Source organism: Nocardioides proteolyticus, from assembly GCF_051280635.3.
Lineage (GTDB): Bacteria > Actinomycetota > Actinomycetes > Propionibacteriales > Nocardioidaceae > Nocardioides.
This window is the reverse complement of record NZ_JBNBPO030000009.1, coordinates 1-55,109: the sequence shown is the minus strand read 5'-3', so window position 1 is coordinate 55,109 and position 55,109 is coordinate 1. Positions and strand designations below refer to the sequence as shown.

The following is a 55,109-nucleotide window of genomic DNA, read 5'->3' as shown; positions in this document are numbered from 1 at the left end:
CGTAGCGGAAGTGCACCGCGAACAGGTTGCGGTACATGTAGTAGCCCTTCCACCCCGCGAGGTCGTGCTGCTGGTCGAAGTCCAGCTGACGCACCAGCACCGCGTCGCGCACCGCGCGGATGGAGTAGCCGGCCCGCCGGGCCCGTAGGGCGAAGTCGACGTCGTCGTAGAAGATGAAGTACGACGGGTCGGGCAGCCCGATCCGCTCGACGACCTCCCGGCGCACGAGGAAGCCCTCGAACGCGACGTTCTCCACCTCCACGGTCGCCGGCATCGCGGAGCGGCTGGCATAGGTGGAGTCGATGCTGGCCGTCTTGGGGCGGATCGCGAGCGGGTTGCGCAGGTCGAACCGGACCGCCGCCTTCTCGACCAGCCGGCCCGCGGTGTCCTCGCGGACCGCGATCAGGCACGGACCGCCGACCGCGAGCAGCCGGGTCAGGCAGTCCGGCGCCGGCACCACGTCGTCGTCCATCAGCCACATCACGTCGTGGCCCTGCTCGTAGGCGGTCCGGACCCCGAGGTGGAAGCCGCCCGCGCCGCCGCGGTTCTCGCTCGACACGATCGGCACCAGGCGCGGCAGCAGGCCGGCCTCGACCGCCTCGGCCAGCACGTCCGGCGTGTGGTCGCTGCTGGCGTTGTCGACGACGTACACGGCGTCCGGCACGCGGTCGAGCGCCGCCAGGCCGGCGAGCATCCGCTCGAGCAGCTCGGCGCGGTTGTAGGTGACGACAACCACCGCGACGCTCTCGGCGGTCACCCGAGGAACCTCCGGTGCCCGGTGAAGTCGCCGCGCAGACCGGCGGCGGCGGCGCGGGCGCTGAGACCGATCCGCCCCGGCTTCCGGCGGGTGAAGAGGTAGAACCATACGGTCTTGAGCCAGAACAGCAGGACGTGCGCCCAGCCGCGGTAGGCACGCAGGTTGAGGGTGTTGTTGCGGGCCATGCAGTAGTGCTTCAGGTCGCTGGGGGTGTGGTTGTACGTCGTCCGGCCGAACATCATCGGCGTGCCCAAGTCGTCGGCCGCCGGGTGCAGGAAGTGGGCGTCGACGACCGTGGCGATCCGGGCGCCCGCGCGCTCGGCACGCCAGAGATACTCCACGTCGTCGCCCCAGATGAAGAACTCCTCGCGCGGCAGCCCGATCCGCTCGACCAGGTCGCGGGTGACGAGCACGCCGTTGAACGGGATCACCACCCCCTCGATCAGCCCGTCGCGTGCCGCGGCCTCGACCTCCGCCATCGCGTGGACGACCCTGGTGCCGCCGGGGAGGCGGATCGGGAAGCACAGCCGGGACGGGTCGTGCTCGGCGAGCACGGCGGGACCGCAGAACTCGAGGCCGTCGCGCTCGACGCGGTCCAGCAGCAGCGGCAGGCAGTCGTCGGCCGGCAGGCCGTCGTCGTCCATCAGCCAGACCAGGTCGGCCCCGTCGCGGACGGCCCGGTCGAGGCCGTGGTGGAAGCCGCCGGCACCGCCGGTGTTGGTGGGGAGCGTCTCGTGGACGACCGGCGCGACGGGGTGCGGGGAGCCGGGCTCGGCGGCAGCGCCGGTCGAGAGACGGGCCAACCACGCCCCCGTGCCGTCGGTGGACGCGTTGTCGACGACCAGCACCCGGTGCAGCCCGGGTGTCGCGCGCAGCCGCGGGACCAGGCGCTGCAGGAGGGACAACCGGTTGTAGGTCACCACCACCGCCGTCACGCGCACGGCCGCCACCCTACTGACCGGCGGCATGGGCCAGACTTCGGTGGCGCCCCGGTGACCGGGCCGGGGCCGGGCACTCGAGACCAGACGGGCGGACGGACGTGGACGAGAAGGACTACCTGGCACACGACGGGCTGGCACTGGCGGGCCTGGTCGCCTCCGGCGAGACGACCCCCGGCGAGCTGCTGGCCGCCGCGCGGCAGCGGGCGGAGGCGGTGAACCCCCGGGTCAACGCGATCTGCACCTGGCTGGACGACCACGCCGACCGGCGGGTGGAGCAGGAGCTGACGGGACCGTTCGCCGGTGTCCCGTTCCTGCTCAAGGACCTGCACCAGCACCTCGCCGGCGAGCCGACCTCGGACGGCTCCCGGGCCCTCGCCGGGCACCGGGCGGAGCGGACGAGCAACGTGGTGCAGCGCTGGCTCGACGCCGGACTGGTGATCTTCGGCAAGACGAACACGCCCGAGTTCGGCTCCAAGGGCGTCACCGAGCCGGCGCTCTTCGGGCCCGCTCGCAATCCCTGGAACCTCGACCGGACGCCCGGCGGCTCCTCCGGCGGGGCGGCTGCGGCGGTGGCCGCCGGCATCGTGCCGGCCGCCGCGGCGAGCGACGGCGGCGGCTCGATCCGGATCCCCGCGGCCTGCACCGGGCTGGTCGGCCTGAAGCCCGGCCGCGGCCTGGTGCCCTTCGGCCCGCACGAGAGCGAGCCGCTCAACGGCCTGGCCACCCAGGGCGTCGTGTCGCGCACGGTGCGGGACACCGCGGCCATGCTGGACGCGCTCGTCGGCGGCGACGAGATGAGCCCCTACGCGCCCGCGTTGCCGGACGGGCCGCTGCTCGACTCCCTCGACGACGCCCCGCGCACGCTGCGGATCGGCTACACCACCAGCTGCGCGCTGCGCGAGCAGCCGCACCCGGAGGCGGTTCGCGCGGTGGAGCGGGCCGCGGAGCTGCTGACCGCCCTCGGCCACCACGTGGAGGAGGTCGACCCGCCCCACGACGACCGCCAGCTCGGGCGGGACTTCCTGACGATCTGGTTCGTCCACCAGGCGATCGAGGTCGAGCGGATCAAGCGCGAGGTCGGGGCCGACGACAGCCAGTTCGAGCTGGACACCCGGATGATGGCCGCGCTGGGCCGCAGCTTCTCCGCGGTGGACCTCCAGGCCGCCGACGAGCGCCGGCGCGACTACATCGCTGCGCTCGCCGGCTTCCACGCCGGCCACGACCTGCTGCTGACGCCGACGCTGGGCGAGCCGCCGATCGAGATCGGGTCGCTGGACATGCCCGCGCCGCTGCAGCTGGTGGCCTCCGGGCTGCTGCGCGCCCGGTCCGCCGGGCTGCTGCGTCGTACCGGCATCGTGGAGCAGATCGTGGAGCAGAACCTGGCCTGGGTGCCCTACACGCAGCTGGCCAACATCACCGGGCGGCCGGCGATCAGCCTCCCGCTGCACGTCACCGGCGACGGGCTGCCGATGGGCGTGCAGCTGGTCGGGCCGCTGCTGAGCGAGGGACTGCTGCTGCGCCTCGCCCGGCAGCTCGAGCTCGCCGCGCCGTGGGCCCACCACCTGCCGCCGGCCGCGGTGGGAGGGCCGGCCCAGCGGTAGCCCACCCCTGGGCGGCACGGAGATCAGGCACGAGGAGGCGACGTGGCGTACTGGCGGCGGACCGGCGACCGGACCTACCGGCCGACCGAGCACGTGGGCGGTGCCTGGGACACCTCGACCCAGCACATCGCCACGCTGCTCGGCGTGCTCGCCCACGCCGTCGAGCGCGACCGGGACGGCCGGCGCGACGACCGGCTGCCGCTGACCCGGCTCTCCTTCGACATCCTCGGCACCGTCCCGCTCGAGGAGGTGACCGTCGACGTGCGCGTCGAGCGCCCGGGGCGCACCATCGAGCTGGTCCGGGCCAGCGCCAGCCACGGCGGCCGTGACGTCGTCGTGCTGCGCGCCTGGCTGGTCGCTCCCCACGACACCGCGGACCTCGCCGGCACGGACCTCCCGCCGATCCCCGGTCCGGCCGAGCTGGAGCCCTGGGACATGTCGAGCCTCTGGCCGGGCGGCTTCGTCGCGTCCCTCGACGTACGACGCCGGGAGCTGGGGCCGGGACGCGCGGCCGGCTGGGTGCGCACCGGGCACGAGCTGGTCGAGGGCGAGGCCGTCAGCCGGTTCGCGGCGGCCGTCGCCCTGCTCGACCTCGCCAACGGGATGGCCGTCCGCGCCGACCCGACCCGGGTCGCCTTCCCCAACCTCGACCTGACGGCCCACTTCCTCCGCGAGCCCGCTCCGGGCTGGCTGGGCTTCGACATCACGGTGTCCTTCGGCGGCCACGGCCACGGCGTCACGAGCACCGTCGTCCACGACGAGCGGGGCCCCGTCGCCACCGTCAGCCAGGCCCTCACCGTGCGTCCGTAGGTTGGAGGCATGCGTATCGCCGTCGTCGGAGGCCACGGGCAGGTGGCCCGCCTGCTGCACCCGCTGCTGGTCCGGGCCGGTCACCGGCCGGTCGCGCTCGTGCGCCGGGAGGAGCACCGGGCGGCGCTGGAGGAGGCCGGTGCGGAGGTGCGACTGCTGGACATCGAGCAGTCCGACGCCGCGGCGTTCGCGGACGCGTTCGAGGGCTGCGACGCGGTGGTGTTCGCCGCCGGTGGCGGCCCCGACGGCAACGTCGAGCGCAAGCGCACCGTCGACCTGGAGGGCTCACTGAAGTCGATCGAGGGAGCCGAGCGGCGCGGCATCAGCAGGTTCGTGCAAGTCTCGGCGATCGACGTCGACACGCCGGTGCCTCCCGGCACCAGCGAGGTGTGGGCCGCCTACGTCGCCGCCAAGCGCGACGCCGACGCCGCGCTCCGGGCCAGCACCCTGACCTGGACGATCATCCGGCCCGGCCGCCTCACCGACGACCCACCGACGGGGCTGGTCACGCTCTCGCCCGACGCTCCGCGCGGCGACGTCACCCGCGCCGACGTGGCGGCGGTGGTCGCAGAGGTCGTCGGCCGCGACGACACCGCCGGTTACCAGTGGAACCTCGTCGCCGGCGACACGCCGGTCGCCGCGGCCGTCGACGCCGCCGTCACGCCGTGACGACGATCCGCCGCTGGCCGCAGCCGCACACCTGGTAGACGACCAGCCCTTCGCTGGTCGGGTGCACGGAGTCGGTCTGCCAGAGGTGCTGGTGGTCGGTCACCCCGTCAGCGTGCTGTAATGGCTTGATGCAACTCAACCCTTACGGGGAGTACGCCGTCGTCCTGGCGGCCGACCTCGCGAACCGGCGGCCGGAGAGCGCGGAGGAGCTCCTCGACCGGTGCGCGGGCGCAGGCGTGACGTTCGAGGCCGGCACCGGAGCACCCGACCTCACCGAGGTGCTGACCTACCTCGACGCGTGGTGCGAGGTCGTCGACGCGACCACCGACGCCGACCGGGCGGCGCTGCTCAACCGGCTGCTCGCGGAGGCCACCGCCCACCCGCGGCTGACCAACCACGTCGGCGACGGATGGCACCTGCACTACCGCGAGGAGGACATCGGCTACGCGCACAAGCTGCGTGCGCTGCTGAGCGCCGGCACCGCGCTGCACCTCGTCGGCCGGGGCATGCACCGGCTGGGCCGGTGCGCGGCGGCCGACTGCGCCAACGCCTACGCCGACGTCTCCCGCAACGGCCGGCAGCGGTACTGCTCCCCGGCGTGCGGCAACCGCGACGCCGTACGGCGCCACCGGGCGCGCGCGTCGTAGCCCGCTGCGGCTCCGTCATGGGGGTCAGCGAGCAGCGCTGACTTCGCCGCGGTCGGCGTTGAGCTCGGACTGGACGAGCGCGCAGCCCGGGAGACTGTCGCGAGCGTTGCGGCGGCCGCGGACCGCTGGCTCGACGAGATCGACGGCCCGCCGTTCGACGAGGGGCGCGCGTCAAGCTCGAACGCGTGATCTTGAACCGGCCCGATCATGCCGAACTGCGGGCGGATGACCGGAACCCATGCACCTGACGAAATCGTCCTCCGACCGGCGGGATCACGACAGAATCGTCAGGTACGAGCAGCCGACGTTGTCGCGCGGAACTTCCGCGATCCGCGCGGTCGCGCCGATGAGGGCGGTTCGCCTGGCCCCCACGACCTGACGGAATCGTTCTGCAACCAGCCGAATCACGACAAATTCGTCAGGTGCGAGCAGCCGACCATGCCGCCATCCGTGCGTAGCGTCAGACCATGCCGCCCTCGGAGCGTCCTTCGCCGCCGACGACGCGGCCGCGTCGGAATCCACGACGCGAAAAACCAGCAAGAGCCGCGCCGGCCGAGGCCGGAGCGGCTCTCGCCGTAAGAGGGCTGACCCTGGCACACCGGCCAGGTCGCAACCTGCGAGGAGTCTCCGCTCGTTCTGCGAAGGCCCCCGAGTGGAGCTGCGGGGAATCGAACCCCGGTCCTCGAGCGTCGAGCCAGGTCTTCTCCGGGTGCAGTCAGTGCCATCGTGTTGCTCGGCCCCGGCGCTCGCACTGACACGTCGCCGACAGGCCCAGCCGGGTTTGAGTCCCGCGTCACCCTCCCGGCGAGAGTGACGCAGCAAGTCTCCTAGTCGACGCCAGGATCAGGGACGGAGACGGATGCCCTGTCTGACGCTTCGATCACCGCTCAGGCGGCGAGAGCGAAGGAACTGCGCTTAGCGTTGGCAGTTATTGGTTTCCAGCGATCGTTTACGAGATGACGCTGGCTTCTCGACCCGCTTCCCCTGGCACAAACGTCCCAAGTCGAAACCGATCAGCCCCTCTTGAGTTGTCAACCGCGGCCCGGACGGTCGGTGTACGACGTCCGCGGCCTCGGCCAGTCTACGGGTCATAACCGACCGGAGGCCCCCGGGTATTCCCGGGAGCCTCCAGCCGGCAGTCGGCGTGACTAGCGAGCCGGTCAGAGACCGAACTGGTCGAGCCACTCCTCGACGCCGGCGATGTCGACGCGCTGGTAGCCGTCGAGGTAGCGGCAGTTGGAGGTGTAGCCGTAGGAGGTCACCCCGACGATCTGCTCGCCGAGGAACAGCGGGCCGCCGGAGTCACCGAAGCAGGTGCCGCCGGTGCCGAACGGGTCCTTCTCGTTGCCGTTGGTCTGGATCACCTGCGGGGTGATCTTCTGGCCGGGCATCTCGACGTAGCGGCGCAGCATCGGGTAGCTCTGCGGCGTGGGCTTGCGCGGCCCCTCCTCCGCCTGGCGGACCTCGGTGCCGTAGCCGACCGCGGTGAAGATGGTGCTCCGCGGGTGCTTGATCTGGTCGGCGGTGCCGACCGGGGCGATCTCGGCGGGTGCGATGTGGGTGATCGGGGCGTCGAGCACGATCACGCCGACGTCGTACCAGTTCTTGAGGTCGGTGAAGTTGCTGTACTTGTCGTGGGTGTAGGCGGTGCCGGAGTAGTAGCCCGCGGCGGCGAGCTCGGCGCTGGTGTAGCCCTGCGACGGGTCGGCCGCGACGGGCAGCGGCGACGGGCCCTGCTCGGCGATGAAGGTGTCGAAGGTGACCGCGGTCTTGCCGAGGGTGCCCTGCGTGCAGTGGGCGGCGGTGAGCAGGACGGTGGGGCTGACCAGGGTGGCCGAGCACCGGTAGCGGCCCGTGGCGTCGTAGAAGGCGATCAGGGCGACGTTGGGGTGGAGCTCCCCGTCCGGCGTGCCGCCTGTGCTGGCGGTCGAGGGTGCGGGGACGAGGCCGATGCCGAGTCCGGTCAGGACGGCGACAGCCAGGGCGAGTAGGCGAACGCGCATGTGTTTCCTCCGAGAGTGGTGAAGGGGAGGCCTCATCTCAGCACCTCCCGGCGCTGCGCGGAAGATCTAGACCAGTCCACCCGATTCGTCGCCGAGGCCGAGCAGCCGGTGGGCGTTGTGCCAGCACACGTCGCGCAGCCAGTCGTCGCCGAGGCCGAGATCGGCGACCCAGTCGAGTTGGTCGCGGTAGCCGAACGGCAGGGTCGGAAAGTCCGAGCCCCACAGCACCCGCCGGCCGAGGTGGGCCAGCCGCGGCACGAGTGCGTCGGGGAACCGGCCGCCGTGGCCGCCCTCGGCGAAGAACCGGGTGAACGCCATCGAGGTGTCCAGGTGCACGCCGTCGTACCGCTCGGCGAGCTCGAGGAACTCCGCGCACTCCGGCGAGCCCATGTGGGCGATCACCAGGCGCAGCCCGGGGAACCGGGCCAGCACCCGGGCGGTCGAGGCCGGACCCGTGTACGGCGTCCCGACCGGCCCGGACCCGGCGTGCACGACCACCGGGGTGCCGGCCTCTGCGAGAACCCCCCACACCGGGTCCAGCAGCGGGTCGTCGAGGTGGAAGGAGCCGACCTGGAGGTGCAGCTTGAGGACCCGTACGCCGTCGGCCACGAGCTCCGGCACGTAGCGGGCCGCCTCCGGCTCCGGGTAGAACGTGGCGGAGCGCAGCACCTCCGGCGCGCCGGCGGCGAAGTCGCGGGACCAGTCGTTGAGGAAGCCGGCGACCCCGGGCTTGTGCGCGTACGGGAGGGTCGGAAACGCGCGGATCCCCGCATCACGGAGGAACGCCAGCCGCTCGGCGGACGAGGCGCGGTAGCGGATCGGCCACTCCCGTCCGATCAGCGGTCCGGCGCTGTCGAACTCGCGCCACACGGCCCGCTCGATGGGCGGCGGGAGGAAGTGGACGTGCAGGTCCACCAGCCCCGGCAGGCCCAGCCGCTCCGCGAAGGCGCGGACGGCCGCGGCGTCCTCGGCCCACGGGTGCGGGTCAGTCACGCATGCCCTTCAGCCGCCGGCCGAGCTCGGTCTGCTTCTCGCGGTCGGCCTCGCGGGCCGCGATCGAGTGCCGCTTGTCCCACGTCTTCTTGCCCTTGGCGAGGCCGAGCTCGATCTTCGCCCGTCCCTTGACGAAGTACAGGGACAGCGGCACCACGGTGTGGCCCTTCTCGCTGACCTTCCGCTCGATCTTGTCGATCTCCTCGCGGTGCAGCAGCAGCTTGCGCTTGCGGCGGGCCGAGTGGTTGGTCCACGTGCCCTGGGCGTACTCCGGGATGTGCACGCCGTGCAGCCACGCCTCGCCGCCGTCGATGTCGACGAACCCGTCGACCAGGCTGGCGCGCCCCTGCCGCAGCGACTTGACCTCGGTGCCCTGGAGCACCAGGCCGGCCTCGAAGGTGTCCTCGATGTGGTAGTCGTGGCGGGCCTTCTTGTTGGACGCGACCAGCTTGCGCTCGACCTGCTCCTTCGCGTCCGACTTCTTGGCCATGGCCCCATTCTCGCAGCAGGGCGCAATCGGGTTCCTACAGGTACGGCGCGGGGTCGACCGGCTCCCCGTTGCGGAGCACCGTGAAGTGCAGGTGGCACCCGGTGGACCAGCCCGTCGCCCCGGAGCGGCCGATCACCTGGCCCCGCTTCACCGTGCCGCCGCGCACGCGGTAGCTGCTGAGGTGGTTGTAGACGAGGGTGATCGCGGCGCCGTTGACCCGGCCGATGGCGAGGTAGAGCCGGTTGCCGTAGACCTCGTCGTAGTAGGTGCTGATCACGGTGCCGGACTCCCCCGCCCACAGCGGCGCGCCGCACCCGGTGCCGAAGTCGATCCCGTTGTGGAGGCCGTAGTAGCCGTAGATGGGGTGCCTGCGGTAGCCGTAGGGGGAGGTGACCGGGCCGGGGCCGGGCTTGGCGAGCAGACCGCCGGTCGCCCCGTTGTAGCCGCCCTTCTGCTTGCGGGACAGCGCGAGGATCTTCGACTTGATCCGGGCCTCCCGCTTCTCCAGCCGTCGCAGCGCGGCGCGGTCGGCCGCCCGCGCCCGGACCACGGCGCGCCGGGTCTTGGCCGTCTGCAGCACGAGCGCCCGGACCGAGCTCCGGCTGATCCGGGCCTTGCGCACCAGGCCGGTCACCGTGTCGACGTTGTCGTCGGCGGCCCGCTTGGCGCCGGCCACCGCGTCGCGGGCGTCCTTGACCTCGGCCTTGTGCTCGGCGAGCGCCTCCTCGGCCGCCACCAGGTCGCCGAGGACCTGGTCGTGGCGGCCGACGATGGTGGTGTAGGCCGAGCTGTTGAACATGGCCTCCTCGATCGAGCCCGACGCCACGAACGACGAGACGAGCGCGAGCCGGGGGTCGCCGGAGGTGCCCTGCCGGATCACCGCGTCGCGCGTGTCGAGACGCTGCACGGCCACGTCGTCACGGGCCTGGGCGAGCCGCTTCTTGGCCAGCACGAGCCGGGCCTCGGCGCGGTCGAGCCGGCGCGCCAGCGCCCGCGCCGTACGACGCGCGTCGCGCAGCTCGCCGCGGACCTTCGCCAGGTCGGCCCTCGCGTCGCGGAGGCTGCCCTGGGCGCGGTCGAGCTTGCGGGAGATGGTCGCCACCCGCCTGCTCGCCTCGCCGATGTCGTCCCTGACGTCGGCGATCTGGCCGCGGACCTTGTCCTGCCGGTCCTCCAGGTCGTCGCGATCGTTGGCCTGCGCGAACGGGACGGCGAGGCCGGCGAGCGCCACCACGACGGCGAGACCGGTCACCAGCCACTGCGGGTGGGCCCACGCGGGCACCCGCTCGAGGGCACGACGGAACAGGGGGGCGCTGGGGAAGGAGCGCACGGATCTGACCTTCGGTGTTCGGGGAAGAGAACGCCTCGACCGTAACGGCCGCCGATCAGACTTTGATGTATTTGCGGGTCAGCAGGAGTGTCGGGATCAACGTCAGCGCCGGGCCGAGCAGCACGATGCCCGGCGGCATGTACCCGATCAGCGCCTCGGTGTAGTCCGACCAGTCGGTCCACGGCAGGAACTTGATGCTCTCCTCGAGACCGCGGTCGACCCCCCAGTACTGGAAGGCGGCCAGCGCGCCTGCGGCCAGCCCGACGCCCACGATCGCGGTCACCAGCGCCTCCAGGAGGAACGGCAGCGCGATGTAGAGCGTCGACGCGCCGACCAGCCGCATGATGCCGATCTCGCGGCGGCGGGCGACGGCGGCGAGGCGGATCGTGTTGGCGACCTGGAGCAGCGCGGCCAACAGCAGGAACGCCGAGCCGATCCACGATCCGATGCGCAGCACCTTCATCACGTTGAAGATCTGGCCGAGCACCTCGCGCTGGTCCTCGATGTGGGCAACGCCGTCGAGGCCCTCGAGGGCGCTGATGATCCCGTCGGCTCGCTCGGGGCTCTTCAGCGTCACCCAGAACGCCGCCGGCCAGTTCTCCCGCGTCACGACCGGGTTGTCGCCCTCGAAGGCCGCCTCGGTGCCGTTGCGCTGCGCCTGGGCGTAGGCGCGCTCGTAGCCCTCCTCCTTGGACTGGAACCGGTAGGACTCGACCTCGTCGTTGGCCTCGATCTCCTCCTCCACCCGCTGCTGCTGCTCTGCGGTGACCTCGCCGCCGGCGCAGTTGGGCGTGTCGGAGGGGTCGTCGTCGACGCACAGGTTGACCAAGATCTTGAGCTGGTTGCCGAGCTCGTCGTTGGCCAGCTCGGCCTCGCGCTGGATCAGGATCCCGGTGCCGGCCAGGGACAGCGAGACGAAGAGGGTGAGGATGACCGCCAGGTGCATCGAGAGGTTGCGCCGCAGGCCGGTGCGGAGCTCGCTGAAGACATAACGCAGCTGCATGGAAGGGAAGCTCTCCTGGGGCTCAGTGCTGGAAGCCGTAGCTGCCGGCCGCCTCGTCGCGGACGACCTTGCCGTGCTCCAGCTCGATCACGCGCTTGCGGAACTGGTCGACGATGCCGTGGTCGTGGGTGGCCATCACCACCGTCGTGCCGGTCTGGTTGATGTCGCCGAGCAGGTTCATGATCCCGACCGACGTCGCCGGGTCCAGGTTGCCGGTCGGCTCGTCGGCGATCAGGATCATCGGCCGGTTGACGAACGCGCGGGCGATCGCCACCCGCTGCTGCTCGCCGCCGGAGAGCTCGTCGGGCATCCGCTCGCGCTTGTCCTTCAGGCCCACCAGCTCGAGGGTCTCCGGGACGACGCGGTTGATCTCCTTGCGCGACTTGCCGATCACCTGCAGGGCGAAGGCGACGTTCTCGGCGACCGACTTGTTGGGCAGCAGCCGGAAGTCCTGGAAGACGGTGCCGACCTGGCGCCGCAGCCGGGGCACCTTCCAGCCGGCCATCCGGTTGATCTCCTTGCCGGCGACGTAGACGCGGCCGGTGGTGGGGCGCAGCTCCCGCAGGACCAGCCGCAGGGCGGTCGACTTGCCGGAGCCCGAGGTGCCGACCAGGTAGACGAACTCCCCCTTGTCGATGTCGAGGGTGACCTGGTCGAGCGCGGGCCTGCCGGGGCCCGGATAGCGCTTGGTGACCTTCTCGAAGCGAATCACCGGAAAGACGGTACGCGACCTCCGGGCGCGGCCGGCACAGGAGCCCGGCGCGGGAGCGTCGACGTGGGCCATCTCACCGGCCGCGGCCGGCCTCTGGCTCCCCCACTAGGGTGACGTCGTGCCGATGGTCCTGCGAGCGCTGCTCCTCTCGGCACTGCTCACCCTCGTGCCGGTCGGCGTCGGCGTGGTGGTCGCCGACGACACCACCCCCGACCGCGAGCCGCCCGCCTACGCGGGGACGCCGCTCACGGACTTCGACAGCCGGGCCGCCGTCGTGCAGCGGGCGCCCTTCTGCGACCGGATCCACCCCGAGGCGGTGCGCGAGGCGCTGGGCGGCGACGGCGAGCTCACCGCCTACGGCAACGGCGAGTCGGCCGAGGCGCTGCCCGGCGGCGGGGACGTCTCCCACGAGTACGGCTGCGTCTACTCCGGAGCCGACGGCGCGGACGCCCGCGCCTGGGTGTTCGCCCCGCCCGTCCCGGCCGAGAAGGCGGCCGCCCTCGCCGCGACCGCTCCGGGCAAGGGCTGCGAGATCCAGCCCGACGCGCCCGCGTACGGCGACCCGTCGGTCGCCCTGGTCTGCCGCACCCGCGACGGCGCCACCGCGTCCTACCGCGGGCTCTTCGGCGACGCCTGGCTCTCCTGCAGCCTGACCCTGCCCGCCGGCTCCGAGAACGCCGGCAACCGGCCCCTGCTCGAGCGCACCGGACGCTGGTGCGTCGCGGTCGCCCGCGCGGCGTCGCCCGGCATCACCTGAGCCGCCCGGCCCGCCGCTGCCGCTAAGGTGCCCGACCTCCCTGCCGATGGGCGGGGACGTGAAGCGACTCTCGGGTGTCGTCGCCGCCGGCGTTTCCGGACTGGCGATCGCGATCAGTGGCCTGGCCCTCCCCGCAGCGGCCGAGGAGACTCCGCCCACCGTGACGGAGGACCCGGCGGTGGCGGACGACCCGGCGCTGCACGTGGCCGAGGACGGCGTCGTCTACGCCGAGGACGTCTGGCACGGCGTCCCGGAGGAGACGGAGACGGCCGGCACCGACGGCACCGAGCTGGACAGGGCGGAGACGCTGGCGTCGTACACGCTGGCGGACACGTTCACCCTGCACAGCCGGCCCGGCGCCTCCCGGACGATCTACCTCGACTTCGACGGCGGCGTCCTGGGCTCGGACAACAGCTGGCTCAAGGACGGCGACACGAAGCTGGCCTACCCGGCGTGGTCGCTGGACTCCAACGCGTCGGCCTTCACCGACTCCGAGCGGACCGGCATCCAGGAGATCTGGGCCCGGATGGCCGAGGACTTCGCGCCCTTCGACGTCGACGTCACCACCGAGGAGCCCGCCGCCGGAGCGCTGTTCCGCAGCTCGAGCGGCGACACCACCTTCGGCTCGCGCGTGGCGTTCACGTCGGGCTCGACGGTGCAGCAGTACGTCTGCTCGTCCGGCTGCGGCGGCATCGCCTGGGTCGGCACCTTCGACGCGATCACCTCCGGCGAGACCCGCAGCCCGGCCTGGGTGTTCCCCTCGTCGCTGAGCAACCGCCCCAAGAACATGGCGGAGGCGGCGTCGCACGAGGTCGGCCACAACCTCGGCCTCTCTCACGACGGCACGACCACCCGGTCCTACTACTCCGGCACCCAGCTCTGGGGCCCGATCATGGGCAGTCCCTACTCCGCCAGCGTGACGCAGTGGTCCCGCGGCGAGTACACCGCTGCGAACAACCACGAGGACGACTTCGCGAGGGCGCAGGCCAACGGCGTCGCGCTGCGCGCCGACGAGGCCGGGAACACGCCGGCCACCGCGGCCCCCCTGTCGGCGCTGCCGACCGGCTCCGGCATCCTGACCAGCAGCCGCGACCAGGACTGGTTCGCGCTCGAGACGTGCAGCGGCACGGTGAGCGCCAAGGCCACGCCGGCAGCCGTCGGACCCAACGTCGACTTGCGCGTGGAGGTGCGGAACGCCTCCGGCGAGGTGCTCGCCGCCCACGCGCCGGCCACGAGTCGCACCGTCTCCGGCCTCACCGGCATGTCGGCCGCGGTCTCCGTGCCGCTCTCCGGCGGTCCCTACTACGTCGGCGTCTCCGGCACCGGCTCGGGCGCCGACGGCGCGGCCGGCTGGGCCGACGGCGGCTACGGCTCCTACGGCAGCACCGGCAGCTACCAGCTGAGCGTCACCGGCTGCGACGGCGGCAGCACCCCGCGCGTCTCGCCCCCGCCGACGACCGAGACGCCGGTCTCCGCACCGGGACGCCCGCGTCGCCCGCGGGTGTGGTCGGGCGGGCTCGGCGGTCGCCTGGAGATCGGCGTCCGCTGGTACCCGCCCAGCAGCACCGGCGGCGCGCCGGTCACCGGCTACCTGCTCGCGTCGTACCGGCTCGGCTACAACGGCCGGGTGATCGACAAGCGCCGGACCGGCGTGCGGTCCGCCGACGAGCGGCGGCTCACCTGGCGGCTGCCCCGCGGACGCTGGGTGGTCAAGGTCAAGGCCCGCAACAGTGCCGGCTGGAGCGCATTGAGCAGCCGGTCGTACGTCGTCCGTCCGCGCTGACCGAGCCGCTGACCGAGTCGCGGCCCCGGCCGCGGCCCCGGCTGATCAGTTCTCGCTGGACTTCTCCGCGCCCCGCCGCCACCGGATGCCGGCCTCGAGGAAGCCGTCGATCTCGCCGTCGAACACCGCCTGCGGGTTGCCGGTCTCGTAGCCGGTGCGCAGGTCCTTGACGATCTGGTAGGGGTTCAGCACGTAGTTGCGCATCTGGTCGCCCCAGCTGGCGGCGACGTCGCCCTTGAGGTCCTTCTTCAGCGCCGCCTCCTCCGCCTTCTTCTTGGCGAGCAGCTTGGCCTTGAGCACGATCATCGCGGCGGCCTTGTTCTGCAGCTGCGACTTCTCGTTCTGGCAGGAGACGACGATGCCCGTCGGGATGTGCGTGAGTCGCACGGCGGAGTCGGTCGTGTTGACCGACTGGCCGCCCGGGCCACCGGAGCGGAACACGTCGGTGCGGATGTCGTTCTCGTCGACCTCGATCTCGTCGGTCTGCTCGAGCTGGGGCACCACCTCGACCGCGGCGAAGGAGGTCTGCCGGCGGCCCTGGTTGTCGAACGGGCTGATCCGGACCAGGCGGTGGGTGCCGGCGTCGACCGACAGGGTCCCGTAGGCGTAGGGCGCGTGGATGGCGAACTCGGCCGACTTGATGCCCGCCTCCTCCGCGTAGGAGACGTCGTAGACCTCGACGGGGTACTTGTTGCGCTCGGCCCAGCGGGTGTACATCCGCATCAGCATCTCGGCGAAGTCGGCAGCGTCGACCCCGCCGGCGCCGGAGCGGATCGTGACGATGGCCTCGCGCTCGTCGTACTCGCCGGAGAGGAGGGTGCGGACCTCCAGGCCCTCCACCGCCTTGCGGATGCGGGCGAGCTCGGACTCCGACTCGGCGAGCGAGTCGGCGTCGCCCTCCTCGGTCGCCAGCTCGACCATCACACCGAGGTCCTCGATGCGCTGCTGCAGCTCGCGGAACCGCTCGACCTGCCCCTGCAGCGAGGAGAGCCGACCGGTCACCCGGGTGGCGTTGGCCTGGTCGTCCCACAGATCGGGAGCGGCCACCTGCTGCTCGAGCTCCCCGATCTCGCGTTCCATCCGCGGCAGGTCGAGGACCTGCTCGATGGTGTGCATCGTCGCAGTCAGCTGCTTGATCTCGGCGTCGTAGTCGGGTCCTGCCACAAGGAGCAAGGCTACGGCCCCGCGGCACGACCGCGCGAACCGCCGGGACGCAGGTTGACAGGAACCGGTTTCAGAAAACCGGTGCGCGGCCCGGCCGGAGGTGCTTGACTCCGACTGCTCCCTCCACCAGCAGGCTCCCGTGCCCGCACCTCTCGGGTGGTGACCCCCCAACCCACGGGACGGACCGTCGCATGCTCCCTGCGCCGCACACCCGCATCTCCCCTCGCCGCGACACGTCGCCGGCCCGGCGACGGTTCCGCCGCCGACTGGCCTGGGTCAGCGTGCTGGCCACCGTCGTCGCCGGGCTCACCGGCGCAGCTGCCGCGCCCGTCGCGGCGGCCCAGGCCTCCGGCGACGACGTCGCGACCTGGAGCACGGGCTGGTCGTGGACCTACCAGACGACGTTCCGCTACGTCGGCGACACGGCCAACGTCACGCTCAACGAGAGCGTGACCTACACGGTGGCCGGCGTGGAGACCTTCCAGGGCCAGAGCGCCTACCGGTTGAACATCAGCGGCACCATCACCGGCGGGAGCGGCACGGCCGACGTCGACGGGATCGGCACCGCCAACCTCAACAACTTCGCGGGATCGGTCTCCGGCACCAAGCTGGTGCGCCGCTCCGATCTGGCCCTGCTCCAGGAGTCGCAGCAGCAGTCGCTGACCGCCCGGGCGAGCCTCGGCTTCCTCTCGACCAACATCTCCGCCAACATCAACCTGCGGATGACGCCGAAGCGGGGGTGGCGGGCGCTGGCCTTCCCGCTCGACGCGGGCCAGAGCTGGACCAACGACGTCGACGTCGACTACGACGGCGGCTTCAGCTACGACGCCGGCTCCTTCGGCAACGGCGCCGACGACTTCGACGGCACCTTCTCCTTCGACGGCCCGTCCACCGTCAGCAACGCGACCATCGGCGTCCCGGCCGGCAGCGTCGCCACCCGGCGCGTCCACGCCCAGAGCCCGGACGGGCGGACGGTCAACACGCACTGGTGGGCGCCGAGCCACCGCAACGACGCCCAGGAACTGCTCCAGCTCCCGCTCGACGGCGCCACGCTGACCCTCGACCGCCGGCTCTCCGCCTCCTCGACCCCCGCACCCGGCACCGTGCTGACGAGCACGGTCACGCCCTCGCTGTCCTGTGCCGGCGGCCAGGTGACGGTGAGCGGCCGGCTCAGCACCGGCGCCGCCGGCGTGCCGGTGACGGTCGTCCTCGACAAGTCGCCGGTGACCGTCGGCCAGTCGGTCACCGCGAGCACCTCGACGGTCGGCGGCGGCAGCTTCAGCACCACGCTCGTCGCGCCGGCCGAGGAGGACGGCCTGGACAAGACCGGTGCGCGCGCCAGCTGGGGCGTCGTCGTGACCGCCGCCGGCGCCTCCTCGGCCAGCACCCTGGTGGTCACGCCTCGGAACTGCAGCGCCCTCACCTACGACGGCGCGACGAGCGCCCCGCAGGGCAGCACCGCCACGGTCCGGGCGACCCTCGCCGACCGGGCGGGCGGCAGCGTGTCGGGACGCACCGTGACCTTCACCCTCTCCGGCGGCGCGACGGTCACCGCGACCACGTCGGCCACCGGCGTCGCGTCGGCACAGATCGCGGTCGGCGGGCCGCCGCGCGAGGCGACCCTCACCGCGTCGTACGCCGGCAGCGCGGGGCTCGAGCCCGCCTCCACCTCCGTGCCGTTCACGGTCGGCACCGTGCCCAGCACCACCGCGGTGACCGTCGACCCGCCGGTGGTCACGGTGGGTGCGCCGGTGCGGTTCACGGCCACGGTCGGCGCCGACCACGCAGGGACGCCCAGCGGCACGGTGCAGTTCCGGGTCGACGGGTTCGACTTCGGCGCGCCGGTCGCGCTGGTCGACGGCGCGGCCACCAGTCCCGCGCTCTCGACGCTCCCGCTCGGCACCCACACCGTGACCGCCGCCTACAGCGGGTCGGCCGACCACTCCCCGAGCACGTCGCCCGCGGTGGGCTTCCGGGTGCGTGAGCCGCTGCTGGCGACCACGACCACGGCCTCGGCGAGCCCGGCCAGCGCGGTCGCCGGCCAGCCGGTCACCCTCTCGGCGAGCGTGACGGCGGCGTCCGGATCGCCGCAGGGCGACGTGGTCTTCACCGTCGACGGCGACGAGGTGGGCCGGGCAGCGCTCACCGACGCCGGAACGGCGTCGGTCGAGGTCGACGACCTCCCCGTCGGGAGCAACAGCGTCGTCGCGACCTACCTGGGCGACGACGTCCACGGCAGCAGCGCCGCCGCGCCCCGCACGGTCACCGTCGAGAAGGCCGCGGTGACGGTCGAGCTCGCCGGCCCCGCCACGTCGACCGTCAGCGGCGAGGCCGTCACCTACACGGCCACCGTCGCGGTCCGGGCGCCCGGAGGCGGCGTCCCGGAGGGCACCGTCCAGCTCCTCGTCGGCGGCGCCGAGGTGGGCGAGCCGGTCGCCCTCGCCGGCGGCACCGCGACCTTCCCGCCGCTCACCACGCTCGGGGCCGGCTCGCACACCGTGGAGGCCCGCTACGCCGGGTCGGCACGCCACCTCGCGGGGTCCGCCCAGGCCGAGCAGCAGGTGGAGCAGGCGACCACCACCACGACCGTGGTGGCCAGCCCGTCCCCCTCCGTCGAGGACCAGAACGTCGAGCTCGTCGCCTCCGTGGTCGCCGACCACCCCGGCTCCGGCTCCCCCACGGGCACCGTCACCTTCTACGCCGGCGACGAGGTGCTGGGCTCCGCACCGCTGTCCGGATCCGAGGCCGGCACCACCGCCAGGCTGGAGACCGCCGACCTGGCGCCGGGGTCCTACCAGCTGACCGCCCGTTACGCCGGCGACGCCGACTACCGGCCCAGCCGGTCGGCGGCGACCAGCCACACGGTCCTCGAGGGCCAGGCGGTGGTGGCGACCACGACCGAGCTGACCTCGAGCGCCAACCCGTCGTCGTACGGCGCGGCCGTGACGTTCCGCGCCCGGGTGTCGGCGACCGACGGCACGGCGTCGGGCACCGTCCAGTTCTCCGTCGATGGTCAGGACCTCGGCGACCCGGTGGCCGTGGACGCCGACGGCGTCGCGGTCAGCCCGGCCCTCGACTCCGCGGCGGCCGGCGACCACGCGGTGATCGCCAGCTTCGTCGGGGCCCCCGGGTTCTCGGGCAGCGGCGCCCTCCTCACCCAGACGGTCGACGCGGCGACGCCGGCCGTCGAGCTGACCTCGACGGCACCCGAGGCCGAGGCCGGTCAGCCGGTGCGGTTCACCGCGTCGGTGGCCTCGACCGGCAGCGGCACGCCGACCGGGTTCGTGCAGTTCGCGGTCGACGGGCGACCGCTCGGCGCCGCCGTGGCGCTGTCCGACGGCGCGGCGACCAGCCCGCCGGTCGACGACCTCGCGCCCGGCGAGCACACCGTGACCGCGCTCTACTCGGGCGACGCCAACTTCCGGACCAGGCTCGCCGAGCTCACCCAGCGAGTGGTGCTGCTGGAGACCGCCACCACGCTCACCGTCGACCCGGACCGCTCGGTGTACGGCGACCCGGTGACCCTGGCGGCGACCGTCACCCCCGCCCGCGACCACCGGGGCAGCCCGGGCGGGACCGTGCGGTTCGAGTACGGCGACACGGTGATCGCCCGCGCCACGCTCGCGCCGGGCGCCGACGGCACCGCGGTGGCCACGGCGACGGTGTCGTCCCTGCCAGCGGGCAGCCACGACGTCCGGGCCGTCTACGAGGGCAGCCCGGTCTTCCGCGGGAGCGCCTCCGCGGCGCACGCCGTGGTGGTCGCCAAGCGGCCGACCGTGATCACCGCCTCCCCGGCCGTGGTCTCGCTGGACTCCTCGCCCCTGCCGCTGGGGCAGCTGCAGGCGACCCTCACCGCCGGGGGTCGGCCGCTGGCCGGCGCGCCGGTCGAGTTCAAGATCGGCGCCCGCGTGGCGTGCGTGTCGGTCACCAACCAGTCCGGCCTCGCCAGCTGCAACGCCGGCGGGCAGCTGCTCTCCCTCCTGGTCGCCGGTGGCTACACCGCCACCTTCGCGGGCGACGCCAACCATCTCTCGTCGTCCGCGCGCGGCGCTCTCCTGAAGTGAGCCTGGCCATGCTGGAAGGAAACCCCGTCGTGCACCGACTGACTGCCGCCCTCGCGACCCTCGCCCTCGCCCTCGGGCTCACCGTGGTCCTCGCGTCCACCGCAGCCGCCGACATCACCGCGCCGGGCAACGGAGCCGTGCTCCGCGGCAACGCCACGCTCTCGGCGAGCGGTGCCAGCGACGGCACGTGGTGTGCCCGGGCGGACGAGCCGCGTACGACGCTGCAGCTGGTCAACAGCGGCGGAACCGTGGTGCTCGAGCGGGTGCACAACGGCACCGGCGCCAAGAGCTCGACCTTCGACACGCACGCCTTCCCGAACGGCGCCTACAAGGCGCGCGCCATCGAGCGCAACCGGTCGGGGTTCGTGCTCTGCAACAACAACACCCGCACCACCGAGCGCAACGTCACCATCGACAACCTCACCCAGCTGGCCTACTCCGGTGCGACCGAGGGAGCCCAGAACACCTCGGTGACCGCGCGCGCGACGCTGACCGACCCGAACCTCCCGGCCCGCGTGCTGCCGGGACGGACGGTGTCCTTCTCGCTGTCCGGCGGAGCCACGGTCACCGCGACCACCAACGCCAGCGGCGTCGCGACGGCCTCCCTCCCCGTCTCCGGGCCGCCGCGCAACGCGACGGTCACCGCCTCCTTCGCCCAGACGTCCTACTACAAGGGGTCCTCGGCCTCGAGCGCCTTCACCGTCGAGAAGAACTCCTCGACCACCACGCTCCAGCCGCCGCCGCCGATCGTGCACGGCCAGCCGGTGACGTTCACCGCCCAGGTCGCCCGGGTGGACGGCACCAGCACCCCCACCGGCACCGTGCAGTTCACGCTCGACGGCAAGGCCCTGGGCTCACCGGTCGCGGTCGTCGACGGGCTCGCCACCACGCCCAGCATCGACTCGCTCGCCACCGGCTCCCACGCGCTCGGCGCCCGCTACGCCGGCGACGGCAACCTGCTCCCGAGCGACGCGGCGGCGGTGACCTTCTCCGTCGCCAAGGCGTCGACCACGACGACGCTCACCAGCACCGGCTCCCCCACCGTGTCCGGTGAGCCGGTCACCTTCACCGCGACGGTGGACGTGGTCGCGCCGGGCGTCGGCCAGCCGGGCGGCGCCGTCCAGTTCGACGTCGACGGCGACCCGTACGGCACCGCCGTGCCCCTGACCGGCGACAGCGCCGAGCTGACGATCAAGGACCTGGCGCCGGGCAACCACCGGGTGCAGGCCACCTACAACGGCAACGCCGACTTCGCCGAGAGCAGCTCGGCCGAGCTGGCCCACGGCGTCGACCGCGCCGACACGGCGGTGACCGTGACGACGTCGAACGCCGAGGCGGTGGCCGGCGAGCCGCTCACCTTCACCGCCGACGTCGACGTCGTCGGGCCCGGCGCGGGCGAGCCGACCGGGACGGTCCAGTTCGCCGCCGGCGGCGAGCCGATCGGCGACCCGGTGCCGATCACCGGCGGCACCGCCGTCTCGGGCCCGGTCGGTCTCGACGCGGGCACCCACACGATCACGGCGACCTACGAGGGCGACGCCCGGTTCGCCGGCGGCTCGGCCACCCTCGAGCAGGAGGTCGCGTCCGGCCACACCACCACCACGGTGACCACCTCGCCGAACCCCTCCGTCGTCGGCCAGCCGGTCACCGTCCGCGTGGAGGTCGCGCCCGTCCGCCCGGCGCAGGGCACGCCGGGCGGTGCCGTGCAGATCACCATCGACGGCGAGCCGGGCCCCTTCGTCACGCTGGAGGACGGGGTCGCGGAGTTCTCATCGAGCACGCTGACCCGCGGGTCCCACGAGATCACGGCGCGCTACCTGAGCGCCGACCCCAACTTCGTCACCAGCACCTCCCCCGTGGCGACGCACACCGTCAACAAGGCGGCGACGCGCACCGAGCTGACCAGCTCCGCCCCCACCTCGGTGACCGGGCAGCCGGTCACCTTCACCGCCACGGTCAGCGTGCTCGCCCCCGGCGCCGGATCACCCACCGGCACCCTGGTCTTCCGCGACGGCGACACCGTCCTCGGGTCCGCCCCGGTCGGAGCCGGCACCGGCGGCGTCGGGTCGATCACCGTGGACTCGCTGTCGGTCGGCCAGCACGCGATCACCGTCAGCTACGACGGCGACGACGACTTCACCGGCAGCACCGACTCGGTGGCGCAACGGGTGCAGCGCGCCCAGACGGCCACGGTGCTGACCTCCTCGGCGAACCCGTCGGAGTCCGGCGCGCCGGTGCGGTTCACCGCCACGGTCAGTCCGGTCGCTCCCGGAGCCGGATCGCCAGGCGGCACCGTGCAGTTCACCGTCAACGGCGCCCCGCTGGGCGCGGCCGTCGCGCTGGCCGACGGCGAGGCCACCAGCCCCGACTTCGACTCGCTCACCCCCGGCGTCTACCGGATCGGCGCCGTCTACAGCGGCGACCCCGGGTTCGTCGGCAGCACCGGGCTGCTCGACCAGGGCAACGGGCAGGAGGTCACCCGGGCCGGGACGACGATGGAGCTCGCCTCCGACGCTCCGGTCGCCGACCAGGGCCAGACCGTGACGTTCACCGCGACCGTCCGGACCGTGGCGCCGGCGACGGGCCGGGCGACCGGCACCGTGCAGTTCTGGGCCGGCGACACGCTGCTGGGAGCCGCCGGGCTCGACCCGGCCGACGAGGCGCGGACCAGCGTGGCGTCGTACTCCACGGCGGGGCTGGCCCCGGGACAGCACGAGATCCGCGCGGTCTACGAGGGGAGCTTCAACTTCCAGGGGCAGTCCGCGACCATCACCCAGAACGTCGGCGCGGTGGCCACGGTCACCGGCATCGCCTCGGACGCCAACCCGGCGACCTACGGGCAGGGCGTCACGCTCACCGCCGTGGTCAGCGACGCGGCGCCGACCGCCGGACGGCCGACCGGTGAGGTGGTGTTCCGTGCCGGGGACCAGGTGCTGGGCAGCGCACCGCTGCGGACCGTCGACGGGCGCCAGCAGGCCGCGCTCCGGCTGGAGCGCCTCGACGCGGGCGAGCACGCCGTCACCGCGTCGTACGGCGGCGACGAGTCGCGATCGGCGAGCACCTCCCCCGTGCTGACGCAGGTCGTGGACCGGGCCCCCAGCCGCCTCAGCAACCTGGACGTCACCTACTACCAGCTCAACACCGTCCAGCTCGTGCAGGCCACCCTCACCGGCGTCGAAGGCGCCCCGCTGGAGGGCCAGCGACTGGTGTTCACCACGACGTCCACGCTGGCCGGCGGGCACCGGCTGCTGTGCGAGGCGGTCACCGACGCCGCCGGCTTCGCCAGCTGCCGGATCCCGCCCTTCCTGGCCGGGCCGGTGCGCAACGAGGGCTTCGACGTGACGTTCGCCGGGAGCGCCAACCACCTGCCGGTGACCGAGCACGGGACCACCGACGGGCCCTGACCACCGTTGCTGCGTGGCCGTGCGGGTACCGCTCCCGCATGACCACGCAGACCCAGCGCAAGCACCTGCCGGGTGCCGACGCCGACACGCCCAGCGACATCCCCAAGAAGGGCTGGTTCCAGATCGTCAAGCGGGCGTGGAAGGAGTCGAAGTCCGACCAGCTGCCCCTGATCGCAGCGGGCGTCGCCTTCTACTCCTTCCTCGCGCTGTTCCCCGCGCTGATCGCGTCGGTGATGATCTACGGCCTGGTCCGTGACCCGGCCGACGTACAGCGGCAGATCCAGGAGCTGTCCGACACGCTGCCCTCGGACGCCGCCAGCCTGCTGCAGACCCAGCTCGAGGCGATCACCTCGACCTCGTCCGGGTCCCTCGGCCTCGGCCTGGTGCTCAGCCTGGTGCTCGCCCTGTGGACCGCCTCCGGCGGCGTCGGCAACCTGCTGACGGCGATCAACATCGCCTACGACGAGGACGAGACGCGCAGCTTCGTGCGGCGCAAGCTGATGGCGATGGGGCTCACGCTCGCGGCGATCGTGTTCCTCGTCGTGGCCATCTCGCTGGTCGCCGCGGCGCCGGCGCTGCTCGACAGCCTCGTCAGCAGCGGGCCGCTGCGCTGGGGCCTGGAGGCGGCCCGCTGGCTCGGCCTGGTGCTGGCCATGTCGTTCGCGCTGGCGGTCCTCTACAAGGTCGCTCCCGACCGCGACAACCCGCAGTTCCGCTGGGTCTCGATCGGCGCGGTCGTGTCCACCGTGCTGTGGGTCGTCGCGAGCCTCGGCTTCTCGCTCTACGTCGACAACTTCGGCTCCTACAACGAGACCTACGGCGCGCTCGCCGGCGTGGTCGTGCTGCTGCTGTGGCTGTGGCTGACGATGTACGTCGTGCTGCTGGGCGCGGAGATCAACGCGGAGGCCGAGCAGCAGACCGCCGAGGACAGCACCGTCGGGCCGGAGGAGCCGCTCGGCGACCGGGGCGCGGTCAAGGCCGACACCCTCCCCCACGACAACCCGCCCCGCCCGAAGAACCCCTGACCCCCGCGGCGATCGGGCCGCAGCGGACACAAGGGAACGCCGCCCACCGGAGAACCGGTGGGCGGCGTCCTGTTTCCCGAGGTGGTCCTCAGGTGCCCGGCGCCTCCTGCTTGACGCTCTGGGCGGCGGACTGACCCTCGTCCTTGACGTTCTGGGCCGAGTCCTGGGCGGTGCCCTTGACCTCCTGGGCGGCCTGTGTGGCCGACTCCTTGAGGTTCTGGCCGACCTCCTGGCCCATCGACTTCGCCTCGTCCATCAGCGGCGAGTCCTTGGCCGCCTCGGTGATCCGCTGCGCGGCCTGCGCCTCCCGCTCGCTCGCGGGGATCAGCGCGGAGATGACCATGCCGGCACCGAAGGCGACCAGGCCGGCCGCGAGCGGCGAGCCCTGCGCCTGGCTCTTCACCGTGCCCATGGCCTGCTGGGCCGTGCCGGTGACCGCGTCGGCCGCGCCCTGCGCGGAGTCGGCGGCGCCCTGCATCGAGCCGGAGGCGCTCTGACCGGCGCTGTGGGCGGAGCCCATCACGGAGTCCTTGAACGACGACATGCGGCTGCGCATCGCCGTCTTGCGCCGCTCCATCACCCGCGCGGGGCTGACCTTGTCGTAGAGCGCGTCGACATCGCGGGAGAGGCTCTCCCGGGTGCCGGCGATCTCGGACGTCATCCGTTCTTCAGTTGCCTGGCCCATTCCGCATCCTCCTTGAGCGTCTTCTGCGTGGTCTCGAGCTGGGGGTTCATCGCCTTGAATTCCTTGCGGCCGGTCATCGCCATCACGCCGGCGGCGACGGCCCACAGGACCGCGACGATCAGCCCGGCGAGCGCGGTGTGCATCCAGCTGTCGAGCAGGAACATCAGCGCCAGCGACAGGAAGAGCAGGGCCAGGTGGCCCGCCACTCCGGCGCCGCCGAAGAGGCCGACGCCCTTGCCGGCCTTCGCCGCCTCCGCCTTCGCCTCGGTCTTCGCCAGCTCGACCTCCTGCTTGACCAGCGTGGTCAGGTCGTTGGCGATGTCGCCGACGAGGTCGCCGAGCGAGCGACCGTCGGCACTGGCGTCGGTGCCCGCCGGGCCCGACTCGAAGTGGGTCTCGTGCTGGACGTCCGCCCGGGTCGGGTGGGTCGTCTCGTGCTGCTGGTTGGTCACGGCGTGCTCCCCGGCGTCGTACGAGGCGTGCTGCCCTCGGGATAGACCGGGTCGGCCGGCGGGGTGCTCGTCCCGGCCAGCGGGTCGGCGGCGGCGGTGCCGCCGGCCTGCGTCGGGCCGGTGAGGCCCGGGCCGGCGCTGGGCAGCGTGCTCGTGGTCGGCGGGGTGCCGACCTGGGCGGAGGTGTAGCCGCCCGGCTGCCCCGTGGCGCCGGTGCCGGTCGCGCCGGTGCCGGAGGAGGAGTCGTGCGCCTCCTTGGCGCCGCGGGTCAGCCGACCCGCCACCACGCCGGCGGCGAGCGCACCGAGCAGGAACGTCCCCGGCCGGCGGCGCGCGAAGTCGCGGGCCTGGTCGAGCAGCTCCCCGGGCTCGCGGCCCTGGATCTGCGAGCTGAACGTCTTGGCGCGGTCGCTGACCTGGGTCACCACGTCCTTGGCGATGCCCGAGCCCGGGCCCTCGCCGCGGGCCATCTTCTCGAGGTCGTCGCCGAAGCCCTGGAGCATGCTGACCAGGCTCTCGAGCTGGCTCTTGGACTGCTCCTGGATCTGGCTGCGAGCGTCGTCGACGAGGTTCTTCGCCTGCTGCTGGGCCTCCGCGGCGACGTTCTGCGCCTCGTCGCGGGCGACCTCGCCGACGTGCTTGCCCTCGTCGCGGGCCACCCCTGCGGCGCGCTGTGCCTGGGCCTTCGGGTCCTCGTGACCCGTCGGCGGGTCCGGCCTGTAGTCGTATGTCGTCATCGATCTTCCTTCCACGTCGGGAGACCCACGCATTACCCGCCGGACCCCGCGGCAGACCGGAAGTGGCGCCGCGACGGCGACTTTTGGCGCCGGGCCGGGCGTGTCCCCGAATCAGTCCAGATCGCGGGGGTACCGAGCCCCCATGCCGGACACGGAGCAACGGCTCAGGGCAGCCGGGCTGCGGGTCACCCAACCGCGGCTCGCGGTGCTCGCCGTGCTCGACCGGGCCGGCGCCGAGGGCGCGCACCTCCGGGTCGCCGAGCTCGCGATGCGGGTGCGCGAGATCCTCGGGAAGGTCTCGACCCAGGCCGTCTACGACTGCCTGGAGGCGCTGACCGCCGCCGGCGTCGTACGACGCGTGGAGCTGCCGGGCTCGGCGGCGCTGTTCGAGACGCGGGTGGGCGACAACCACCACCACCTGGTGTGTCGGTCCTGCGGGCGGGTCGTCGACGTCGACTGCGCCCCCGCCTCGGCGCCGTGCCTGCACCCCAGCGACCCGCACGGCTTCGCCGTCGCAGAGGCCGAGGTCGTCTTCTGGGGCGAGTGCGCGGCCTGCGTCGCGGGGCTCACTCCTGCGGGTCGACGACCGCCGAGCCGACCGACCGGACCCTCGGCCGGGCCGGTGCGCCCGGGACCGTCAGCGGCAGGTCGACCGGGGCGCTGAGCTCGACGACGACCCGGTCGCCGCGGACCCGGACCACCGCACGCAGCCCGGGGTGGTCGGCGTGCGCCCCGACCATGCGCAGGTAGCCCCGCACCGCGCGCTCGGCCTCCCGCGGCGAGATGGGCAGGTCGCCGGCGGCCAGCCCGCCGGTGTAGGCCTGCTCGCCCTGGGCGCCGAGGTCGGCGCCGTGGAGGGCGGCGCCGTCGGCGAGCGCGTCGAGCCGCTGGCGCTCGAGGTAGGCGACGCTGGCGTCGACGACCACGGCGACGAGCAGCAGGAGCACCGCGGCGAAGCCGACGATCAACGGCGTCGCCTGCCCCCGCTCGCTCGTCGCGACACCCGGTCGCGCGCTCACCGCGCCGGACCTCGGATCTCCCGGTAGCGCCCGATCGGCACGGTGTGCTCGGCGCTGAGCCGGAAGGTCGGCGCTCCCCCGCCGAGCACGTCCGGGAGCAGCGGCAGGCGTACGGCGCTGTGCACTCGGACGGTGATCACGGACGTGCCGCTGTGGCAGTCGGCGGGATAGGGCGTGCAGGTCACGGTGACCCGCAGCGGCGCCGCCGTGAGGCCCTGGTCGGCGAGGGCCTGCCGGGCGACCGCCTCGGCTCGCTGCTCGCCGGCCACGTCGTTGGGCGCCAGCGCGTAGGCACGTGCCGCGGCCCGGGCGGCACCGCTGACCCCGAACGAGCCGCGCTGGACCTCGAAGACCGACAGCACGATCCACAGCAGCGGCAGCAGCAGGAGCAGGCTGAGCCAGACCATCTCCACCAGCCCGCTCCCCCGCTCGGTGCGGCGCCGGTCGGAGTGGCCGGGCTCGGGGTGGCTCGGCTCGGGGTGGCGGGGCTCGGCTGGCGGGGTCACCGCGGCGCCTCCTCGACGGCCCGGCCGGAGACGGAGAGCCGCACGGCCGGGCCGCCGAGCCCGAGCGCGGGCACCTCGGCGTGGACGGTGATCTCCACGCCCGGCGCGCCGTCGACGAGCACCGTGCGGACGTCGACGTCGCGTGCGAAGCGGCCGGCGATCGCCTGGTCGATCTGCGCGCGGGTCCGGGCGACCCCGTCGCCGGGGCCCTGGCCGGCGGTCGCCGCGAGCCGGGCGCCCTCGGACGCGGCGGCCGCGAGCGTCGTACGGACGTGGAGGACGAGGGCGACCTGCACCAGCCCCAGGACGATGGGCAGCACCAGGACGAGGACCAGGGTGAAGTCGACGAGGGCCGACCCGCGCTCTGTCCGGCGGCGGCTCATCCCACCGAGGCGAGGGCGTTGCGCAGCATCGCGGCGAGCTGGGGCTGCGCGATCCCCCACAGCGCCATGCCGATGGTGATCGTCATGACCGTGACGAGGACCCAGCCGGGGATGTCGCCCCGCTCGCCGCGCTGGCGCAGTCGTCGGCGGACCAGGCGGGTGGCCGGGTGGAGGGGCTGGTGGAGGTGCTGGTGGAGATGGATCAGCTGCACGGTGGTTCCTTCCCGAGATGGCGTGGTGGGTCAGTAGGCGAGCGAGAGGCCGAGGAAGCCGGGCCAGAAGGCGAATGTCCTCTGACTAATACAGGTAGTGTGAGGAACATGGCTCGGAAGACCGCGACCGCGAAGCGTGCGGTGATCTACACCCGCATCTCCCGTGACGACACCGGAGAGGGAGTAGCCAACGAGCGGCAGGAGGAAGACTGCCGCAAGTTGGCTGACCTTCGCGGGTGGGAGGTCATCGCGGTGGAGCACGACATATCGAAGTCTGCCTACTCCGGTAAGGAGCGTCCCGCGTGGGAGCGCGTGCTCGACATGATCCGCTCGGGCCAGGTCGAGGTCGTCGTCGCGTGGCACATGGACCGGATGACGCGCTCGATGCTCGACCTGGAGACGTTGATCCTGCTCGCGGAAGAGCACAACGTCGGTATCTCCACGGTGACCGGAGACATTGACCTGACGACCGACGTGGGCCGCATGGTCGCTCGCATCCTCGCCGCTGTCGCTCGTGCCGAGGTTGAGCGGAAGGGCGCTCGCCAGAAGCGGGCCAACCTGCAACGCGCGCAGGCCGGCATCTTCCGAAGCACCGGCTTCCGACCCTTCGGCTACACGCTCGACGGTGAGGTCGTGGAGCACGAGGCCGCCCTGATCCGGGAGGCAGCCGAAGACGTACTCAACGGCGCTCCCCTGCGAGCGATCGTGCGGCGCTGGAAGGAGTTGGAGGTCCCCACGGCTCGGAGCCGGAAGAACATGGACGGCTGGACGCACAACAGCGTGCGGAGCATCCTGCTCAACCCGAGGAACGCCGCGCTCTCCACCTACGACGGCGAGGTCGTCGGCAAGGGCCAGTGGGAGCCGATCATCAGCGAAGAGACCCACGTCCTGCTCGTGGCGACCCTGACCGACCCGGCTCGCTCCCGTGGCGACAAGACACTCGGCAACAAGCCGAGGAACCTGCTCTCGGGTATCGCCAAGTGCGGCGAGTGCGGGCATCCCGTCGAGGCCGGCACGAATGGTGGCCGGAAGGTCTACAAGTGCTCCAACCCTGGCGGCGACCACATCACGACCCTTCGCTCCGAAGCCGACGAGCTCGTGCGGAACTCCTTCGCACTCGCGGTCGGCATGACGACTCCGGGCACCCTGACGAAGCCGAGGGACAAGGCCGTGCCTGCGGACCTGTGGGCCGAGCGCGAGCGGATCAACGAGCGGTTGAAGAAGCTGACCGTCTCCTGGACCGAGGGACGGGTCAACGACGACATGTTCGAGGCCGGCTCGGAGTCTCTGCAAGAGCAACTGGCAGCGGTCGAGGCACGGATCGAGGACGCTGCGCAGGAGCCCGAGGACACCAACCTCCGGTGGGAGGAAGCCCGCAACTTCCTTGCGCTCGACCTGTGGGGCCAGCGTCGCGTGCTCGAAGACCTGACCGAGGTCAAGCTCTGGCCGAAGAACAAGAAGCGGAACGTGCCCATGAAGCACCAGGTGACGGTCTATGTCACCGATCTTCGCGGACGGACGTGGGCAGCCCTGGACGAGCGCAAGGGACAGGCTCCCGACCCATCAGCGGCCACCTACGAGGCGCTGGCTGACCTTCTCGTCCGCGTGCAGCCCGAGGGCGTCACGAGCCTTGCCAGCGCCGCTCGGTGGCTCGTGGCGAACGGTCACACCGACCGCTCCCCCAGCGGGTTGCCGGGGAAGCTCTCCCCACTCGTGCGTTACGTCCGAGGCGAGACGAGAGGCGCTACGGGCTGGACTCGCAAGGACGCGGCGACCGATCGCAGGGTGGCTGTCTGAGGTTCCCTCAGGCAGCCGACTGCGCCCAGACATCAGCGCGCGCCGCGAGGCCGTCCGTCAATCTCAAGGAGCGCCGACTCGGCTACTGATGCGACGGCTCGACCAAGCAGTGGCGGAACCGCATTCCCGATCTGCTTCAGCATCTGCCACTCGCTCGACTGGAACACGAACCCGTCGTGGAACGACTGAAGACGAGCCGCCTCGCGAACCGTGATCCACCGCTGGAAGCGCGGGTGAACCCACTCCGACATGTCACGGTGCATCTGCGCGAGGATCGTGTACGCCGGCTTGTCCGGATGCAGTCGGCGCCACTTCTCAGGTCGCGCGCCGTTCCAAATCTCCGGGGGCAGCGAGTCGCCCTTCAGCCCTGGCTTCAGGAGGGAGATGAGGTGCTTGCGCCGCTCGCCGATCTCCTTCGTGTGGTGGTTATGGAGCTTCTTGACACCGCCCGCCTGCTTCAGCTTGTACGCGGCTGAGTACCAACGGCCGTCCCGGTCGAGCCGAAGCTCATCAAGGATGTCGTTGCCGAGCCGAGGGCTGCGCGGATACGTCAGCGGCTCGTAGTGGATAGCCGTCGCCTCGGGGGTGTCCGGGATGGCGTGGCGCACCCACTGTTCCGGCTGCTTCTCTTGGTCGAGTCCGGCGCTGAAGAAGTCCTCAGCAGACATGCCGAGATCAACGTCATCGCGTACCCCGAAGAAGATCGCACGCTTCCGTAGCTGCGGGACCCCGACACTCGTCGCGGCGACCACCGCCACGCCACAGTTGGCGTAGCCGTTTGCTGCGAATGCCTCCAGGACTTCACGCTTGAACCGACCCTTCGCCATCAGCAGCATGTTCGGCACGTTCTCCATCAGGAAGACCCGAGGCCGGAGCGTCGTCAAGACACGAACGAACTGCCAATACAGCTCGTTGCGGGGGTCATCGAGGATGCGGGTGCCGATCTGGCTGAAGCCCTGACAGGGCGGTCCCCCGAACACGAGGTCAATCTCTTCGTCGTAGACGTGCTCGAAGCGGGAGCGCTCCTGTCTCCACGTCCCGGAGTCCTCATTCAGGAAGTCGTGGATGTCTCCCTCCATGAGCGGTACTTCGGGGAAGTTGTGTCGGTACGTCTGCGACGCGAAGCGATCCACTTCCACCGCGGCCATCACGTCGAACCCTGCGAGCCGAACGCCCTCGCAAAAACCACCACATCCCGAGAACAACGAGACTGCTCGATATCCCACTCCGGCTCCTTTCGCCCAGGGGAAACTATGTTCGACCGCCGACAGTTCTCACGGCAGGCGCGCCGAGCGCCGGCGATTGTGGACTATAGACAGTTGGCACATGATCCACACCTCCCTACGTTCAGCTCGTGTCAGAGGAGCTCGCGAAAGGTCTGGGACTCGCTGTCCGCGAGGCTCGAACCAAGCTGGGCATGTCTCAGGAGACGCTCTCAGCGGCCGCCGGCCTGGATCGGGCCTACGTGAGCGGCCTGGAGCGTGGGACTCGGAACCCGACCCTCGAAACGCTCCAGCGTCTCGCCGAGTCACTTCGCATCCCTCTGCACGTCCTGATGCAACGCGCAGAGGAGTTGGCGTAGGTGCCGTACCAGTTCAGCCAAGTGACCACGAAAGCCCTCCCTCTGAGCGACATGCTCGTGACCGACTTGAGGAACGCCCCGGTGCGCAACCGGACAACTCAGTTCCGGCTCGCGCAGCAGAACATCCTCGCCTACACCTTCGACTCGTGGATCCCTGGCTTCTCGAACAGCGTCGTCTACAACACGACCGCCGTGGGCGACCTCGTCATGCAGGGCATCTTGAACGCAGACATGGAGGGCCAGCTCCGCTTCCAGCAGGACTACAGCGTCCAGGGCAACGCGAAGGCGAAGGTGCTCGGCGACCTCTACGAGACGATCACAAGCGCGATGCTGTGGGACGCCGCCGCGATGTGGAACGAGTACATGGTCAGCGGTCAGTGGAATGGCAACCCGCGCTACCGCCGTCCGACCACGGCGCCGAGGCCCACTCGACAAGTTGCAGTGCTGAACCTCCCCAGGGGATACGACTGGGTGCGCCTACTGAATGCCCAGGCACGGCAGGCGATCGACGGCGTTCGCCAGCCCCTTGAAGCCCAGGGATTGACGATCCCGACAAGCACCCCGGACATCGCCGTTGTCGTCCTCCCGGATCAGCAGGCGCAGGCGGATCAAACGTGGCGCACTCCCCTGGGCTCGCTGGGCCTCACCCAACAAGCCACCCTGAGCCACGCCTACTCAGCGCTCGCAGGACGCATCGAACCGGGCGAAATGATCCTCGCCATCGCAGCAAAGCGCAGCCTCCGGAGCGACCGGCTCTACCAGCCGCTGTACGAGTCGAACATCATGCAACTACTCCTGGAGCACTTCCTTGGCGCGCCTCGGGTCGACTTCGAGGTACATACGCTGAGCGTCGAAGGCACTGCCGCCATTGGGATCTACTCGGCCGCGACGATCTACGCAGTAGCGACCGGCGCGCCCAACATTCACCGGGCGGTCCGCGAGCTCTACATCCCCACCAATCCAGTTGAGTTCGTTACCCGCTTCCTCGACTTCCTCAACCAGCGCATGGCCCTGGTCCCGTAGGTAGAGCAAGGCAAACTGGAGGAGTGACTGCCCGGCCGATCCCATCTCCTCCGGCCGTCACACCTGGCCGTTCACGCAACATGGCGGCTATCCGGCGCACCGATACCAAGCCGGAGAAGGCCCTGCGATCGGCGCTCCATGCAGCTGGCATGCGGTTCAGGAAGGACCTTCGCCTCGACCTCGGCAAGGTGAAGCCAAGACCGGACATCGTGTTCACACGTGCGAAGATCGCTGTCTTCGTGGACGGCTGCTACTGGCACTCGTGCCCCGAGCACGGGACTCGACCGAAGGCGAACGCCGACTACTGGACTCCGAAGTTGGCCCGCAACGTCGCCCGTGATCGCGAGCAGGACGCCGCCCTCGCCGAAGACGGCTGGACCGTAGTCAGGCTCTGGGAGCACGTACCCGTGCCCGAGGCGGTTCGGGCGGTCGAAGTCGCTCTCAGAGACGCCTACTCGCCACCCGACGCGTAGTACTCACTCAGGTTCCGCTGCAACTGTCGCCGCCAGGCTGCGCGCACGTTGGACTCGCTCCACCCGTTCTCTCGTGCGATGCGCCCAATCGTGACTTCGAGCTTCGCTCGTTCGGCAGTGCCGGCGCCTTCCTCGCCAAGCAGTCTGAGCGTCTCTTCGGCATCGTCCACGGCGTTCTCAACGGCGAGGGCATCGCGCCATTTGTCACCGAACACAAGGTCCATACCTTCGTCTGTGAGCCAGTCGTCTTCGATGTATCGCTTCGCCTTGGCAATGTCAGCGCGCCAGCGGCCCGGCTTCCTGTGGAACCGCTCTGCCCAGGTGGACGCCGCCTTCCGACGAAGGTCGGACGGGAGCGCAAGGTAGGCGAAAGCAAGCTCCGCGTAGTCACGCTCTGTGCGAGCGGCGCGACCTCTCCGGTCAGCGCGGAAGGCCGGCGGCGGGTCACTCGGGCGCGCGAAGGGACTAGGAGGCACGTCGGCGGCGGACGCCTGCCTCCGTGCCGACTCCAACACGTTCGCCCATGCGAAGTTCCGAAGCCGGTCAGCGCTCAGAGTGGACCCGTCTGTCGCGTTGACGCCGATCCCGACGACCACCCAATCCCCCGCTCCCGGCTCCGACTCCATGAGGGTCACCGTTGCGACGTACCCCTCGCCTTGAACCTCCGTGACGTGCTCGTTCGCTCGCTTCACGTCGCTGATCTTCACCCGCTCCTTTCCGCCTCTCGCCCAGCCGCACGCTTACCCGAAACCGTTCGGAACTGCCAGCATAACAGAGCGCGTCGCTAACTTGTCTCGTCCCGCCGACAGCCGGGGTCAACACGAAGACAAGAAGGGAGTCACGAGACGTGACAGAGACGAACAAGCGCTACATCGAGGCCGGGGGTGAGTTTCTCCGCGAACTTCCGTACGGCACCCGCATGTGGGTGCGAGACAGGGAGGCAGGGGCCGGTGACCCGGACGAGCAAGCTCTCCGACTTCGCGGCACTGCCAAGAGCCAGCGGGACGAGTGGTTGCTCTCGGACGACACGATCATGTCGAGCGCCGAGCTTGCGGATGCGTTCCGCGTCTGTCTGCCGGGGGTCGAGCGCCGTTGAGCCAGCAGAACGACGAAGAACAGATCGACCACCAGAGCGTCAGTGAGTGGCACTCGCTCCACGACGACGAGGCGAAGACGCTCGTCGGAGCCGTCGTAGGCGACTGGCACGTCGAGGACCGCATCCGACCCGGCAAGAGGTGGCGCTACGTGCTCCGTAACGCACGGACGGGCAGGGCGATCTACTTGCAGGGCTACGAGCTCGTGAAGCAGGTCCGAGCGACCGTCAAGAACGGCGGCACGGTGACCATGCCCGCCGAGCCGTGGCGCAGTGAGGACGGTGCCGCGTGAGCGCCGACTGGCCGCACCAGAAGGTGCGTCTGCCCATCGGTCCCGAGCAGCAGAGTCGCCTCCGCGCCGAGGGTCTGCTGGCCGCGCCTCACGAGCCGTGGCATCACCCGTCCGGGCGGTTCCACCTGCAACCGCTGCCCTTCTTCGCTTCGCGCCGTCAGCGGTCCGACCGGGCGACCAAGCGCGACGTGGCGAAGCGGCAGTGACGACTCACACCAACAAACCCACCAAGGAGAACAACAGCATGACCGTGACCACCGAAGAGAACCTGATCGAGCGGTTCGGCTCGATCACCGAGCAGATCACCGGCTTGAAGGCCGAGAGGTCCGAGGTCGCCAAGACTCTCGTCTCCGCTGGCATCGAAGCCGACGAGCAGATCAAGGCGGACCTGGAGCTCGAGCTCAACGAGGCTCGACAGGCCGCGCAGGCTCTCGCGAGCACGCTCGCCAAGGCCGAGGCGACCAAGGCCGCTCTGGACAAGCGGATCGACTCCGGCGACGACTCCGTGACGCCGCTGGAGGCGATGGAGGCCGACATGGCGGTCAGGAGCACCAAGGGCAAGCAGAAGCCCGCCGAGGCGGCGCTCCGCAAGGCTGAGCGTGCCCTGGAGCCGTTCCTCGCGGACAACCACCTTGCTCTGCTCGCCGCTGGCGCGATCGAGGGTCTGGTGGACGTGCCGGTGCTCATCCGCAAGCGTCCCCTCGACGTTGAGGGCATCACCGACGCGATCGTCCTGTCTCAGACCGAGGAGACCAAGGACTACGGCACCGTGAGGGCGAGCGGTCGCGTTCGGTTCAAGGAGTTCGGCTCGACGGGGCTCGACATGGAGTTTCTGGAGGACGCACTCCGCGAGACTGGCGAGGTCAACGTCTACGGAGACGTGATCGACTACGAGAACGCCCTCTGGCCGTTGACGCGACTTGCGCGACCGTCCGAGGCCGCTGTCGCTCACTTCGCGGACACGCTGGGGCGTGTGTTCGACGCGGAGTTGAAGCGTGGCGGCAACCGCGAGGGGCGCACCGGCACGTCGTCGTGGGCGAACTGGAACGCTCGCTGGCACACCAACGAGGCGTCCCTCGAAGTGATCGAGGCGGGCAGGGCGAAGGGCAAGGTTGTCGCCACGTTCGGAGTGGAGGACATCCACCCGCCGCTCTACCAGATGCAGGACTTCATCAACCGGGCACTCAGTCACTTCGACACTGGCGTTCACACTGCCGCTGGCGTCATCGACAAGATCACCGTGGCCGAGGTCGTGGAGGCCGGAGTGTGGCTGTCGCCGGATGAGGCGTACATCGCCGGCAGGCAGTACGACGGCAGGTTCGGCGTCACGATCGAGCTCGACTACCTCTACGAGCCGGTGGAGGTCTGACATGGGGTACATCGACCCGTTCCAGTCCGACGCCGAGACGATCAAGAACCACGGCGTGCTGTCCCGCAAGCAGGCGGACATGGACTACGCCGAGATCAAGGCCAAGGGCGGCTTCGACGCCGCTCTGCTCACCGGCAACAAGTTCCGGGTGCCCGAGGGCTACAAGCGCATCCCCGGTGCATCACGCTCGGGCGCTCTCGACCCGTCCACCAGGGCGAGGTTCGAGCGTATGGAGCGCGAGGGCGAGGTCGAGCTCGCCCGCGACGAGTACGGCAAGTTGCTCGGTTACCGACCGCTCGACTGACGAGCGAGCGGCCCGCGACAGGCCGCGAAACCAGTTCTGAGGGCCTTGCGGCGAGGGGAGACACCTTCCCCTGTCCGCACGGCTGCAAGGCCCTCTTCCGTCAACAGAAGGAGACACGCATGAAGACCACCAACCCGTTCCACGACGACGCCGAGCACATGGCTCGGGAGTTCAAGCGGCTCGCCACCGAGCGAGCGGCCGAGTACGAGGCCGAGGAGGTCGAGAACTACGAACCTGGGGTCAAGGTGGCCGAGGAGTGATGAAGCAGACCCGGAAGTACGTCGGTCTGGCTCGCTGTCCCGCGTGCCAGCGGGAGTTCCCCATGCGGAGCGGAGTTCACACGTACTGCACCCCGAAGTGCAGACCCGAGCACCCGCACCGGAAGCCGGGACCACGCGCCTACACCTGCATCGACTGCGGCATCGAGGGAGTGGCTGGCAAGTCCGGTCCGCTCCCCCGGCGCTGCGCCGACTGCAAAAGCCGGTGGGACTGCCGACCCGAACGGCTCGCCACGAAGGCCGAGCGCTCACGACGACGAAGGAGGACGAGCGAGTGACCAACGGACGGGTGAGCAGACAGCGGCGGCAGAACGAGGCCCTGCGAGCCGAAGTGGAGCAGCTACGGGCAGACCTGGACTCCCTGTGGGTCTACGTCTTCGGTTTGCAGGCCGGCATCGAGGCGGACAGAGCGAGGGAGGCCGAGACAGCGGCGAAGAACGGCTATGCACGAAGGCGGCACGACTGGTGAACGTGACCGAGTGGCGCGACGCGCTCATGGAGACGGCGTTCCCCGACGCCATGCCCTTGCAGGAGGGCCAGCGAGTTCGTCAGATCACCGGTCACGACGTGCGGAACGTGCTCGGGTGGCTCTCGACCTTCGCTGACCGAGGCAGCGGCGAGAACGCTCACCCCGGCGTCGAGAACCTGTCGAAGCTGACCGGCATGTCGGACAAGCACGTCCGGCGATGCTTGAAGGTCGCGCTCTCGACTGGCTGGGCCGTCGTCACGGAGAAGGCGAACGGGCGCAGAGGTCACGCGACCGTCTACGCGCTCCGCATCCCTGCCTCTGCGAACCATCGGCCCACCAACGGGGCCGGTGGTCACGAGGTCGAAGCACCGGCCCACGACGCCGAACCATCGGCCCACAGAGACGACCATCGGCCCACCAAGGGGGCCGGTCACGTATCCCCTTCCACCTGTCCTATCTCACCTATCTCTACAACCGATCCACCGGAGAGGAAGTGGAGTCCCGAGGTTGAGGCGGTCTTCGCGAAGGGGCGTGATCGCTCGTGAGCGCTGAGGGATTGCCCTCTTCCTCTTCATCCTCCGCTGCCTCTCCCGTGCCGGTGCCGGAGTGGTCCGCGAACAACCCACCAACGAAGGAGGTCACCATGACCAACAACGCCTATGGCACCGACATGTGCCTCGGCTGCGGAGACACGTTCGAGGTCAAGAGCAACCGCCAGATGTTCTGCTCCGCTGCCTGTCGGAAGCGAGCGAAGACGCCGAAGTCGAAGGAGCGACAGGGCACCTGCGAGGGCTGCCAGAAGAAGATCCCCGCGACGGGCTCCGGTCCGCTGCCGAGCGTCTGCCAGGACTGCAAGGCCGAGCGGCATCGCCAGCGGTCCCGCGAGCGCCACAAGGCGACCTACAAGCCGCGCAAGCGCGAGCGGAAGTACCAACCTGGGCCTGTCGAGGGCACCGAGCTCACCTTACTGTCCTACGACGAAGAGGACACCGACTACGGCTTCTTCTCGTGCTCGTGCGGCAACGAGAAGCGCATCCGTCTGCGGTACGTCTTCGTCGGATACCCCGGCAAGCAGAAGCACGACCGAACGACCACCTGCGGCGGGAGCAGTCACCGCGACAAGCGCATGGTCGAGAAGCCGAGCATCCGGGGAGCGCACAAGCGGGTCACGAAGGCTCGTGGCAGCGCCAGCGAGCACCCGTGCGCGGTCTGCGGCGCGATCACCGAGTACAACCAGTGGGCTTACCGCCACTCCAGCTACGACCCGCTCGTGCAGGACTCCGGGAAGGACGAGGGGCAGGTCTACTCCGACTCCCTGGACGACTACTGGTCGCTCTGCAAGCGGCACCACCGGCAGTGGGACTCGAAGGCACCCGGAACGGCTCTCTCAGGCCCACACGTGGCCCTCGCGCTCGCCTACGACCCCTACGGCGATCGAGGGGCTTCCTGAGCCGTCCTCTCATCGACCCTCAACCTGCGCGCCGAACTTTCTGGGGGTCGATGTGTGTCCCGAAGGGGCTTCCCGCGCGGTTTCAGCCCTGCGCGGGTTGTCCTCACATCGACCCTGCATCGTGCGCGCTGGAGCTGGTGCTATGACGTAGCGGTCCGGGCGCTCACGAGCTCGGGGGCATACCCCCACCCGTCGCGGGGTCGTCGTCAGGATCGGCCACGAGCGCCAGCCGACCGGAGTAGTTCGGGCACTCGGGCAGCAAGCACGGACCGAACACGGCATCGGCTGCCAGATGCTCAGCACTCACAGTGTCGCGGCCAGTCATGCCACCGACGCTAGCCACCATCGCGGCGCGTGCCTACTGCCGATCCGCCGAGTGTGGATAAGCGCCCGGCGCGGCTCGCCCAGGCTGCCGACTGAGCGTCTCTGTCTCAAGGTGTGAGAAGTTCGCTGCTGGTGTTGCAACACCACGCCCCGTCATGCATCGTTGGTGTTGCAACACCCCGAAGTACGACCCGAGAGGACCACACCATGCCGATGATCCAGACCGACACCATCGCTCTCTGCGAGTGCTGCGCTCTCCTGATGGCCAACGGCGACGAGAGCGGATGCCGCGACTACTACTGCCACACGCACCAGAGCGCCCACGTGCCCGCTCACACGGTGGCGACCGACGAGAGCGACCAGCCGTGCCACGGCTTCACCTGCGACGGGTGCCGCGAGCCGCAAGCGCCGTACGCCTACCGACTGTGGGCCGACGTGCTGGAGCGGAAGCACACCCACGCCTACGACGCCGAGCGCTCTGACTGGTGGTGCTTCGACTGCTCAACCGTCACGGACTACTGCGAGCAGATCGCTCCCTACTGAGCAAGGCGAAACCGAGCGCGGGATAGATGCTCGGTCGTCGCGGAATGGCTGCCCACGACCTGACGAGCCAAGCCACTACCGGAGAGGAAGCACATCATGACCACCATCACCGTTGACGCCCGAGTCTGGATCGGCTGCCTGCACTGCTACAACGGCGGCGCACTCGTGGGCGAGTGGTACGACGCCGGCGAGGCTGACGCCGTGTGCATCGACGCTCTGCACATCGACGCGGGCGCGGTGGCACGAGTCTCCTGCGAAGAGATGTGGGTGATGGACCACGAGGGCCTGCCCATCTCTGGTGAGTGCTCCCCTGCCGAGGCTGCCGAGTGGGGGCGGCTCCTGGGCGACGTTGCCGACTGGCAGCGTGACGCGCTCCTTGCGTGGGTCCGGTCTGGTGACTACATCGCGGAAGGCACCGGAGACCTGCCGAGCCTGCCCGACTTCGAGGAGCGGTATGCGGGCGAGTGGCCCTCGTTCCGTGAGTACGCCGAGTGCCTGATGGACGAGACCGGCATGACTGCCGATCTTCCCGAGTGGGCTCGCCCGTACTTCGACATGGACGCCTACGCCCGAGACCTGACGTTCGACCACACGACCGAGCCGGCACCGGGTGGCGGGGTCTACGTGTTCCGTTCGCTCTGACGTGGACGGGGAGCACTCGACATGGGATAGATGCCAAGTGCTCCCCAAGGCCCGATCCTACGAAGCGGCGACCCGACACGAGAGACTGACCACCATGACGACGGCGAAGCGGAGCGATCCCCGGACGGGAGTCGCTGGAGCGAACCGAGACCGAGGCAAGAACCCGGTGCGCGGGGTGCGGATCGAGGAAGACCTCTGGGACGCCGTGAAGGCGAAGGCTGACGCGGCCGGCAGTAACCGCAACACTGTGATCGTGTCGCTTCTCCGTGGCTACGTGGACGGCTCGATCAAGCTTCCCAAGGACTGACGATGCACTCACGCTTCGAGGTTCGGAGCCGAGACGGCAACTTGCTGGGCATCTTCCCGGCTCCCATCTCCGAGCACGCCGAGGAGGTCAGGGCGCTGATCGACAAGCACCCTGGAGCCGACGTGAAGCCGGTCGTGACCCTGGACAATCCGTGCGCCAAGCATCCCGCCTACGAAGCCGAAAACTGCCCAGCCTGCGGGACCAGCGCGACCGTCTGAGAGTCCGACGGATCTAGGTCAAGCCGTCAGTGGGCGGACGCTTCCTCGCTCAACTTCTCCTGAAGCCGCTCATACTCTTCAGCCAGCTTCACCAAGTCGAGATCCTGATACCGGGGCTGCGTAACGATGGGGTACGTCGAGTACACGAGTTTGATGAAGTCGTTGAAGTAGAGGCGGCTCGTCTCAGCGATCACGTGATCCAAGGTGGCCCGTTCTTCGCTCGACAGCGCTGGCTCAGGCGCGTTCGGACTCGCTTCTATGACTTCCTTCAGACTCCCGTACAGGTTCGTCGTCGTACGGACGGTGAAGTCGTCCGACTTCTGTGCCTCCTGAACCACGTCATCGAGGTACGGACCGTAGTGGTTGAAGGTCCACGTCAGGTGACTCAACTGGCGGCGAGAAGTGATCGCCGCACGCCAGTCCGCGAGATACACCATCTTGGTGAGCCGAGCCTTCGAGAGCTCTTCCTTGTGCGGGTAGTGCTTGCAGAAGTAGAGCATCAGATCGTGGAGAGTCGCCATCAGAACCCCTTCCCCTTCGCTCCAGACATGAGCGGAAGGTCGTTTCGCTGGCCGTGCAGGTAGTCCCGGAGCGTCGTCCAACTCCGCGCCGACTTGAGTTGCTCGATGCGCGAGTCGCTAGCCCATTCAGGGTCCATGCTCTCCAGCACCACAACGCCCAGCGGGCGACTCCCCCCACCATCCGCCGGGTAGCGAATGCCGATCAACGATCGGGCCTTCATGTTGAGCGACCTGCACTCGTCTTCGGGCAAGCCGAACCGCTCCAGGTTGGCGGCAATGTAAGCGCGGCCATCACCATCCCAACTCGGTAGATCACACTCGACCACCTCCCCTCTGCTCCAAGCATCGCCTATGACACCGACATGATCGGCGTAGACGGTTCTGCCGGCGCGGCCATAGACCGGGTTGAGGGAGCTTCGAGCCAACATCTGGAACGCTCGTAGGGACTCGTCGTGGACGTAGACGCTGATCCGTTCATCGTGACCCATCTCCAACTCATCGCGCACGATGGTGAGCAGAGACCACAGCAGATCGCTCGTCATGGTCTGGACATTGGCGAGGTCTTTCTCGACCTCGAACAGGCGATCGCCCAGGGCGCTCTTCTCCCGATCGGACTCCCCGAGGCTCCTTTGTAGCGCCAGAACGTCTGAGTGGCGCTTGAAGGTCCGCGCCGAGCCAACGAACGTCGCCACCACGCTGGCCGCGATGAAGCCCGCCATCCACCAGCCGCTCATCGCACTGGAGATGAGCCCGAGGGCCGCAGCGGCAGCGAGGAGCGGCTGATGCCATTCAGCCTTGAACCACGCGCGGAACGCCTGCGTTGACCGATCCGGCATTGGCGCTCCCCCTGTCACGCCGCGATGCTATGGGACCGCAAGCGCGGGACGACGGACATTCGCAACCAGAGCGCATTGAGCCGAACTTTTCTATGTACCTTTTTTGGGCAGAAGGTGAAGAGCACGGTGACGGGCAGCACCAGGAACACGACCGGCACCATCATCGCGATCTCCTTGCGGGAGGCCCGCTCGATGAGGTCGCGGCGTCCGGCTTCTCGTACGTCGGCGGCTTGGGCGTGGAGGACGTCGGCGAGCGGGGTGCCACGCTCGACGGCGACGGCGACCCCGTGGGCGAAGCGGGCGACCACCGGCACGCCGGTGGTGGCCGCGAGCCGGTCGAAGGCGTCGGCGACCGGCTCACCGGTGCGGATGCCGGCGAGCACGTCGGCGAGGTCGCGGGAGAGCTCGCCGCCGCTGCGCCGGACGACCCGGTCGAGCGCCGCCACCGGCCCCTCGCCCGCGGCGACCGCGAGCGCGAGCAACTCGGCGACGGTCGGGAACTCCGCGACGATCGCCGCCTCCCGCTGCTTGACCTGCGCGCTGAGCCGGTTGTCACGGAGCAGGACGCCGAGCACGAAGGCGCCTGCGCAGAGCGCGAGCAGCGGCAGCGGGTTGCCGGGGCGGGTCCAGGTGCGCAGCACGCCGTACGCCGCCGCGGCGCCGAAGCCGGCCAGCCCCCACAGGACCTGCTGGACGCGGAACTCGTGGACCTCGAGGTCGAGGCCGGCGCGGGCGAGGCGGCGGCGTACGGACGTGGTCCCGCCGACGGCCTGCTCGACCAGCTCCGCGGCACGCCGCAGCACGGGCCCGAAGACCGCCGTGACCACGTTGCGCGGCTCGGCCGGTGCCGTCGACCGGTGGTCGGCGGTCAGGTCGCGGACGTAGGGCAGCACCCGCAGCTCGAGGGGCGGCCGGCGCATCGCGAGGACGCGCGCGACGAAGAGAGCCATCCCGGCCGCCGCGAGGGCGCCGAGCAGGCCGCCCCACAATGTCAGGCTCATCGCAGGATCCGCCGCTCGGTGGGCAGTCGCCCGAGCCGCATCATCAGCCGGTAGGCGGCGACGCACGCGCCCGCACCCACGGCCAGCACCACCGCGCCTCCCGCGGACTCGTAGCGCTCGATGACGGTGGGCTGGGTCGACATCGCCAGCAGCACGACCCAGGGAGCGGCCACGGCGACGCGCGCACCGTTGACCGCCCAGGACTGGCGGGCCTCGAGCTCGGCCCGCGTGCGCAGCTCGTCGCGCAGGTAGCCGGAGAGGTTGCGCAGCAACCGGCCCAGCTCGCCGCCGCCCACCTCGCGAGCGATCCGCAGCCCCTCCACGACACGGTCGCCCACCGGGTCGGCCAGCCGTTCCTTCAACCGGTCGAGGCAGTCGCCGAACCGGCCCGAGACCTGGTAGTCGAGCGCGAACGCGTCGAACGCCGGCCGCAGCGGTTCCGGCCCGCGGACGGCGAGTGCGGCGACGGCGTCGGGCAGCGACATGCCGGCGCGTACGGCGGAGGCCAGGTCGTCCACCGCCTCCGGCCAGACCTCGGCCAGCTCCCGGCGCCGGCGGCGGGCGCGGCCGGCGACGGTCGCGACCGGGAGGTAGCCGCCGAGGAGACCGAGCACCACCGCGATCGGTGCGACCCGGGTGATGCCGAGCGCGAGCACCGCGGCCGCGAGACCGGAGCCGGCGCACAGGGCGAGGAGCGACAGCGGCGAGACCCCGCCCAGTCCCGCCTCCCTGAGGAGCCGGGCGAGGCTTCCGCTGCGGCCCGGCCGGGGCGTGCGCGCGTCCCGCGGCCAGCCGAGGGCCACCCAGATCAGCAGGCAGCCGAGACCGAAGCCGAGTCCGACGAGTGCGCCCACCTGCGCCTCACCCCGCCTCGCCGAGCAAGCCCACCACGTCGACCCCGATCCGCTCGTAGTGCTCGAGCCGCGGCGGCAGCCCGATGCCACGCCGCAGCCGGCCGTCCCGCCACTCGAAGACCGGGGCCGTCTCGATGACCTCCCCCTCGATCCGTCCGGGCACCGCGACGATCTCGGTGACGCGGCGGTGGCCGCGCGGGTCGAGCGCTAGATGCACCACGAGGTCCACCGACGCCGCCACCGTCGGCACGACGAAACTGGCGCTGATGTTCTCGCCTGCCAGCAGCGGGAGGGTGCAGGTCTTGGTCAGCGCCTCCCGGGCGCTGTTGGCGTGCAGGGTGCACATGCCGGGGAGCCCGGAGTTGAGCGCGAGCAGGAGGTCGAGGCACTCCTCGGCGCGCACCTCGCCCACGATCACCCGGCTGGGCCGCATCCGCAGCGCCTCCTTCACGAGGTCGCGCAGCCGCACCTCGCCGGTGCCCTCCAAGCCCTCCTGTCGAGTCTGCATCGCGACCCAGTCGGGATGGGGGAACCGGATCTCGAAGACCTCCTCCGCCGACACCACCCGTTCGCTACCGGGGATCGCGGCGGCGAGGCAGTTGAGCATCGTGGTCTTGCCCGCCTGGGTCCCTCCGGCGACAAGGATGTTGAGGCCGGCCCTCACCGACGCGTCGAGGAACCGCGCGGCCGGCGCGGTGAGGGTGCCGAGCTCGACGAGCTCGTCGAGCCGGGACGCCCGCACCACGAACTTGCGGATGTTGACGGCGGAGAAGCCGCGGGAGATCCCCTGCAGCACCACGTGGAGCCGGTGGCCCGCCGGAAGCATGGCGTCGACGAAAGGGCGGCTCAGGTCGATGCGGCGCCCGGTCGACTTCAGCATCCGCTCCACCAGCTCGGTCACCTGCGCCTCGGTGAGCACCACGTTGGTCAGCTCGTGGCGGCCGTTGCGCGCCACGAACACCCGGTCGGGACTGTTGATCCACACCTCCTCCACCGTCGGGTCGTCCAGCAGCGGCTGGAGCGCGCCGAACCCCGCCACCCGCGCGACCAGCTCGGCCACCAGCCCGTCCGGGTCCGCCACCGGAGCCACCACCCCGGTCAGGCTCCGCTCGTCGTGGGCCCGGACGAGAGCGGTCGCGAGGCGTCGTACGGAGCCGACCTCGCGCTGCGGGTCGATGCCGTCCCGGCGTACGACGGCACGCAGCTGCTCGTCGAGCCGGGCCACGACTTCCTCGGAGGCAGGCGCGGACACGACGGGGGGCTGGAGCAGCGCCATGGCGATCCTCCCGAGATCAGACCGACGGTGGCTGTCCAGCACCGTAGGCCAACCCCGGCCCGCGCGGTAGGGGTCACCTCCGCGGCTGTGGACGGCCGCCCGCGGTCCGGTGGGCGACTCTGGCCGACGCACCTGATCAATTCGTTGTCTGACCGGCGGAAACCCAACGGGTTCATCAGGTACGTGGGTGTCGCCTACGCGCATCTGCTGGAGGCATGGCAGATGGCCTGCCCGACGCACCTGGTGTTTTTGTCGCCTTCTGGCGGAATTCGAACAAGATCGCCAGGTGCGCGGACTGTCGGCACGAGTCGACCCACGCAGGTCACAGGTCACCGCGCGGCCCGGTTGCACCCGCGAGCCGATCACGCCCACGGCGATCATCCGGCCCGGCGCACCAGCTCCACCAGCACCTTCCGGGTCCGCCGGGCCTCGGGGATGGCGCGGGTCATCCACACGTGGAACATCGCCGTCACCTCGTGCACGTGCATGTCCACCCGAGCTTCGCGGGCGCGCTCGGCGAGCACATCGACGGCGGGGCGGAGGATGTCGCGGTCGCCGATGAACACGTCGACCGGCGGGAGCCCGTCGAGGTCCAGGTGGACCGGGCTCACCTCCGGGTCGGCGGGGTCGCGGTCGCCGGCGTACGCGCGACCCGCGGCGCGCAGGCCGGACTCGGCGAGCATCGGGTCCGAGGGCTCGTGGTCCCGCACCTGCTCCTCCCGCACGGCGAGCGTGGCGTCCAGCCAGGGCGACAACGCCACCACCCGAGCCGGCGGCGTCGGGTCGCCCGCGGTGCGCCGGGCGAGCACGAGCACCAGCGCCCCGCCGGCCGAGTCGCCCATCAGCACGGTCGGAAGCCCGCCCTCCGCGGTCTCGCGGACGAGTGCGGTCAGCCGGGTCAGCACCTCGTCGGCGGTGGCGCCGGGCGCCAGAGGGTACGCCGGCACCACGACCTCGGCCGGAGAGCGCACCAGCGCTCGCACCAGCCGCCAGTAGTCCGGGGTGAGCGGGTGCACATAGCCGCCGCCGTGCACGTACACCACCCGGGCCCGGGGCCGTCCACGGCGCGGCCGCGCCCGCCACACGACCATGCCGTCGTGGTCCTCCTCGGTGACCTGCACCAGTGCCCGCGTGAGCAGCGTGGGCGGCGCGTCGCCGTGCCGCTGCTCGTCCCGCGCCTGCTCGAGGGTGTGCTGCTCCCCCTCGAAGGCGTCCTTGTCCCGACGCGCCCACATGCCCTTCATGTAGATGCGCGTCCACAGACGACGCGGGCGGTCGTCGACGTCCCACCTGAGCACGGCGTCCCCTTTCTTCCGGCCACGGTCCCACCGACGGCGTCCGTTCCAACCAGTATCGGGACACCCGCGCGCCCGGCCGGCGGCGCGCGGGCAGGCCCTCTACACCTCGGCCTCGGATGCCGGAGGTGCGGCGGCGTCGCTCCAGTCGGTCAGCATGCGGTGCAGCGAGTCGAGCACGCGCCTCCAGGAGTCGTCGGTGGAGGGTGACCGGTGGCCGAACGCTCCCCCGGTCTCCAGCTCGGCAAAACCCCGGAGCACGCTGGCGAGCAGCCTGCTCGCATGGACCCGCTCGTCGCGCGGCACCGGATAGCCACGCAGCACCGCCGACGACTGCTCGGCCAGGCGCGCCCCGGCGACCTCGAGCTCCGGCGTCACCGGCCCGTCGAGCAGCCCCGCCGCCGCGAACCGACCGGGGTGCTCGTGGGCGTAGCCGCGGTGCACCTCCGCCCAGGCCACCAGGGCCTCGCGACCGGAGCGGCCGGCCAGCGCCCGGTCGACCCGGTCGGCGAGCTCGCTGAGGGCGAGGGTGGTCAGCGCGACCCGGAGGTCCTCCAGGCTGCGGACGTGGGAGTACAGGCTGGGCGTCCGTACGCCGAGCTCGCGGGCCAGCGCGCTGAGCGTCAGGCCACCGAGCCCACCGCTGTCGGCGAGGCCGGCAGCCGCCGCCACGACCAGCTCCCGGCTCAGGCCGGGGCTCGCTGCGCCGCGGGAGCCGCGGGGACCGCGGGTCACCGCAGGACCCGCCGGACGAACCCGTCCAGGTTGCGCAGGAGCCGCTCCACCCGCTGGTCGGCGGTGGTCGACTCCTCCAGAGGCTCACGACCGGCGTCGGCGCCCAGCCGCGCGCGTAGCCGGAGCACCGCAGGTCGCTGCAGACGTCGACACCGACGGTGTTGCCGTCCCGGCCCGCCTTGCCGGCCCGGTTGGCGACCATGAGCGTCACGCCGTTGGCCGGGTGGACCGTGCAGCACAGCGAGCACATCCGTGCGCGCCCACTGCCGCTGGAGTTCCGGCGGAGCCGGATGCCCAGCACACCCTCGGCCCGCGGTAGGACGAGGTAGGCGACCTGCGGCGTCTTCGGGTCCACCCAGCCGAGGAAGTCGAGCTCGTCCCAGGGGAGGTCCTCGAAGTCCTCCGGGAGGTTGGCCCGGTCGGCGTCGCCCCGGCTGCAGTTCACGAAGGACCGTCGTACGTCGCGCTCGGCGAGGGCATCCATGCCGTCACCGTAGGTCGCCTATCGCCTGTAGGCCGAATCCTAAAGGCATTAGGATCCGCCTCAGGCGACCGCGCGCCCCGCCTTCAGCAGGGCCGCCACCTCGACGGCGCGTTGCGCCTGGAATCGGGCGGCCTCGAGGGAGACTTCGCCGGGCGGGCCGTCGCCGGAGACGTGGGAGGCGCCGTACGGGTTGCCGGAGCGGAACTGCACCGGGTCGGCGTAGCCGGGCGGCACGATGATCGCGCCCCAGTGGTAGAAGACGTTGCCCAGCGCGAGGATGGTCGCCTCCTGGCCGCCGTGGGTGGTCGTGGAGGCGGTGAACGCCGTGCACACCTTCCCCGCCAGGCGGCCCTGTTGCCACAGCGGGCCGGTGGCGTCGACGAACGCCTTGAGCTGCGCCGACGGTGTGCCGAACCGCGTCGGTGTGCCCAGCAGTACGACGTCCGCGCGGGCGAGGTCGTCGAGCGCGGGCTCGAGGGCGGCGGGCTCTACCCGGTCCGGTAGCCGGTGCACGTGCACGACGGCGCCGGCCTTCTCAGCTCCCTCGGCGGCGGCCTCGGCCAGCGCCTGGACCGTGCCGGTGGCGCTGAAGTACGCGAGGGCGACCTCGACCTGCTCCATGATCTGCTTCCTCTCCGTCGACGGGGCCGGCCGGGTGCCGGTCACCGGGGGGTCCAGGGACGCAGCTTGTCGGGGTTGCGCACCGCCCAGATGCGGACGATCCGGTCGCCGCGGACGTCGAAGGCGAACACCGTCGCGGTCGCCCCTCCCTCCAGCGCCACGAGCCCGGGCTGGCCGTTGACCACGCGCTCGGCGAGCACCATCGCCGGGGCCCGCGCGGCGACGTCGAGCAGCACCCGCGCCACCTGCTGCGCTCCCACGATCGGCAGCACCTCGGCCGACACCACGCCGCCGCCGTCGGCGACCGCGGTCACCGCGGGGTCGAGCAGGCGCACCAGGGCCTCGATGTCCCGCGCCTGCCACGCGGCCCTGAACCTGCGGACGACCTCACCCTGGCGGCACGCCGCCGGCGTACGACCCACGACCTCCGCCACCTCGGCGAACGAGTAGCCGAACACGTCGTGGAGCACGAACGCCACCCGCTCCGCCGGCGTCATCGCCTCGAGCACCACCAGGAACGCCATGGTGACCGACTCATCGAGGGTCACCCGGTCGGCCGGGTCGGTGTCCGGGCCGGGCAGCGGCTCGGGGATCCACTCGCCGACGTAGCGCTCACGGCGGTATCGCGCCGACCGCAGAACGTCGAGGCTGAGCCGACCGGCCACCCGGGTCAGCCAGGCCGAGGGCGACTCGATGGCCGCCCGCTCCGCCGGCGACAGGGCGTACCAGCGGGCGTACGCCTCCTGCACCACGTCCTCGGCGTCGCTGAGCGAGCCGAGCAGCCGGTAGGCCAGGCTCATCAGCCGCCTGCGCTCGGCGGGGTCGCTGCGGGTCGTCATCGGGCCGGGGTCCTTCCTGCTTCCTGCTTCCTGCATCCTGCAGTCCCTGACGGGACAGGGGGCAGGAATGTCAGGCCGGCCCAGGACCTCGGCCGCGGCGGACCCGGCAGCTCCGTGGCGAAGGCGCGGCGCCGGGGAGGCGGCTACTCGTCCGTGACGTAGGTGGCGAGCCGCTCGGTCAGCTCGACCTGGCAGCGCTCGATGTCGGCGTCGGTGAGCGTGACCGCCACCGCGTCGTCGGGGCTCTTCGCGAGGGTCTCGCCGGCGTCCTCGGCCGCGGCCACCTCCGGTGCGCCGGTCACGACCACGCCGATCTCGCACACCGTGCCGTCGGCGAGGGTGACGACCCGGTTCTCCGCCTCGAGGTGCTCGAGGACGTCGTCCTCCTCGCCGCCCTCCTCGGGGTCGTCGTCGGTCGCCAGCTCGGGGTCGCTGATCTGGCTGCTCGGGGGCGGCTCCGGGGGGTTGGTCTCGGCCTCGCCGCTCGACTCGTCCGTCTGGCCGTTGTCAGCGCAGGCTCCGGCGAGGAGCAGGCCCCCCGCGAGGGTCAGCGCGCCGAATGCTCGTCTCATGCAGGAACTCCCTGGTGGTGGAACGTGTGTGCCGCCATCGCGGAAGCAGTACCCGCTCGGCGTGCCATGATCCGGAGATGTCCCCGAACACGTCTCCGCACCCCGAGCGCGCGGCGCTCGACCGGTGGATCGCCTCGGGTGGGCACTGGGACGTGCTCGCCGAGCACGGCGACGACGTCGTGGTGGGCCTGTTCACGTGCGACGGTGGCGAGGAGATGGACCGGCTGACCCTGCCGTCGTCCCTGCTGCCGGGCGAGGGGCGTTGAGGGTCATCCGGTCCGGCGCCAGCGCGGGGATCCGGCTCGCCGGGACGCGGCGGCCCCGGTGGGCCAGGTCGTAGTCGAAGCGGGCGAGGTGCTGGATCGTCACCTCGAGGAGGCTGCCGGCGATCGGCTCGCCGGGGCACCGGTGTCCGCGGGCGGGATCCCCGCCGCCGTGGGGCACGTAGTCCCACGCCGTCGGCTCGCGGTCGAGGAACCGCTCGGGGCGGAACTCCTCGGGGCGGTCCCAGAGCCCGGGGTCGCGGTTGGTGCCGAGGATGTCGAGGACCACCCAGTCGCGCCTGCGCAGGGCGAGGCCGGCCAGGTCGTGGTCGCGCTCGACCCGGCCGGGCAGCAGCGGGACGAAGGGGTACCACCGGCGGATCTCCAGCTCGAAGGCGCGCAGGTGGCGCGGCGAGCCGTCGGCGAGGAAGGCGCGCCAGTCCGGGCGGCGGGTCAGGGCGTGCGCGGCCCAGGCACCGAAGTAGGCGACGGCCACCGTGGGCCGGACCAGGTTGAGCAGCTCGGTCGCGGCGACCAGCACGGACAGGTCGCGGCGGGCCGCGAGGGCACCCGCCGGCGACGTCGGCGGCGCCGCCAGCCGTCCCTCCCGCACGTCGCGGATCACCCGCATCGCCCACCGCTGCGCCCGCACCCGGGCCAGTGCAGCGCGGGCGTGGGACGTGCCGCCGAGGCCGAACCCGTCGACGATCAGAGCGAGCTCGCGGCTGATCCGCGACGCCTCCTCCCCGGTCGTGCCGGTCGCCGCCCACTCCAGCGCAGCGGTCCCGTAGACGTCGACCAGCGCGTCGAACAGGAGGACCCGGTCGCGCGCGGCCCACTCCGGCCGCGCCGCGTCGAGCCGGTCGCGGACCAGCTCGTGGAGCTGTCCGACCGCGTGCGGGTCGATGACGTCGAGGAACACCTGCTTGCGCTCCGCGTGCGCCGAGCCGTTCAGGCCGTGCACCGGCCCCGGCCCGAAGAGCAGCAGCCGCAGCGGTGCGGGGATCGCGCCCTTGCGGGTCACCAGGGTCGGGTCGTAGAAGCTGCGCACGCCCTCCTCGCCACGGACCACGACCGCCCGTCGCCCCAGCATCCGCACCGGGAACCAGTCGGCGCCCCCGTGCTCGCGGCGCAGTCGCGCCAGCGCGTCGTACCTGTCCCGCAGCAGCCGGACGGTGAGCTCACGTCCCCATCGCCTCATGCCTGACCCGGTACCCGTCCGGCCCCGTCGCACCCTTTCCCGATGCTGCTCGGCGACACCAGCGACCGTGCAGCTCACGGCGGCGCGGGCCCCTCGTCAGGTCAGTCCCCCACCCGCCGGTGTACGGCGGCGCGCAGCGACTGCTCCGGGTCGACCCCGGCCCGGCGGGCCTCGGCCACCACGGCCAGGAGCCGGTCACCGATGTCGCCGGTGTCGTCGGTGTCGTCGGTGTCGTCGGGGGGTGGCACCTCGACCGGCCGGCCGGCGCGCTCGAGCCGGTCGAGCGCCTTGTCGGCGTACAGCAGGGCGGGCAGCGCGGCAGGCAGGCCGTGCAGGACCCGCTCGTCGGGGTCGAGCCCGTCGCGGTCCTTCTCGGCGGCCTTGACCCGCTGCCAGAGGTCGTTGACCGCGTCGGCGTCGAGCTCACCGGACGAGCCGGCGGTCTCGCCGAACACGTGCGGGTTGCGCCGGCGCAGCTTGTCGGTGAGGCCCCGGGCCACGTCGTCGAGGTCGAAGGCGCCCCGCTCCTCGGCGATCGCGGCGTGGAAGACCACCTGCAGCAGCAGGTCGCCGAGCTCCTCCTGGAGATGCTCGTCGTCGCCGCCCTCGAGCGCCTCGACCGCCTCGTAGGCCTCCTCGAGGAGGTAGCGGACCAGCGACCGGTGGGTCTGCTGCCGCTTCCACGGACACTCCGCCCGCAGCCGGCGCATCACGGCCACGAGCTCCGCGACCGCGGAGCCCGGCACGGAGCTGGAGGCGGGGTCGGGCGGCGTGCTCAGGCCGGCGGCACCTGGCCCTGGTCGGCGCCCTGGTCGGCGGGAGCGGGGCCGCAGCGCTGGCCGGGCGGGAGCGCGGCGAGGTCCTCGGCCGACTGCTCGGTCGACGAGGCGGCCTTCGCCTCGTCGCTGACCGCCACCGACAGCGTGTCGCCGGTGAAGACCCCGGCCTCCTCGTCGAGGTCGCCCAGCACCGGGTTGAGCTCGGGGTCGTGCTCGTCGATCCACTCCTGGATCAGCGCCACTCCTCGGGCGACCGCGGGCTGGCCGACGGCGCCCTGGCCGCCCTCCTCCTCGAGCTTGCGCGACCCGAGGCTCTCCACCGGGTCGGTGAGCCGCGACTGGATCCAGGTCAGCCACTCGAGGGCCTCGTAGTTGTCCTCGTCGACCTCGCCGAGCTCGCCCCAGGCCGCCTCCACCGCGGCCCGGTCGACGTTCTCCGGCGGGAGCGCGACGTCGTACTCCGGCGCGAGGTCCTCCACCGCGGTCGCCTGCACCCAGCCGAGCACGAACTGGGACCGGATGTCGGCCCGGGACGCGAGCGTGGCCTCCGGGTGCTCGGCGCGCAGCGCGCAGTACTCGTCGACCGCCTCGTCGACCCGGTCGAGGGCAAGGGTCTCGCCGTCGACCTCCGCGGCGACGCCCGGCATCGGGCCCTCCTCGCCGAAGCTGCAGCCGGCGGCGAGGACGGCCGCGGCGGACAGTGCGGTCACCAACGGCAGGACGCGACGGCGCCAGCTCAGTGGCACGTTCAGCGGCACGCTCACTCCTTGGGGTCGATCACGGAATCGATGACGAGGCGGGCCCATTCAAGCAGGGCGACCCCCTCGATCGGCTTCCCCGTCTGTCCCGGTGTGCCGGGACGCGGCACCAGGACCGACTCGAGCTGGCTCTTGACGATGGACTTGGGGTAGAGCCGCTGCAGCCGGATCGTGCGCGACTCCGGCAGCACGACGGGCGCGAAGCGGACGTTCTTGCCGACCGTGGTGACCTCGCGGACGCCGGCCTGCCGGACCCGGGCCCGGAACCGGGCCACCAGCAGCAGCGCCGCCACCGGCTCCGGCGGCTCGCCGTAGCGGTCGTCGAGCTCGGCGGCGATCTCGTCGACGTCGGCGTCGGATCGCACCTCGGCCAGCCGCTTGTAGATCTCCAGGCGCAGCCGCTCGCTGGGGATGTAGTCGTGGGGCAGGTGCGCCTCCACCGGGAGCTCGATCCGGACCTCGTCGAGCTGCTCGGGCGCCTGGCCGTCGGAGCGGAAGTCGCGGACCGCCTCGCCGACCAGGCGCACGTAGAGGTCGAACCCGACGTCGGCGATGTGGCCGGACTGCTCACCGCCCAGCAGGTTGCCGGCTCCCCGGATCTCGAGGTCCTTCATCGCGATCGCCATGCCGCCGCCCAGGTCGGAGTGCTGGGCGAGGGTGGCCAGCCGCTCGTGCGCGGTCTCGGTGAGCGGCTTCTCGGTGGGATAGAGGAAGTAGGCGTAGGCGCGCTCCCGCGAGCGGCCCACCCGGCCGCGCAGCTGGTGGAGCTGGCTGAGGCCGAGCGTGTCGGCCCGCTCGATGATCATCGTGTTGGCGTTGGAGACGTCGAGGCCCGACTCCACGATCGTGGTGCAGACCAGCACGTCGAACCGCTTCTCCCAGAAGTCGAGCATCACCTGCTCCAGCTGGTGCTCGCCCATCTGGCCGTGGGCGGTCGCCACCCGCGCCTCGGGCACCAGCTCGCGGAGCCGAGCGGCGGCCCTGTCGATCGAGCTCACCCGGTTGTGGATGTAGAACACCTGACCGTCGCGCAGCAGCTCGCGGCGGACGGCGGCCACGACCTGCCGGTCGTCGTACCCCCCGACGTAGGTCAGCACCGGGTGCCGCTCCTCCGGCGGCGTGGTGATCGTCGACATCTCCCGGATGCCGGTGATCGCCATCTCCAGCGTCCGCGGGATCGGCGTCGCGCTCATCGAGAGCACGTCGACGGAGGTGCGCAGCCGCTTCATGGCCTCCTTGTGCTCGACGCCGAACCGCTGCTCCTCGTCGACGATGATCAGGCCCAGGTCCTTGAACCGGATGTCGGGGTTGAACAGCCGGTGGGTGCCGACCACGACGTCGACGGTGCCGTCGGCGAGGCCCGCGACCACCTCGGCCGCCTCCTTGTCGGTCTGGAACCGGCTGAGGCCCTTGAGCACGATCGGGAAGCCGCTCATCCGCTCGGTGAACGTGGAGAGGTGCTGGCTGACCAGCAGGGTGGTCGGCACCAGCACGGCGACCTGCTTGCCGTCCTGCACGGCCTTGAAGGCCGCCCGCACCGCGATCTCGGTCTTGCCGTAGCCGACGTCGCCGCAGATCAGCCGGTCCATCGGGACCGTGCGCTCCATGTCGGACTTCACCTCGTCGACCGTGGTCAGCTGGTCGGGCGTCTCGTGGAACGGGAAGGCGTCCTCCAGCTCCCGCTGCCACGGCGTGTCCGGTCCGAACGCGTGACCCTGGGTGGCCTGCCGGGCCGCGTAGAGCCTGATCAGCTCGGCGGCGATCTCGCGCACGGCCTTGCGGGCGCGGTTCTTGCGCTTGGTCCAGTCGCCGCCACCGAGGCGGTCGAGGCTGGGCTGCTCGCCGCCGACGTAGCGGGTGACCTGGTCGAGCGCGTCGGCCGGCACGAACAGCCGGTCGGGCGGGCCGCCCCGCTTGGAGGGGCCGTACTCGAGGACGAGGTACTCCCGCTTGGCCCCCTGCACCTCGCGCTGCTTCATCTCCACGAACCGGCCGACGCCGTGCTGCTCGTGGACGACGTAGTCGCCGGCCTTGAGCTCGAGCGGGTCGATCTGCCGCTTGCGGCGGACCGGCATCGCGCCCTTGTCGCGGGTGGACGCCTTGGCGCCGACGATGTCCTCGCCGGTGAGGACCACCAGCCCGGGCCGCTCCTCGGTCGGCTCCCGGACCACGCCGTGGGCCAGCAGCCCGCAGGTCACGGTGACGACGTCGGCGTCGATCTGGGCCTCCTCGGCGAGGTCGTCGACCAGCCGGGCCGGCACGTCGCGCTCCCCCAGCGCCTCCACCATCCGCTGCGCCGGACCGTGCCCGGCGTGCACCACCACCACGCGGTAGCCGCCGGCGCGCCACCGCTCGATCCCGGCGAACGCCTGCTCGACGTCCCCGCGGTAGGAGGGTGCCGGGGCGAAGCGTCGTACCTGATCTGCTGGTTGGATCTGATCGCCGGAACCAACGCGTTCCTCAGGTGCGACGGCGTCAGCACCGTCGAGGCCGAAGGGGCTGAACGTCCACCAGCCCTGGCCCAGCTCGCGGGCGTGGGTGCGCACCTCGCCGAGGGCACGGTACGACGCCGCCTGCAGGTCGATCGGCGCCTGGCCGCCGCTCGCGGCGGTCGCCCACGAGGCGGCGAGGAACTCCTCGCTCGTCGCGACGAGGTCGTGGGGGGGGGGGGCCCGCCCCCCCCGGGGGCGCCCCCGCCCCCCCCGGCGCCGCGGGCGGCCGGGGGCCCCCCCGCCCAGCCCGGCCCCCCCCCCGCGGCGCAC

59 protein-coding genes, 2 other RNA genes and 2 pseudogenes (1 of these 63 running past the window's edge) are annotated in these 55,109 nt (G+C 71.5%); 28 read left to right on the top strand and 35 right to left on the bottom strand.

What is annotated here, in order from left to right:
• Both ACPOLA_RS07385 and ACPOLA_RS07380 read right to left on the bottom strand, forming a co-directional pair.
• A protein-coding gene (locus tag ACPOLA_RS07385) for a glycosyltransferase family 2 protein (RefSeq protein ID WP_435769762.1) crosses the window boundary here: on the bottom strand, positions 1–757 show its 5' portion. 158 nt of this gene lie to the left of the window's left edge; only the first 757 of its 915 coding nucleotides appear in the window; the start codon lies at positions 755–757; its stop codon lies beyond the left edge, outside the window.
• Positions 754–1,698, bottom strand: a complete 945-nt coding sequence (locus tag ACPOLA_RS07380; RefSeq protein WP_435769761.1) for a glycosyltransferase family 2 protein — start codon at positions 1,696–1,698, stop codon at positions 754–756. Before ACPOLA_RS07380 ends, ACPOLA_RS07385 begins: the two co-directional genes overlap by 4 nt.
• A gap of 98 nt (positions 1,699–1,796) precedes the next feature.
• Here ACPOLA_RS07380 and ACPOLA_RS07375 point away from each other — a divergent pair, with 98 nt between their 5' ends.
• The 4 genes from ACPOLA_RS07375 to ACPOLA_RS07360 all read left to right on the top strand — a co-directional run bounded on the left by ACPOLA_RS07375 (position 1,797) and on the right by ACPOLA_RS07360 (position 5,425).
• Complete coding sequence (locus tag ACPOLA_RS07375; RefSeq protein ID WP_435769760.1) at positions 1,797–3,299, top strand: amidase; 1,503 nt, start codon at positions 1,797–1,799, stop codon at positions 3,297–3,299.
• A gap of 42 nt (positions 3,300–3,341) precedes the next feature.
• A complete protein-coding gene (locus ACPOLA_RS07370; RefSeq protein ID WP_435769759.1) occupies positions 3,342–4,109 on the top strand; it encodes a thioesterase family protein in 768 nt (255 codons plus the stop codon).
• Positions 4,110–4,118: 9 nt separating this feature from the next.
• The gene (locus tag ACPOLA_RS07365) at positions 4,119–4,778 is read left to right on the top strand and encodes an SDR family oxidoreductase (RefSeq protein ID WP_435769758.1); all 660 of its coding nucleotides are present in this window, start codon (positions 4,119–4,121) and stop codon (positions 4,776–4,778) included.
• Positions 4,779–4,906: 128 nt separating this feature from the next.
• On the top strand, positions 4,907–5,425 hold the full coding sequence (locus ACPOLA_RS07360) for a CGNR zinc finger domain-containing protein (RefSeq protein WP_435769757.1): 519 nt from the start codon (positions 4,907–4,909) through the stop codon (positions 5,423–5,425).
• Positions 5,426–6,075: 650 nt separating this feature from the next.
• Here ACPOLA_RS07360 and ssrA read toward each other — a convergent pair.
• From ssrA to ftsE, 7 genes are all read right to left on the bottom strand, one after another.
• Positions 6,076–6,446, bottom strand: a transfer-messenger RNA (tmRNA) gene (gene ssrA, locus ACPOLA_RS07355).
• A gap of 139 nt (positions 6,447–6,585) precedes the next feature.
• Positions 6,586–7,428 (bottom strand): S1 family peptidase, encoded by an 843-nt coding sequence (locus ACPOLA_RS07350; RefSeq protein ID WP_435769756.1) that lies wholly within the window; start codon positions 7,426–7,428, stop codon positions 6,586–6,588.
• 66 nt (positions 7,429–7,494) lie between these two features.
• Entirely contained in the window at positions 7,495–8,421 is a 927-nt protein-coding gene (locus tag ACPOLA_RS07345; protein ID WP_435769755.1) for an amidohydrolase family protein, read from the bottom strand.
• Positions 8,414–8,911 carry an SsrA-binding protein SmpB gene (gene smpB, locus ACPOLA_RS07340; protein WP_435769754.1) on the bottom strand — a complete coding sequence of 166 codons (498 nt, stop codon included), beginning with the start codon at positions 8,909–8,911 and terminating at the stop codon, positions 8,414–8,416. The genes ACPOLA_RS07345 and smpB overlap by 8 nt, the downstream gene beginning before the upstream one ends.
• A gap of 34 nt (positions 8,912–8,945) precedes the next feature.
• Positions 8,946–10,241, bottom strand: a complete 1,296-nt coding sequence (locus ACPOLA_RS07335; protein WP_435769753.1) for a peptidoglycan DD-metalloendopeptidase family protein — start codon at positions 10,239–10,241, stop codon at positions 8,946–8,948.
• Positions 10,242–10,296: 55 nt separating this feature from the next.
• A complete protein-coding gene (ftsX, locus tag ACPOLA_RS07330; RefSeq protein ID WP_435769752.1) occupies positions 10,297–11,244 on the bottom strand; it encodes a permease-like cell division protein FtsX in 948 nt (315 codons plus the stop codon).
• 22 nt (positions 11,245–11,266) lie between these two features.
• The gene (gene ftsE / locus ACPOLA_RS07325; protein WP_435769751.1) at positions 11,267–11,956 is read right to left on the bottom strand and encodes a cell division ATP-binding protein FtsE; all 690 of its coding nucleotides are present in this window, start codon (positions 11,954–11,956) and stop codon (positions 11,267–11,269) included.
• 118 nt (positions 11,957–12,074) lie between these two features.
• Between ftsE and ACPOLA_RS07320 the strand changes: the two genes are divergently transcribed.
• The gene (locus tag ACPOLA_RS07320) at positions 12,075–12,713 is read left to right on the top strand and encodes a hypothetical protein (protein ID WP_435769750.1); all 639 of its coding nucleotides are present in this window, start codon (positions 12,075–12,077) and stop codon (positions 12,711–12,713) included.
• Between the two features lie 58 nt (positions 12,714–12,771).
• Complete coding sequence (locus ACPOLA_RS07315; protein ID WP_435769749.1) at positions 12,772–14,496, top strand: zinc-dependent metalloprotease family protein; 1,725 nt, start codon at positions 12,772–12,774, stop codon at positions 14,494–14,496.
• A 45-nt stretch (positions 14,497–14,541) separates the two neighbouring features.
• Here the strand turns inward: ACPOLA_RS07315 and prfB are convergent, their stop codons facing one another.
• Positions 14,542–15,660 carry a peptide chain release factor 2 gene (prfB, locus tag ACPOLA_RS07310; protein ID WP_435769748.1) on the bottom strand — a complete coding sequence of 373 codons (1,119 nt, stop codon included), beginning with the start codon at positions 15,658–15,660 and terminating at the stop codon, positions 14,542–14,544.
• A 191-nt stretch (positions 15,661–15,851) separates the two neighbouring features.
• Between prfB and ACPOLA_RS07305 the strand changes: the two genes are divergently transcribed.
• Genes ACPOLA_RS07305 through ACPOLA_RS07295 form a run of 3 tightly spaced genes read left to right on the top strand, consistent with a single transcriptional unit; the run spans position 15,852 to position 24,153 of the window.
• Positions 15,852–19,724, top strand: coding sequence for an Ig-like domain repeat protein (locus tag ACPOLA_RS07305; RefSeq protein ID WP_435769747.1), 3,873 nt, complete (start codon positions 15,852–15,854; stop codon positions 19,722–19,724).
• 29 nt (positions 19,725–19,753) lie between these two features.
• Positions 19,754–23,128: an Ig-like domain-containing protein gene (locus tag ACPOLA_RS07300; RefSeq protein ID WP_435769746.1), complete on the top strand. Its 3,375-nt coding sequence runs from the start codon at positions 19,754–19,756 to the stop codon at positions 23,126–23,128.
• Positions 23,129–23,166: 38 nt separating this feature from the next.
• Positions 23,167–24,153, top strand: a complete 987-nt coding sequence (locus ACPOLA_RS07295) for a YihY/virulence factor BrkB family protein (protein ID WP_435769745.1) — start codon at positions 23,167–23,169, stop codon at positions 24,151–24,153.
• Between the two features lie 88 nt (positions 24,154–24,241).
• Here the strand turns inward: ACPOLA_RS07295 and ACPOLA_RS07290 are convergent, their stop codons facing one another.
• From ACPOLA_RS07290 to ACPOLA_RS07280, 3 genes are read right to left on the bottom strand one after another with little or no spacing between them, the layout of a single operon-like run.
• Complete coding sequence (locus tag ACPOLA_RS07290; protein ID WP_435769744.1) at positions 24,242–24,838, bottom strand: DUF3618 domain-containing protein; 597 nt, start codon at positions 24,836–24,838, stop codon at positions 24,242–24,244.
• Positions 24,811–25,290 (bottom strand): phage holin family protein, encoded by a 480-nt coding sequence (locus ACPOLA_RS07285; RefSeq protein ID WP_435769743.1) that lies wholly within the window; start codon positions 25,288–25,290, stop codon positions 24,811–24,813. The genes ACPOLA_RS07290 and ACPOLA_RS07285 overlap by 28 nt, the downstream gene beginning before the upstream one ends.
• On the bottom strand, positions 25,287–26,027 hold the full coding sequence (locus ACPOLA_RS07280; protein WP_435769742.1) for a hypothetical protein: 741 nt from the start codon (positions 26,025–26,027) through the stop codon (positions 25,287–25,289). The genes ACPOLA_RS07285 and ACPOLA_RS07280 overlap by 4 nt, the downstream gene beginning before the upstream one ends.
• 142 nt (positions 26,028–26,169) lie before the next feature.
• Between ACPOLA_RS07280 and ACPOLA_RS07275 the strand changes: the two genes are divergently transcribed.
• Entirely contained in the window at positions 26,170–26,691 is a 522-nt protein-coding gene (locus tag ACPOLA_RS07275) for a Fur family transcriptional regulator (RefSeq protein WP_435769741.1), read from the top strand.
• Here ACPOLA_RS07275 and ACPOLA_RS07270 read toward each other — a convergent pair.
• Genes ACPOLA_RS07270 through ACPOLA_RS07255 form a run of 4 tightly spaced genes read right to left on the bottom strand, consistent with a single transcriptional unit; the run spans position 26,594 to position 28,147 of the window.
• Positions 26,594–27,046 (bottom strand): pilus assembly protein TadG-related protein, encoded by a 453-nt coding sequence (locus ACPOLA_RS07270; protein ID WP_435769740.1) that lies wholly within the window; start codon positions 27,044–27,046, stop codon positions 26,594–26,596. The genes ACPOLA_RS07275 and ACPOLA_RS07270 overlap by 98 nt on opposite strands.
• Positions 27,043–27,552 (bottom strand): hypothetical protein, encoded by a 510-nt coding sequence (locus tag ACPOLA_RS07265; protein WP_435769739.1) that lies wholly within the window; start codon positions 27,550–27,552, stop codon positions 27,043–27,045. Before ACPOLA_RS07265 ends, ACPOLA_RS07270 begins: the two co-directional genes overlap by 4 nt.
• Positions 27,549–27,935, bottom strand: a complete 387-nt coding sequence (locus ACPOLA_RS07260; protein ID WP_435769738.1) for a TadE/TadG family type IV pilus assembly protein — start codon at positions 27,933–27,935, stop codon at positions 27,549–27,551. Before ACPOLA_RS07260 ends, ACPOLA_RS07265 begins: the two co-directional genes overlap by 4 nt.
• Entirely contained in the window at positions 27,932–28,147 is a 216-nt protein-coding gene (locus ACPOLA_RS07255; RefSeq protein WP_435769737.1) for a hypothetical protein, read from the bottom strand. Before ACPOLA_RS07255 ends, ACPOLA_RS07260 begins: the two co-directional genes overlap by 4 nt.
• A 108-nt stretch (positions 28,148–28,255) precedes the next feature.
• On the opposite strand from ACPOLA_RS07255, the gene ACPOLA_RS07250 reads away from it, so the two are divergent.
• The gene (locus ACPOLA_RS07250; protein WP_435769736.1) at positions 28,256–29,944 is read left to right on the top strand and encodes a recombinase family protein; all 1,689 of its coding nucleotides are present in this window, start codon (positions 28,256–28,258) and stop codon (positions 29,942–29,944) included.
• 32 nt (positions 29,945–29,976) lie between these two features.
• Here the strand turns inward: ACPOLA_RS07250 and ACPOLA_RS07245 are convergent, their stop codons facing one another.
• Entirely contained in the window at positions 29,977–31,170 is a 1,194-nt protein-coding gene (locus ACPOLA_RS07245; protein ID WP_435769735.1) for a DNA cytosine methyltransferase, read from the bottom strand.
• Between the two features lie 128 nt (positions 31,171–31,298).
• Here ACPOLA_RS07245 and ACPOLA_RS07240 point away from each other — a divergent pair, with 128 nt between their 5' ends.
• The 3 genes from ACPOLA_RS07240 to ACPOLA_RS07230 are packed head-to-tail and all read left to right on the top strand — an operon-like array spanning position 31,299 to position 33,022.
• Complete coding sequence (locus ACPOLA_RS07240) at positions 31,299–31,526, top strand: helix-turn-helix domain-containing protein (RefSeq protein WP_435769734.1); 228 nt, start codon at positions 31,299–31,301, stop codon at positions 31,524–31,526.
• Positions 31,527–32,549 (top strand): Cfr10I/Bse634I family restriction endonuclease, encoded by a 1,023-nt coding sequence (locus ACPOLA_RS07235; RefSeq protein ID WP_435769733.1) that lies wholly within the window; start codon positions 31,527–31,529, stop codon positions 32,547–32,549. It begins immediately after the preceding gene.
• A 23-nt stretch (positions 32,550–32,572) separates the two neighbouring features.
• Complete coding sequence (locus ACPOLA_RS07230) at positions 32,573–33,022, top strand: very short patch repair endonuclease (protein WP_435769732.1); 450 nt, start codon at positions 32,573–32,575, stop codon at positions 33,020–33,022.
• Here the strand turns inward: ACPOLA_RS07230 and ACPOLA_RS07225 are convergent.
• Positions 33,001–33,729, bottom strand: a complete 729-nt coding sequence (locus ACPOLA_RS07225; RefSeq protein ID WP_435769731.1) for a hypothetical protein — start codon at positions 33,727–33,729, stop codon at positions 33,001–33,003. The two genes, ACPOLA_RS07230 and ACPOLA_RS07225, sit on opposite strands and share 22 nt — an antisense overlap.
• A 140-nt stretch (positions 33,730–33,869) precedes the next feature.
• Here ACPOLA_RS07225 and ACPOLA_RS07220 point away from each other — a divergent pair, with 140 nt between their 5' ends.
• From ACPOLA_RS07220 to ACPOLA_RS07160, 13 genes are all read left to right on the top strand, one after another.
• Positions 33,870–34,118: a hypothetical protein gene (locus tag ACPOLA_RS07220; protein ID WP_435769730.1), complete on the top strand. Its 249-nt coding sequence runs from the start codon at positions 33,870–33,872 to the stop codon at positions 34,116–34,118.
• Positions 34,115–34,408, top strand: a complete 294-nt coding sequence (locus tag ACPOLA_RS07215) for a hypothetical protein (RefSeq protein ID WP_435769729.1) — start codon at positions 34,115–34,117, stop codon at positions 34,406–34,408. The genes ACPOLA_RS07220 and ACPOLA_RS07215 overlap by 4 nt, the downstream gene beginning before the upstream one ends.
• A gap of 97 nt (positions 34,409–34,505) precedes the next feature.
• Positions 34,506–35,777: a hypothetical protein gene (locus ACPOLA_RS07210; protein WP_435769728.1), complete on the top strand. Its 1,272-nt coding sequence runs from the start codon at positions 34,506–34,508 to the stop codon at positions 35,775–35,777.
• A 1-nt stretch (position 35,778) separates the two neighbouring features.
• Positions 35,779–36,081: a hypothetical protein gene (locus ACPOLA_RS07205; protein ID WP_435769727.1), complete on the top strand. Its 303-nt coding sequence runs from the start codon at positions 35,779–35,781 to the stop codon at positions 36,079–36,081.
• Positions 36,082–36,200: 119 nt separating this feature from the next.
• A complete protein-coding gene (locus tag ACPOLA_RS07200) occupies positions 36,201–36,341 on the top strand; it encodes a hypothetical protein (protein WP_435769726.1) in 141 nt (46 codons plus the stop codon).
• Positions 36,342–36,633: 292 nt separating this feature from the next.
• Positions 36,634–36,828 carry a hypothetical protein gene (locus ACPOLA_RS07195; protein ID WP_435769725.1) on the top strand — a complete coding sequence of 65 codons (195 nt, stop codon included), beginning with the start codon at positions 36,634–36,636 and terminating at the stop codon, positions 36,826–36,828.
• Positions 36,825–37,373, top strand: coding sequence for a hypothetical protein (locus tag ACPOLA_RS07190; protein ID WP_435769724.1), 549 nt, complete (start codon positions 36,825–36,827; stop codon positions 37,371–37,373). Before ACPOLA_RS07195 ends, ACPOLA_RS07190 begins: the two co-directional genes overlap by 4 nt.
• Before the next feature lie 98 nt (positions 37,374–37,471).
• Entirely contained in the window at positions 37,472–38,278 is an 807-nt protein-coding gene (locus tag ACPOLA_RS07185) for a hypothetical protein (RefSeq protein WP_435769723.1), read from the top strand.
• 531 nt (positions 38,279–38,809) lie between these two features.
• On the top strand, positions 38,810–39,145 hold the full coding sequence (locus tag ACPOLA_RS07180; protein ID WP_435769722.1) for a hypothetical protein: 336 nt from the start codon (positions 38,810–38,812) through the stop codon (positions 39,143–39,145).
• A 3-nt stretch (positions 39,146–39,148) separates the two neighbouring features.
• An RNA gene (locus tag ACPOLA_RS07175) (hammerhead ribozyme type II) lies at positions 39,149–39,223 on the top strand.
• An 18-nt stretch (positions 39,224–39,241) separates the two neighbouring features.
• Positions 39,242–39,787: an antirestriction protein ArdA gene (locus tag ACPOLA_RS07170; protein ID WP_435769721.1), complete on the top strand. Its 546-nt coding sequence runs from the start codon at positions 39,242–39,244 to the stop codon at positions 39,785–39,787.
• 94 nt (positions 39,788–39,881) lie between these two features.
• Positions 39,882–40,094 carry a hypothetical protein gene (locus tag ACPOLA_RS07165; RefSeq protein WP_435769720.1) on the top strand — a complete coding sequence of 71 codons (213 nt, stop codon included), beginning with the start codon at positions 39,882–39,884 and terminating at the stop codon, positions 40,092–40,094.
• Between the two features lie 2 nt (positions 40,095–40,096).
• Positions 40,097–40,312 carry a hypothetical protein gene (locus ACPOLA_RS07160; protein WP_435769719.1) on the top strand — a complete coding sequence of 72 codons (216 nt, stop codon included), beginning with the start codon at positions 40,097–40,099 and terminating at the stop codon, positions 40,310–40,312.
• 26 nt (positions 40,313–40,338) lie between these two features.
• Here the strand turns inward: ACPOLA_RS07160 and ACPOLA_RS07155 are convergent, their stop codons facing one another.
• From ACPOLA_RS07155 to ACPOLA_RS07100, 12 genes and pseudogenes are all read right to left on the bottom strand, one after another.
• Positions 40,339–40,833: a Panacea domain-containing protein gene (locus ACPOLA_RS07155; RefSeq protein ID WP_435769718.1), complete on the bottom strand. Its 495-nt coding sequence runs from the start codon at positions 40,831–40,833 to the stop codon at positions 40,339–40,341.
• On the bottom strand, positions 40,833–41,687 hold the full coding sequence (locus tag ACPOLA_RS07150) for a hypothetical protein (RefSeq protein WP_435769717.1): 855 nt from the start codon (positions 41,685–41,687) through the stop codon (positions 40,833–40,835). The genes ACPOLA_RS07155 and ACPOLA_RS07150 overlap by 1 nt, the downstream gene beginning before the upstream one ends.
• Positions 41,684–42,670, bottom strand: a complete 987-nt coding sequence (locus ACPOLA_RS07145) for a type II secretion system F family protein (protein ID WP_435769716.1) — start codon at positions 42,668–42,670, stop codon at positions 41,684–41,686. Before ACPOLA_RS07145 ends, ACPOLA_RS07150 begins: the two co-directional genes overlap by 4 nt.
• Positions 42,667–43,524, bottom strand: coding sequence for a type II secretion system F family protein (locus tag ACPOLA_RS07140; RefSeq protein WP_435769715.1), 858 nt, complete (start codon positions 43,522–43,524; stop codon positions 42,667–42,669). Before ACPOLA_RS07140 ends, ACPOLA_RS07145 begins: the two co-directional genes overlap by 4 nt.
• Before the next feature lie 7 nt (positions 43,525–43,531).
• A complete protein-coding gene (locus ACPOLA_RS07135) occupies positions 43,532–44,800 on the bottom strand; it encodes a TadA family conjugal transfer-associated ATPase (protein ID WP_435769827.1) in 1,269 nt (422 codons plus the stop codon).
• A gap of 377 nt (positions 44,801–45,177) precedes the next feature.
• Positions 45,178–46,098, bottom strand: coding sequence for an alpha/beta hydrolase fold domain-containing protein (locus ACPOLA_RS07130; RefSeq protein WP_435769714.1), 921 nt, complete (start codon positions 46,096–46,098; stop codon positions 45,178–45,180).
• 99 nt (positions 46,099–46,197) lie between these two features.
• Positions 46,198–46,830 carry a TetR-like C-terminal domain-containing protein gene (locus ACPOLA_RS07125; RefSeq protein WP_435769713.1) on the bottom strand — a complete coding sequence of 211 codons (633 nt, stop codon included), beginning with the start codon at positions 46,828–46,830 and terminating at the stop codon, positions 46,198–46,200.
• A complete protein-coding gene (locus ACPOLA_RS07120; RefSeq protein ID WP_435769712.1) occupies positions 46,827–46,958 on the bottom strand; it encodes a hypothetical protein in 132 nt (43 codons plus the stop codon). Before ACPOLA_RS07120 ends, ACPOLA_RS07125 begins: the two co-directional genes overlap by 4 nt.
• Before the next feature lie 32 nt (positions 46,959–46,990).
• Positions 46,991–47,314: pseudogene (locus tag ACPOLA_RS07115) on the bottom strand (FBP domain-containing protein); the annotation flags it as partial.
• A gap of 60 nt (positions 47,315–47,374) precedes the next feature.
• On the bottom strand, positions 47,375–47,935 hold the full coding sequence (wrbA, locus tag ACPOLA_RS07110) for an NAD(P)H:quinone oxidoreductase (protein ID WP_435769711.1): 561 nt from the start codon (positions 47,933–47,935) through the stop codon (positions 47,375–47,377).
• 41 nt (positions 47,936–47,976) lie between these two features.
• Complete coding sequence (locus ACPOLA_RS07105; RefSeq protein WP_435769710.1) at positions 47,977–48,774, bottom strand: sigma-70 family RNA polymerase sigma factor; 798 nt, start codon at positions 48,772–48,774, stop codon at positions 47,977–47,979.
• A 143-nt stretch (positions 48,775–48,917) separates the two neighbouring features.
• Positions 48,918–49,346 carry a hypothetical protein gene (locus ACPOLA_RS07100; RefSeq protein WP_435769709.1) on the bottom strand — a complete coding sequence of 143 codons (429 nt, stop codon included), beginning with the start codon at positions 49,344–49,346 and terminating at the stop codon, positions 48,918–48,920.
• A 77-nt stretch (positions 49,347–49,423) separates the two neighbouring features.
• Between ACPOLA_RS07100 and ACPOLA_RS07095 the strand changes: the two genes are divergently transcribed.
• A complete protein-coding gene (locus ACPOLA_RS07095) occupies positions 49,424–49,612 on the top strand; it encodes a hypothetical protein (RefSeq protein WP_435769708.1) in 189 nt (62 codons plus the stop codon).
• Here ACPOLA_RS07095 and ACPOLA_RS07090 read toward each other — a convergent pair.
• The 4 genes and pseudogenes from ACPOLA_RS07090 to mfd form a co-directional block, all read right to left on the bottom strand.
• Positions 49,539–50,810 carry a cytochrome P450 gene (locus ACPOLA_RS07090; protein WP_435769707.1) on the bottom strand — a complete coding sequence of 424 codons (1,272 nt, stop codon included), beginning with the start codon at positions 50,808–50,810 and terminating at the stop codon, positions 49,539–49,541. The two genes, ACPOLA_RS07095 and ACPOLA_RS07090, sit on opposite strands and share 74 nt — an antisense overlap.
• Before the next feature lie 101 nt (positions 50,811–50,911).
• Positions 50,912–51,556, bottom strand: a complete 645-nt coding sequence (locus ACPOLA_RS07085; protein ID WP_435769706.1) for a MazG nucleotide pyrophosphohydrolase domain-containing protein — start codon at positions 51,554–51,556, stop codon at positions 50,912–50,914.
• Between the two features lie 29 nt (positions 51,557–51,585).
• A complete protein-coding gene (locus ACPOLA_RS07080) occupies positions 51,586–52,347 on the bottom strand; it encodes a hypothetical protein (protein WP_435769705.1) in 762 nt (253 codons plus the stop codon).
• A gap of 2 nt (positions 52,348–52,349) precedes the next feature.
• Positions 52,350–55,007 (bottom strand): annotated as a pseudogene (mfd, locus tag ACPOLA_RS07075) (transcription-repair coupling factor); the annotation flags it as partial.
• Positions 55,008–55,109: the final 102 nt, after the last annotated feature.

Bases quoted from the DNA above. Each gene is read 5' to 3' on its own strand.
- ACPOLA_RS07100 (WP_435769709.1), bottom strand. From the start codon at position 49,346: ATGAGACGAGCATTCGGCGCGCTGACCCTCGCGGGGGGCCTGCTCCTC.
- smpB (WP_435769754.1), bottom strand. From the start codon at position 8,911: ATGGCCAAGAAGTCGGACGCGAAGGAGCAGGTCGAGCGCAAGCTGGTC.
- ACPOLA_RS07180 (WP_435769722.1), top strand. From the start codon at position 38,810: ATGCCGATGATCCAGACCGACACCATCGCTCTCTGCGAGTGCTGCGCT.
- ACPOLA_RS07155 (WP_435769718.1), bottom strand. From the start codon at position 40,833: ATGGCGACTCTCCACGATCTGATGCTCTACTTCTGCAAGCACTACCCG.
- wrbA (WP_435769711.1), bottom strand. From the start codon at position 47,935: ATGGAGCAGGTCGAGGTCGCCCTCGCGTACTTCAGCGCCACCGGCACG.
- ftsX (WP_435769752.1), bottom strand. From the start codon at position 11,244: ATGCAGCTGCGTTATGTCTTCAGCGAGCTCCGCACCGGCCTGCGGCGC.
- ACPOLA_RS07165 (WP_435769720.1), top strand. From the start codon at position 39,882: ATGACGACGGCGAAGCGGAGCGATCCCCGGACGGGAGTCGCTGGAGCG.
- ACPOLA_RS07135 (WP_435769827.1), bottom strand. From the start codon at position 44,800: ATGGCGCTGCTCCAGCCCCCCGTCGTGTCCGCGCCTGCCTCCGAGGAA.
- ACPOLA_RS07305 (WP_435769747.1), top strand. From the start codon at position 15,852: ATGCTCCCTGCGCCGCACACCCGCATCTCCCCTCGCCGCGACACGTCG.
- ACPOLA_RS07260 (WP_435769738.1), bottom strand. From the start codon at position 27,935: ATGAGCCGCCGCCGGACAGAGCGCGGGTCGGCCCTCGTCGACTTCACC.
- ACPOLA_RS07360 (WP_435769757.1), top strand. From the start codon at position 4,907: ATGCAACTCAACCCTTACGGGGAGTACGCCGTCGTCCTGGCGGCCGAC.
- ACPOLA_RS07170 (WP_435769721.1), top strand. From the start codon at position 39,242: ATGACCACCATCACCGTTGACGCCCGAGTCTGGATCGGCTGCCTGCAC.
- ACPOLA_RS07275 (WP_435769741.1), top strand. From the start codon at position 26,170: ATGCCGGACACGGAGCAACGGCTCAGGGCAGCCGGGCTGCGGGTCACC.
- ACPOLA_RS07095 (WP_435769708.1), top strand. From the start codon at position 49,424: ATGTCCCCGAACACGTCTCCGCACCCCGAGCGCGCGGCGCTCGACCGG.
- ACPOLA_RS07290 (WP_435769744.1), bottom strand. From the start codon at position 24,838: ATGGGCCAGGCAACTGAAGAACGGATGACGTCCGAGATCGCCGGCACC.
- ACPOLA_RS07250 (WP_435769736.1), top strand. From the start codon at position 28,256: ATGGCTCGGAAGACCGCGACCGCGAAGCGTGCGGTGATCTACACCCGC.
- ACPOLA_RS07145 (WP_435769716.1), bottom strand. From the start codon at position 42,670: ATGAGCCTGACATTGTGGGGCGGCCTGCTCGGCGCCCTCGCGGCGGCC.
- ACPOLA_RS07205 (WP_435769727.1), top strand. From the start codon at position 35,779: ATGGGGTACATCGACCCGTTCCAGTCCGACGCCGAGACGATCAAGAAC.
- ACPOLA_RS07365 (WP_435769758.1), top strand. From the start codon at position 4,119: ATGCGTATCGCCGTCGTCGGAGGCCACGGGCAGGTGGCCCGCCTGCTG.
- ACPOLA_RS07105 (WP_435769710.1), bottom strand. From the start codon at position 48,774: ATGACGACCCGCAGCGACCCCGCCGAGCGCAGGCGGCTGATGAGCCTG.
- ACPOLA_RS07200 (WP_435769726.1), top strand. From the start codon at position 36,201: ATGAAGACCACCAACCCGTTCCACGACGACGCCGAGCACATGGCTCGG.
- ACPOLA_RS07090 (WP_435769707.1), bottom strand. From the start codon at position 50,810: ATGAGGCGATGGGGACGTGAGCTCACCGTCCGGCTGCTGCGGGACAGG.
- ACPOLA_RS07350 (WP_435769756.1), bottom strand. From the start codon at position 7,428: ATGCGCGTTCGCCTACTCGCCCTGGCTGTCGCCGTCCTGACCGGACTC.
- ACPOLA_RS07280 (WP_435769742.1), bottom strand. From the start codon at position 26,027: ATGACGACATACGACTACAGGCCGGACCCGCCGACGGGTCACGAGGAC.
- ACPOLA_RS07185 (WP_435769723.1), top strand. From the start codon at position 37,472: ATGACCAACAACGCCTATGGCACCGACATGTGCCTCGGCTGCGGAGAC.
- ACPOLA_RS07160 (WP_435769719.1), top strand. From the start codon at position 40,097: ATGCACTCACGCTTCGAGGTTCGGAGCCGAGACGGCAACTTGCTGGGC.
- ACPOLA_RS07295 (WP_435769745.1), top strand. From the start codon at position 23,167: ATGACCACGCAGACCCAGCGCAAGCACCTGCCGGGTGCCGACGCCGAC.